The sequence below is a fragment of the Actibacterium lipolyticum genome (assembly GCF_900184935.1).
GTDB lineage: Bacteria > Pseudomonadota > Alphaproteobacteria > Rhodobacterales > Rhodobacteraceae > Actibacterium_A > Actibacterium_A lipolyticum.
This window is the reverse complement of record NZ_FXYE01000002.1, coordinates 729,753-784,934: the sequence shown is the minus strand read 5'-3', so window position 1 is coordinate 784,934 and position 55,182 is coordinate 729,753. Positions and strand designations below refer to the sequence as shown.

General features: G+C 59.3%; 55 protein-coding genes (2 of these 55 running past the window's edge). 28 read left to right on the top strand and 27 right to left on the bottom strand.

Features of this window, described 5'->3' with window-relative positions; translation table 11 throughout:
• Together mobA and COL8621_RS12520 are read right to left on the bottom strand one after the other, a co-directional pair.
• On the bottom strand, window positions 1-134 hold the 5' portion of the coding sequence (gene mobA, locus COL8621_RS12525; RefSeq protein WP_093967680.1) for a molybdenum cofactor guanylyltransferase MobA. It extends 475 nt beyond the left edge of the window; the window shows 134 of its 609 coding nt (coding positions 1-134); its start codon is at window positions 132-134; its stop codon lies off the left edge, out of view.
• Window positions 131-1,000, bottom strand: a complete 870-nt coding sequence (locus COL8621_RS12520; RefSeq protein WP_093968562.1) for a formate dehydrogenase accessory sulfurtransferase FdhD — start codon at window positions 998-1,000, stop codon at window positions 131-133. Before COL8621_RS12520 ends, mobA begins: the two co-directional genes overlap by 4 nt.
• Window positions 1,001-1,114: 114 nt before the next feature.
• Here COL8621_RS12520 and COL8621_RS12515 point away from each other — a divergent pair, with 114 nt between their 5' ends.
• From COL8621_RS12515 to COL8621_RS12500, 4 genes are all read left to right on the top strand, one after another.
• The gene (locus tag COL8621_RS12515) at window positions 1,115-1,624 is read left to right on the top strand and encodes a DUF2478 domain-containing protein (protein ID WP_176438493.1); all 510 of its coding nucleotides are present in this window, start codon (window positions 1,115-1,117) and stop codon (window positions 1,622-1,624) included.
• A 130-nt stretch (window positions 1,625-1,754) separates the two neighbouring features.
• Complete coding sequence (locus COL8621_RS12510) at window positions 1,755-2,459, top strand: ABC transporter permease (protein ID WP_093968561.1); 705 nt, start codon at window positions 1,755-1,757, stop codon at window positions 2,457-2,459.
• A complete protein-coding gene (locus tag COL8621_RS12505; protein ID WP_093967678.1) occupies window positions 2,453-3,169 on the top strand; it encodes an ATP-binding cassette domain-containing protein in 717 nt (238 codons plus the stop codon). Before COL8621_RS12510 ends, COL8621_RS12505 begins: the two co-directional genes overlap by 7 nt.
• Window positions 3,166-3,969: an ABC transporter substrate-binding protein gene (locus COL8621_RS12500; protein ID WP_093967677.1), complete on the top strand. Its 804-nt coding sequence runs from the start codon at window positions 3,166-3,168 to the stop codon at window positions 3,967-3,969. The genes COL8621_RS12505 and COL8621_RS12500 overlap by 4 nt, the downstream gene beginning before the upstream one ends.
• A gap of 4 nt (window positions 3,970-3,973) precedes the next feature.
• Here the strand turns inward: COL8621_RS12500 and COL8621_RS12495 are convergent, their stop codons facing one another.
• The 4 genes from COL8621_RS12495 to COL8621_RS12480 are packed head-to-tail and all read right to left on the bottom strand — an operon-like array spanning window position 3,974 to window position 6,434.
• Entirely contained in the window at window positions 3,974-4,450 is a 477-nt protein-coding gene (locus COL8621_RS12495; RefSeq protein ID WP_093967676.1) for a DUF6505 family protein, read from the bottom strand.
• A 3-nt stretch (window positions 4,451-4,453) separates the two neighbouring features.
• Complete coding sequence (locus COL8621_RS12490) at window positions 4,454-5,173, bottom strand: biotin/lipoate--protein ligase family protein (protein ID WP_093967675.1); 720 nt, start codon at window positions 5,171-5,173, stop codon at window positions 4,454-4,456.
• Window positions 5,170-6,234 (bottom strand): Mrp/NBP35 family ATP-binding protein, encoded by a 1,065-nt coding sequence (locus COL8621_RS12485; RefSeq protein ID WP_093967674.1) that lies wholly within the window; start codon window positions 6,232-6,234, stop codon window positions 5,170-5,172. Before COL8621_RS12485 ends, COL8621_RS12490 begins: the two co-directional genes overlap by 4 nt.
• Complete coding sequence (locus tag COL8621_RS12480; protein WP_093967673.1) at window positions 6,231-6,434, bottom strand: DUF6494 family protein; 204 nt, start codon at window positions 6,432-6,434, stop codon at window positions 6,231-6,233. The genes COL8621_RS12485 and COL8621_RS12480 overlap by 4 nt, the downstream gene beginning before the upstream one ends.
• An 80-nt stretch (window positions 6,435-6,514) precedes the next feature.
• On the opposite strand from COL8621_RS12480, the gene COL8621_RS12475 reads away from it, so the two are divergent.
• Window positions 6,515-7,252 (top strand): hypothetical protein, encoded by a 738-nt coding sequence (locus COL8621_RS12475; protein ID WP_235823859.1) that lies wholly within the window; start codon window positions 6,515-6,517, stop codon window positions 7,250-7,252.
• Here the strand turns inward: COL8621_RS12475 and COL8621_RS12470 are convergent.
• The gene (locus COL8621_RS12470; protein WP_093967671.1) at window positions 7,246-9,201 is read right to left on the bottom strand and encodes a 4Fe-4S binding protein; all 1,956 of its coding nucleotides are present in this window, start codon (window positions 9,199-9,201) and stop codon (window positions 7,246-7,248) included. The two genes, COL8621_RS12475 and COL8621_RS12470, sit on opposite strands and share 7 nt — an antisense overlap.
• A gap of 354 nt (window positions 9,202-9,555) precedes the next feature.
• On the opposite strand from COL8621_RS12470, the gene COL8621_RS12465 reads away from it, so the two are divergent.
• The 11 genes from COL8621_RS12465 to COL8621_RS12420 all read left to right on the top strand — a co-directional run bounded on the left by COL8621_RS12465 (window position 9,556) and on the right by COL8621_RS12420 (window position 21,043).
• Window positions 9,556-10,122: a DUF3305 domain-containing protein gene (locus tag COL8621_RS12465; protein ID WP_235823856.1), complete on the top strand. Its 567-nt coding sequence runs from the start codon at window positions 9,556-9,558 to the stop codon at window positions 10,120-10,122.
• Entirely contained in the window at window positions 10,119-10,742 is a 624-nt protein-coding gene (locus COL8621_RS12460) for a DUF3306 domain-containing protein (protein WP_093967670.1), read from the top strand. Before COL8621_RS12465 ends, COL8621_RS12460 begins: the two co-directional genes overlap by 4 nt.
• The gene (locus COL8621_RS12455) at window positions 10,739-11,350 is read left to right on the top strand and encodes a TorD/DmsD family molecular chaperone (protein ID WP_093967669.1); all 612 of its coding nucleotides are present in this window, start codon (window positions 10,739-10,741) and stop codon (window positions 11,348-11,350) included. The genes COL8621_RS12460 and COL8621_RS12455 overlap by 4 nt, the downstream gene beginning before the upstream one ends.
• Before the next feature lie 54 nt (window positions 11,351-11,404).
• Window positions 11,405-11,602 carry a twin-arginine translocation signal domain-containing protein gene (locus COL8621_RS12450; RefSeq protein ID WP_093967668.1) on the top strand — a complete coding sequence of 66 codons (198 nt, stop codon included), beginning with the start codon at window positions 11,405-11,407 and terminating at the stop codon, window positions 11,600-11,602.
• A 104-nt stretch (window positions 11,603-11,706) separates the two neighbouring features.
• Complete coding sequence (locus COL8621_RS12445; RefSeq protein WP_093967667.1) at window positions 11,707-14,709, top strand: formate dehydrogenase subunit alpha; 3,003 nt, start codon at window positions 11,707-11,709, stop codon at window positions 14,707-14,709.
• Between the two features lie 13 nt (window positions 14,710-14,722).
• A complete protein-coding gene (gene fdh3B, locus COL8621_RS12440; RefSeq protein ID WP_093967666.1) occupies window positions 14,723-15,319 on the top strand; it encodes a formate dehydrogenase FDH3 subunit beta in 597 nt (198 codons plus the stop codon).
• A gap of 95 nt (window positions 15,320-15,414) precedes the next feature.
• Complete coding sequence (locus COL8621_RS12435; RefSeq protein WP_093967665.1) at window positions 15,415-16,626, top strand: formate dehydrogenase subunit gamma; 1,212 nt, start codon at window positions 15,415-15,417, stop codon at window positions 16,624-16,626.
• Window positions 16,627-16,684: 58 nt separating this feature from the next.
• Window positions 16,685-16,810, top strand: a complete 126-nt coding sequence (locus COL8621_RS19390; protein ID WP_268875516.1) for a hypothetical protein — start codon at window positions 16,685-16,687, stop codon at window positions 16,808-16,810.
• A gap of 21 nt (window positions 16,811-16,831) precedes the next feature.
• The gene (locus COL8621_RS12430) at window positions 16,832-18,214 is read left to right on the top strand and encodes a sigma-54-dependent transcriptional regulator (RefSeq protein ID WP_093967664.1); all 1,383 of its coding nucleotides are present in this window, start codon (window positions 16,832-16,834) and stop codon (window positions 18,212-18,214) included.
• On the top strand, window positions 18,207-20,222 hold the full coding sequence (locus COL8621_RS12425; protein ID WP_207652088.1) for a sensor histidine kinase: 2,016 nt from the start codon (window positions 18,207-18,209) through the stop codon (window positions 20,220-20,222). Before COL8621_RS12430 ends, COL8621_RS12425 begins: the two co-directional genes overlap by 8 nt.
• A gap of 56 nt (window positions 20,223-20,278) precedes the next feature.
• Window positions 20,279-21,043 carry an SDR family NAD(P)-dependent oxidoreductase gene (locus tag COL8621_RS12420; protein ID WP_093967662.1) on the top strand — a complete coding sequence of 255 codons (765 nt, stop codon included), beginning with the start codon at window positions 20,279-20,281 and terminating at the stop codon, window positions 21,041-21,043.
• A gap of 15 nt (window positions 21,044-21,058) precedes the next feature.
• On the opposite strand, the gene COL8621_RS12415 is transcribed toward COL8621_RS12420, so the two are convergent.
• On the bottom strand, window positions 21,059-22,081 hold the full coding sequence (locus tag COL8621_RS12415) for an NADP-dependent oxidoreductase (protein ID WP_093967661.1): 1,023 nt from the start codon (window positions 22,079-22,081) through the stop codon (window positions 21,059-21,061).
• A 120-nt stretch (window positions 22,082-22,201) separates the two neighbouring features.
• Between COL8621_RS12415 and COL8621_RS12410 the strand changes: the two genes are divergently transcribed.
• Complete coding sequence (locus COL8621_RS12410; RefSeq protein WP_093967660.1) at window positions 22,202-23,833, top strand: long-chain-fatty-acid--CoA ligase; 1,632 nt, start codon at window positions 22,202-22,204, stop codon at window positions 23,831-23,833.
• 61 nt (window positions 23,834-23,894) lie between these two features.
• Here the strand turns inward: COL8621_RS12410 and COL8621_RS12405 are convergent, their stop codons facing one another.
• From COL8621_RS12405 to COL8621_RS12385, 5 genes are read right to left on the bottom strand one after another with little or no spacing between them, the layout of a single operon-like run.
• Window positions 23,895-24,599 (bottom strand): ABC transporter ATP-binding protein, encoded by a 705-nt coding sequence (locus tag COL8621_RS12405; RefSeq protein WP_235823855.1) that lies wholly within the window; start codon window positions 24,597-24,599, stop codon window positions 23,895-23,897.
• Entirely contained in the window at window positions 24,599-25,363 is a 765-nt protein-coding gene (locus tag COL8621_RS12400) for an ABC transporter ATP-binding protein (protein WP_093967659.1), read from the bottom strand. Before COL8621_RS12400 ends, COL8621_RS12405 begins: the two co-directional genes overlap by 1 nt.
• Window positions 25,360-26,631 (bottom strand): branched-chain amino acid ABC transporter permease, encoded by a 1,272-nt coding sequence (locus COL8621_RS12395; RefSeq protein ID WP_093967658.1) that lies wholly within the window; start codon window positions 26,629-26,631, stop codon window positions 25,360-25,362. The genes COL8621_RS12400 and COL8621_RS12395 overlap by 4 nt, the downstream gene beginning before the upstream one ends.
• Complete coding sequence (locus COL8621_RS12390) at window positions 26,628-27,560, bottom strand: branched-chain amino acid ABC transporter permease (RefSeq protein ID WP_093967657.1); 933 nt, start codon at window positions 27,558-27,560, stop codon at window positions 26,628-26,630. Before COL8621_RS12390 ends, COL8621_RS12395 begins: the two co-directional genes overlap by 4 nt.
• Window positions 27,561-27,618: 58 nt before the next feature.
• Complete coding sequence (locus COL8621_RS12385) at window positions 27,619-28,848, bottom strand: branched-chain amino acid ABC transporter substrate-binding protein (protein ID WP_093967656.1); 1,230 nt, start codon at window positions 28,846-28,848, stop codon at window positions 27,619-27,621.
• 230 nt (window positions 28,849-29,078) lie between these two features.
• Between COL8621_RS12385 and COL8621_RS12380 the strand changes: the two genes are divergently transcribed.
• The 7 genes from COL8621_RS12380 (at window position 29,079) to COL8621_RS12350 (ending at window position 35,037) form a co-directional block, all read left to right on the top strand.
• Complete coding sequence (locus tag COL8621_RS12380; RefSeq protein ID WP_093967655.1) at window positions 29,079-29,549, top strand: MaoC family dehydratase; 471 nt, start codon at window positions 29,079-29,081, stop codon at window positions 29,547-29,549.
• 31 nt (window positions 29,550-29,580) lie between these two features.
• On the top strand, window positions 29,581-30,783 hold the full coding sequence (locus tag COL8621_RS12375) for an acetyl-CoA C-acyltransferase (RefSeq protein ID WP_093967654.1): 1,203 nt from the start codon (window positions 29,581-29,583) through the stop codon (window positions 30,781-30,783).
• 26 nt (window positions 30,784-30,809) lie between these two features.
• Window positions 30,810-32,045 carry an acyl-CoA dehydrogenase family protein gene (locus COL8621_RS12370; RefSeq protein ID WP_093967653.1) on the top strand — a complete coding sequence of 412 codons (1,236 nt, stop codon included), beginning with the start codon at window positions 30,810-30,812 and terminating at the stop codon, window positions 32,043-32,045.
• A 3-nt stretch (window positions 32,046-32,048) separates the two neighbouring features.
• Window positions 32,049-32,711, top strand: coding sequence for a histidine phosphatase family protein (locus tag COL8621_RS12365; protein WP_093967652.1), 663 nt, complete (start codon window positions 32,049-32,051; stop codon window positions 32,709-32,711).
• A 12-nt stretch (window positions 32,712-32,723) separates the two neighbouring features.
• Complete coding sequence (locus tag COL8621_RS12360) at window positions 32,724-33,755, top strand: phosphotransferase family protein (protein WP_093968558.1); 1,032 nt, start codon at window positions 32,724-32,726, stop codon at window positions 33,753-33,755.
• 65 nt (window positions 33,756-33,820) lie between these two features.
• A complete protein-coding gene (locus COL8621_RS12355) occupies window positions 33,821-34,636 on the top strand; it encodes an IclR family transcriptional regulator (protein WP_306345724.1) in 816 nt (271 codons plus the stop codon).
• Complete coding sequence (locus COL8621_RS12350; protein ID WP_093967651.1) at window positions 34,633-35,037, top strand: PaaI family thioesterase; 405 nt, start codon at window positions 34,633-34,635, stop codon at window positions 35,035-35,037. Before COL8621_RS12355 ends, COL8621_RS12350 begins: the two co-directional genes overlap by 4 nt.
• A gap of 82 nt (window positions 35,038-35,119) precedes the next feature.
• On the opposite strand, the gene COL8621_RS12345 is transcribed toward COL8621_RS12350, so the two are convergent.
• The 4 genes from COL8621_RS12345 to COL8621_RS12330 all read right to left on the bottom strand — a co-directional run bounded on the left by COL8621_RS12345 (window position 35,120) and on the right by COL8621_RS12330 (window position 40,845).
• Window positions 35,120-36,304 (bottom strand): leucine-rich repeat domain-containing protein, encoded by a 1,185-nt coding sequence (locus COL8621_RS12345; protein WP_093967650.1) that lies wholly within the window; start codon window positions 36,302-36,304, stop codon window positions 35,120-35,122.
• A 196-nt stretch (window positions 36,305-36,500) separates the two neighbouring features.
• Entirely contained in the window at window positions 36,501-37,559 is a 1,059-nt protein-coding gene (locus tag COL8621_RS12340) for an acyl-CoA dehydrogenase family protein (RefSeq protein ID WP_093967649.1), read from the bottom strand.
• Entirely contained in the window at window positions 37,560-38,747 is a 1,188-nt protein-coding gene (locus COL8621_RS12335) for an acyl-CoA dehydrogenase family protein (protein WP_093967648.1), read from the bottom strand.
• 1 nt (window position 38,748) lies between these two features.
• On the bottom strand, window positions 38,749-40,845 hold the full coding sequence (locus tag COL8621_RS12330; RefSeq protein ID WP_093967647.1) for a 3-hydroxyacyl-CoA dehydrogenase NAD-binding domain-containing protein: 2,097 nt from the start codon (window positions 40,843-40,845) through the stop codon (window positions 38,749-38,751).
• 400 nt (window positions 40,846-41,245) lie between these two features.
• Between COL8621_RS12330 and COL8621_RS12325 the strand changes: the two genes are divergently transcribed.
• Window positions 41,246-42,001: an SDR family NAD(P)-dependent oxidoreductase gene (locus COL8621_RS12325; protein ID WP_093968556.1), complete on the top strand. Its 756-nt coding sequence runs from the start codon at window positions 41,246-41,248 to the stop codon at window positions 41,999-42,001.
• On the opposite strand, the gene COL8621_RS12320 is transcribed toward COL8621_RS12325, so the two are convergent.
• From COL8621_RS12320 to COL8621_RS12310, 3 genes are read right to left on the bottom strand one after another with little or no spacing between them, the layout of a single operon-like run.
• Window positions 41,998-43,077, bottom strand: a complete 1,080-nt coding sequence (locus tag COL8621_RS12320) for a DUF1513 domain-containing protein (protein WP_093967646.1) — start codon at window positions 43,075-43,077, stop codon at window positions 41,998-42,000. The genes COL8621_RS12325 and COL8621_RS12320 overlap by 4 nt on opposite strands.
• The gene (locus COL8621_RS12315) at window positions 43,078-44,094 is read right to left on the bottom strand and encodes an imelysin family protein (RefSeq protein WP_093967645.1); all 1,017 of its coding nucleotides are present in this window, start codon (window positions 44,092-44,094) and stop codon (window positions 43,078-43,080) included.
• Complete coding sequence (locus tag COL8621_RS12310; RefSeq protein WP_207652092.1) at window positions 44,094-45,569, bottom strand: di-heme oxidoreductase family protein; 1,476 nt, start codon at window positions 45,567-45,569, stop codon at window positions 44,094-44,096. Before COL8621_RS12310 ends, COL8621_RS12315 begins: the two co-directional genes overlap by 1 nt.
• A 134-nt stretch (window positions 45,570-45,703) precedes the next feature.
• Here COL8621_RS12310 and COL8621_RS12305 point away from each other — a divergent pair, with 134 nt between their 5' ends.
• Window positions 45,704-46,135 carry a hypothetical protein gene (locus tag COL8621_RS12305; protein WP_093967643.1) on the top strand — a complete coding sequence of 144 codons (432 nt, stop codon included), beginning with the start codon at window positions 45,704-45,706 and terminating at the stop codon, window positions 46,133-46,135.
• Between the two features lie 124 nt (window positions 46,136-46,259).
• Window positions 46,260-46,730, top strand: a complete 471-nt coding sequence (locus COL8621_RS12300) for a Dps family protein (RefSeq protein ID WP_093967642.1) — start codon at window positions 46,260-46,262, stop codon at window positions 46,728-46,730.
• On the opposite strand, the gene COL8621_RS12295 is transcribed toward COL8621_RS12300, so the two are convergent.
• The 6 genes from COL8621_RS12295 to COL8621_RS12275 form a co-directional block, all read right to left on the bottom strand.
• Window positions 46,731-46,973 carry a DUF1289 domain-containing protein gene (locus COL8621_RS12295; protein ID WP_093967641.1) on the bottom strand — a complete coding sequence of 81 codons (243 nt, stop codon included), beginning with the start codon at window positions 46,971-46,973 and terminating at the stop codon, window positions 46,731-46,733.
• 69 nt (window positions 46,974-47,042) lie between these two features.
• Window positions 47,043-48,305: an imelysin family protein gene (locus COL8621_RS12290; RefSeq protein ID WP_093967640.1), complete on the bottom strand. Its 1,263-nt coding sequence runs from the start codon at window positions 48,303-48,305 to the stop codon at window positions 47,043-47,045.
• 15 nt (window positions 48,306-48,320) lie between these two features.
• Entirely contained in the window at window positions 48,321-48,800 is a 480-nt protein-coding gene (locus COL8621_RS12285) for a hypothetical protein (RefSeq protein ID WP_093967639.1), read from the bottom strand.
• Complete coding sequence (gene hemP / locus COL8621_RS12280; RefSeq protein ID WP_235823924.1) at window positions 48,797-48,952, bottom strand: hemin uptake protein HemP; 156 nt, start codon at window positions 48,950-48,952, stop codon at window positions 48,797-48,799. The genes COL8621_RS12285 and hemP overlap by 4 nt, the downstream gene beginning before the upstream one ends.
• A gap of 8 nt (window positions 48,953-48,960) precedes the next feature.
• Window positions 48,961-49,128 carry a hypothetical protein gene (locus tag COL8621_RS19175; protein ID WP_176438492.1) on the bottom strand — a complete coding sequence of 56 codons (168 nt, stop codon included), beginning with the start codon at window positions 49,126-49,128 and terminating at the stop codon, window positions 48,961-48,963.
• A gap of 159 nt (window positions 49,129-49,287) precedes the next feature.
• Window positions 49,288-51,882: a cation-translocating P-type ATPase gene (locus COL8621_RS12275; protein WP_093967637.1), complete on the bottom strand. Its 2,595-nt coding sequence runs from the start codon at window positions 51,880-51,882 to the stop codon at window positions 49,288-49,290.
• 149 nt (window positions 51,883-52,031) lie between these two features.
• On the opposite strand from COL8621_RS12275, the gene ppsA reads away from it, so the two are divergent.
• Window positions 52,032-54,407, top strand: coding sequence for a phosphoenolpyruvate synthase (gene ppsA, locus COL8621_RS12270; RefSeq protein WP_093967636.1), 2,376 nt, complete (start codon window positions 52,032-52,034; stop codon window positions 54,405-54,407).
• Between the two features lie 42 nt (window positions 54,408-54,449).
• Here ppsA and COL8621_RS12265 read toward each other — a convergent pair whose 3' ends face one another.
• Window positions 54,450-55,182: the 3' portion of an SDR family oxidoreductase gene (locus COL8621_RS12265; protein ID WP_093967635.1), read on the bottom strand. Its footprint extends 8 nt past the window's final position; only the last 733 of its 741 coding nucleotides appear in the window; its start codon lies off the right edge, out of view — the gene reads right to left on this strand; it ends in the stop codon at window positions 54,450-54,452.

Genomic DNA, 55,182 nt, shown 5'->3' with positions numbered 1-55,182 from the left:
GGCGCGCATTGGGGTGACAGCCGTTCAATCACGTGATCCAGCAACCGTTTGCCACCCACGACCTTCAGCCCCTTGTCGCCACCGCCCATCCGGGTTGCCTTGCCCCCAGCAAGGATAACGCCCGCAACCTTCATGCTTCGGCCCCTTTGCGGCGATGCTTGCGCCCTTCGTCGGTGACTGAGGCAGGGTCAGCATCGCGGATCAGCCGTTCCTCGCCCGACAGGCAGACAAACCGTTGCCCGCGCAAGCGCCCGATCAGGGTCAGGCCGACCTGCTGCGCGATTTCGACACCCCAAGCCGTGAAGCCAGAGCGTGACGCCAGAACCGGGATTCCCATAAGCGCCGTCTTGATCACCATTTCCGAGGTCAGCCGCCCAGTGGTGTAAAGGATCTTATCCGCCGCCGGGGCGTTGTGCATGAACATCCAGCCCGCGATTTTATCGACGGCGTTGTGGCGGCCCACGTCCTCCATATAAACCAGCGGCTGGTCTTGCTGGCACAGAACCGTGCCGTGGATCGCGCCCGCCTCTAGGTACAAGGACGGGGTCGTGTTGATCTCTTTCGCGAGGGAATAGAGCCAACTGGTGCGCAGTTCGGCGGGGGGCAGGGTCAGCCCCTCTAGCCCTTCCATCATGTCACCGAAAACGGTGCCAACGGCGCAACCCGATGTGCGGGTCTTTTTCTTGACCTTCTCTTCGTACGAGGTTTCGCGTTCCGTGCGCACAACGATGGTTTCAAGCTCTTCATCGAAATCCACGCCAGTGACAGTATCGTCGGCGCGCAGCATTCCCTGATTGCGCAGAAACCCAAGGGCCAGATAGTCGGGGTAATCGCCAATTGTCATCGCGGTAACGATTTCCTGACTGTTCAGGAAGATGGTCAGCGGGCGTTCCTCAACCACCGAAATCTCGGTCTGTGCGCCGGTATGGTCGGTGCCCGTCACCCGGCGCGTAAGGCGCGGATCGTTGGGGCGCGGCGTGATGCGGCTGTGATCTGTCATCTGGCGGTCTTCCTCTTCCCGCCGCATATTGGGGGCAAGCAGGGGGGTGCGCAAGGGGCGGGCCTTGCAGTTCGTGCGCCGCGCTGAAACACTGCACCGGGGGAGGATCACATCATGCTAGGCTATGTGACAACGCAAGGGCGGGGTGCGTCGGACAGGTTGCTGTTTGATGCGGCGGTCGCGCTACGCGCCGAAGGGTTGCGCGTGGCCGGCGCGGTTCAGGAAAACGTGGAACGTGACCCGACGCGAAGCTGCGACATGGACCTGCATGTTCTGACCAACGATAGCGTCGTGCGGATCAGTCAAAACCTTGGCCGTGGGTCGCGCGGTTGCCGGCTTGACCCCGAAGGGCTGGAACAGGCCGTTGGCCTTGTCGGCGCGGCATTGGACGGGCCGATTGATCTGTTGATCATCAACAAATTCGGCAAGCAGGAGCTAGAGGGCCGTGGTTTCCGCCCCTTGATCGGTCAGGCGCTGGCGCAGGGCGTTCCGGTGCTGACATCCGTGGGCGAAGGCAAACGTGACGGGTTCGCCGCATACGCCGATGGCATGGCCGAACAGATTGAGGCCGATCTGCCTGCAGTTCTGGCATGGTGTCGTCAAGCGGCGGCGGCCACGGCGTGAATGGGCTGCGGACAAATTGTCCGGCACGGGTTTTACCCAAGGCTAAATTGACCGTTGGGTGCCCGTTTTTGGGGTGCTATGGATTCGTGATGAAGCAAGAAAAGTCGCCCATTTTGCAAAGCTTAGCGCCATGAATGATATCCTTCTGGGTCTTGCCGAGGCTGCGCGGCTGATTGTGAGCTTTGATCCGGAACTTATTGAAATAACGCTGCGATCTTTGCAGGTCAGCGTTGGCGCGATGGTCATCGCATCGGCGATTGGCCTGCCGTTCGGCGCGTGGCTGGCGATCAATCGTTTTCGAATGCGTCGTGTTGTTATCGCGCTGTTGAATGCGTTGATGGGATTGCCGCCAGTCGTGGTGGGGTTGATCGTTTACATCCTTTTATCCCGGTCTGGCCCGTTCGGCGTTTTGGGGTTGCTGTTTACCCCAACAGCGATGGTCATCGCGCAGGTGATTATCATCACGCCGCTGATCGCCTCCATCGCGCATCAGGCAATTCGTGAACTTTGGGCCGACTATCACGACCTGCTGATTTCGCTGAACACGACCAAATCCCAACGCATCCGCGCGCTGTTGTGGGATGGTCGGCGGGCGCTACTTACGGCCTCTCTCGCTGGGTTTGGCCGCGCGATTGGCGAGGTTGGGGCGATCATGATCGTGGGCGGTAACATCGACCATGCGACCCGCGTCCTGACCACGGCAATCGCGCTGGAAACCGGCAAGGGTGAATTCGCGCTGGCCCTGGCGCTGGGCTTCGTTCTGATCGCGCTGGCGATCGCGGTGAACTTTGCGATGCACGCTTTGTCCCGCACGGAAAGGAGCGGCCGATGGTAGCCTCAATCCTACCGCTGCACCTGACGGGGCTAGAGGTTCACCGGCGTGGTAAGCGCTTGCTTGGGCCGGTTTCCATGACACTGAAGGGGGATGGGACCACCGTGATAATCGGCCCCAACGGATCGGGCAAAACCACGTTCTTGCGGGCGTTGCACGGGTTGGAACGCTGCACCCATGATGCCGCGAAATGGCAGGCGGATGAAGAGACCGTTCGCGCCCGTCAGGCGTTTGTTTTCCAGTCGCCAATCATGATGCGCCGATCAGTGCAGGATTGTATTGCCTATCCTCTTATTTTGGCAGGGCAGGGAAAAACGAACGCCCGCGCGGCGGCGGCTGAGTGGGCCGAACGCGTTGGCCTGTCCGCCGCGCTGACCCGTCCGGCGCATGTTCTTTCGGGCGGTGAAAAGCAAAAGCTGGCCCTGGCCCGTGCCCTTATCCGCCAGCCCGAGCTGCTGTTTCTGGACGAACCCTGCGCCAACCTTGACGGTCGTTCAACCCGCGAGATTGAGGTGATTTTGGCCGACGCCCGCCAATCCGGCACACGTGTCGTGATGTCCACCCATGACATGGGGCAGGCCCGGCGGTTGGCTGACGATGTGATCTTTCTTTACGGCGGCCTGATTCACGAGGCAGGCCCGAAGGACGCGTTTTTCAGCGCGCCCAAGACCCCAGAGACTCGTGCATTTCTGAACGGAGATTTATTGCCATGAAACGAAGTGTGATCCTTGGTGCTGTGGTGTCTGTGTTTGTTGCCGGTGTTGCTGCGGCTGAAGAAATGAAAATGGCGGTTACGACTTCCTTTGCGAATTCTGGTTTGGCGGATGTGCTGCTGCCCCAGATTCAGGCGGATACCGGGTTAGAGGTGCAGCTGCTGATCGTCGGAACCGGCCAAGCCCTGCGCCTTGGCGCGGCTGGCGATGTCGATGCGGTTCTGGTTCACGCCCGCGCGGCCGAGGATAAATTCATCGCCGAAGGCAACGCCACCCACCGGCGAGAGATCATGTACAATGATTTCGTCATTATCGGCCCGGCGGGCGATCCGGCGGGTGCGGGCAAGGCGACCTCGGCAGATGAGGCGTTGGTTGCCATTGCTGACGCAAAGGCCCCGTTTGTCAGCCGGGGCGATGACAGCGGTACGCATAAGAAAGAGCTTTCGCTGTGGGCCTCTGCCGGGGTGGAGCCGACGGGGGATTGGTACCGCGCGGTTGGTGCAGGTATGGGGGCGGCCTTGAATACCGCGTCGGGGATGAATGGCTATATCATGTCTGACAGGGCAAGCTGGTTGAAATTCGGCAACAAGGGCGACTTGGCGCTGCTGTTCGCGGGCGATCCGGTGTTGTTCAACCAATACGCCTATATGCCGGTGAACCCGGCCAAGCACGCCCACGTAAACAACGATGCGGCGATGGCTTTGGAAGGATGGCTGGTCAGCGACACGGCGAAGGCCCTGATCGATGGCTACACCATCGCGGGGGAAAAGCTGTTCACCTTCAACGCCACAGCGAACTAGGCGCTTAGTCCAGTTCGCCGTGAATGGCGAACTGGTCTAAACCAGCTTCGTTCCCTTCGATGAAGCGGTACTGTTCGCGCACGCCTGCGTCGGTCAATTCGCGCATGACCGTCAGCACCGTGTTGGGCGCGTGATCTTCGCACAGCTCTGCCATGTGGTTTAGTTCGTCCAGTGCGGTGGGGCGGGCGACGTCCAGCGACGGGGCGCCATAAACATCGACGAAATGCTGGGCAAGCCGATCGGCCAGCGCCTCCATCTCGGACGGTTCAATCTGGGTGACGGCCACAAAGGTGACGCGCCCGAAGGTTTCCACGCCAAGCCAGCCATTTGCAAAGGCTTGGCGCGCTTTGCCGACCAGATCACCGTCTGACCAATTCGAAAACTCGAACCCGCCGCTGATCGCCCATTCACCGGTGCGGGCGGGGCTGAAAAACACGTTCTGATCGCTTTCGTCAAAGTGGATCGCACGGGCCAGTTTCATAGGTCAGTTCCTTTTCAGGCGTTCAGACAGGGGGATAAGCTGGGTCTGCCCATCCGCACCGCGCAGAAGCATACCGAAGTTTTCGTCGACACCCAGAAAGGTGCCGGTTTCCCCAGTCTTTAGGGTGACATCTTCGCCCATGTTCCAGGCCAAACCACGCCATTCCCGGTGCAGGGTTTCGCGCCCCTTTTCATCGTCTAGCTGGGTCAGCCAAACCAATGTGTGGCGCGACCATGCCTCTAGCAGGGCGACGGGGTCAACATCGGCGCAGCCTTCCAGAAACAGGGCGGTTTGATCGGGCGTGTCACCGGGCGCATCTTCAGACGGAGGGATCAGAGGCAGGGTCAGGCCAACCACCAACCAATCGGGCGCTTCGCCCGGCTCGCTTGTGCTGGCCGCAACGCTAAGCTGCCCGCAGGCCGCGCCGTTCACCAAGATGGTGCCGGACCAGTCCAGATGCACGGCGACCTCGGGCGGGGCAAGCGCGCCAAGGGCGTTTTGCAAACCAACACCAACGGCACAGAAGGCGGCCATCGCCTGTTCCAGCGGCGTTTCCGGGGCCAGAACAATGGCCGTTTCCAGCCGGTCTGGGTGCAGGTTGTACAAGACCAACCCGGCGTCACAGCCCAACGTCGCCTCTGTGCAGGCTTTGACGAACGGGTCGGAGGTGCCGGTTAATTCCTCGCCGGTCAAAAGAGGGGGGAAGTTCGGCCCTTCGCTCATGCTTGGCCCGCATCGATCAGGTGGCGGGCAAGGGCGCGGAACGCCTGTGCTTGCGGCGAGGCGCTTTGCGATACCACGATCGGTGCGCCCCCATCGGCGGCTGTACGAATGCTTAGATCCAGCGGGATTTCTGCCAAAAGAGGAACGCCCAGCTTTTCAGCCTCGGCCCGGACACCGCCGTGGCCGAATGTGTGTTCCACGTGCCCGCAGTTCGTGCAGACATGCATCGACATGTTTTCGATCATCCCAAGGATCGGCGTTTCCAACTTGTTGAACATATCGATGCCCTTTCGGGCGTCCAAAAGCGCGATGTCCTGCGGGGTGGACACGATGATCGCCCCATCCACGTGGGATTTCTGGGCCAAGGTCATCTGCACGTCGCCGGTGCCCGGGGGCAGGTCCACCAACAGCACATCCAACGCGCCCCACTGCACCTGAAACAGCATCTGTTGAAGCGCGCCCATCAGCATCGGGCCGCGCCAAACCACGGCCTCGTCTTCCTGCGTCATCAGACCAAGCGACATCATCGTGACGCCATGGTTGCGCATCGGCAAAATCGTCTTGCCATCGGGCGAGGCTGGGCGGCCAGACACCCCCAACATCCGCGGCTGCGACGGGCCGTAAACATCGGCATCCAGTAGGCCAACGCGCCGCCCTTCGGCAGCCAGCGCCGTGGCAAGGTTGGCCGAAACGGTGGATTTCCCCACACCGCCCTTGCCCGAGGCGATGGCGATAATCCGGTCAACGCCGGGCACCTTTTCGGGGCCCTTGGGTGCGGCTGACTTCATCTTCAGGTCAGGCGGCGCGGCGGGGGCGCTGTGCGCGGTCATGACCACGGAAACGGACGAAACGCCGGGCAATGCCTTAATCGCGGCCTCGGCCTGTTGGCGGGCCGGGTCCATACGTTGGGCATGGGCCGGGTCAATTTCCAAGACAAAACGGACGGCGCCGTCTTCGACATTCAGGGCACGCACCATTCCGGCGGCCACAACATCCTGCCCGCTGATCGGGTTGTTCACACCGCGCAGGGCGGCCAATACGTCGTCGCGGGTCACGCTCATTCAGCTGGTCCTGTGATCTGGCCTTCGACGATATGTTCCATGTCCAGCCCATCGACCGTCAACACAACTTTTGCGGCGAAGGTTTTACCGGCGGTGGCATCTTGGCCGGCGTTGCGCATTGCCTCTTCTATGGCTTGCTGCGACGTGACGCCGACCTGTTTCAGGAATTTCCGCATCGACATGTTGAAATCGTCGCTCATCCACTTGCTCCTTGATTTTGGCTTCGGGATTGACCGGCTTGCGGGGCCGCGCCTACGCTGAGCGAAGGGAGGCGGTCACCGTGCCGAGTATTTTTAGATATCTGATCATCGCCATGCTGATGCTCAGCCAACCGGCCGTCGCGCAAGAGCGAGAGTTCGGGTTGATGGCGGATGATACGCTGAAAGCATCTGGGCTGATGCAATATATTTTGCCCCGCTTCGCGCTGAAAACGGGGCGGCGCGCGGCGCTGGTCGATACCGACGGCGACGCCCAGTTGGGGGCAGAAGGGCGCCCGGTTCTGGCGCGCGGCGATCAGGTGTACGGCCTGACCTTGTTGAGCGAAAACCCCGCCGCTGCCTCCTTTGCTGATTGGCTGTTGTCTGACATCGGACAGCGGACCGTTGCGGCGTTCACCCCTGAAACCGGTGCGCCGTTTACCGGTGCTGCCGGGCAGGCGGGCGTTGAGCAGGCGGTTGTGTTTGATGGCGACGCTGCGCGCGGTGCCACCTTGGCCGGGCAACACTGCGGGCGTTGCCATGTCGTCAGTGATGCGACGCGGATGACCAGCATCGGGTCCACCCCATCGTTCCACGCCCTGCGGACCCTGCCGAATTGGGAGGAACGTTTCATGGCCTTCTTCGCCCTGAACCCGCACCCCGCGTTCATGCGCGTGGAAGAGGTCAGCCCTGAATTCGACCCACAGCGCCCACCGCCCATCGTGCCTGTGCTGCTGACACTGGACGAGGTTGAGGCGATACAAGCCTATGCCGCTTCTTTGCAGCCCGCAGATCTGGGCGCGCCCGTTATTCATCAGTGATCCCGGCGCTTGCTCAGGTAATCGTCGGTGGTGCGCACGCGCGGGCGTTCGGCCCCGGCAAAGGGGTTGTTAGAACTGTGATATTGCGCCGTGACGCGGCAATCGTCGCACATCTGAATAAGTCGGCCCGCCGCCGTGGTTTCAAACATCGAATGTTTGCCGGCCAACTTTTCAGTGATCCGTTCAATCGTTGATTTCACCCCAAACAGCTTGCCGCATTCGATGCAGGCAAAGGGTTCCTCTTCGTGCAGAACGCGCTGCGTGAAGGCTGCGTCGGTCGGATCCATCTGGGGCTGAAGGGTGATTGCATCTTCGGGGCAGACATTGGCGCATAGACCGCATTGCAGGCAGGCGTCTTCCTGAAAACGCAGCTGTGGTTTGTCGGGGTTGTCGATCAACGCACCCGGCGGGCAAAGCGATGCACAGGCAAGGCAAAGCGTGCAGGCATCAGTATCCACCAGCACCGCGCCATAGGGCGCCCCTTCGGGAAGGGGGATCGGTTGGTCGGCGTCTGGTTGCAACGCTTTTACCGCCGTGCGGGTAACTTGGCGGCGACCGTCCAGCGGCAAGATCGGCGTGATCTGCATCGGGATGGTTTCAGTCGCGTAAAGCGTTTCGCTAAGCGTGTCCGGATCCGCGATATCCAACAATTGCAGGCGCGGCGCGTCGGCCATTGCTGCGGCTAGGGCCAGTTCGCGTTCCAACACCTCGCGTTCGGTTTTAGGGGAAAGCAGGATGCTGACCCGCTCAAACCCCACGGCCAGCGCGGCCAGCATTTCGGCGTGACCGACACCGGCCAAAGCCTCAACCGCCATGGGGATGACATTCGAGGGCAAGCCGGTGCTGAAGCGCGCGGCAAGGGCGATCATCTCGTCCCCATGATCGGCGTCGTGGACCAAAAGGTGCCCACCGCTGCCACCGGCGGCGGCGTATGTTTCGGCCAAGGTGCGAATGCGTTGAAAGACGAACGAAACCGGCGGCGCGTCATAGCTGATCGCGCCAGAAGGGCACAGCGCCGAACAAGCGCCGCACCCGGCGCAGACCATTGGGTCAATCGCCACATGTTCCCCATCAGGGCTGATCGCGCCGGTTGGACAAACATCAAGGCACCGCGTGCAGGCGGTCTTTTCGGCGCGTGAGTGGGCGCAAAGATGCGGGGTCAGCGCGATATGCAGCGGCTTTTCGAAAACGCCGACACATTGCGCGGCATCGAAAACGGCTTGGGCCACCCCATCGATGCTGCCGGGATCGGCACGCAGGTAACCATCGCGTTTTTCGGGCGCGGGAAACAACGGGGTCTGGCCGCTTAGATCAAGGATAATATCACATTCGGTCTGCGCCCCGTCGCGCGGATCAGTCAGGGTGAAACCAGCACGTCCGCCCGGTTGAACCTGTTGCAGCGCATCAATGCGCACCTTGAAATTGCCCAACGTGCCATGTGCGCCGCGCAGACGGCCACGCACGATTTCGTAGCTGCGTGTCGGCGGCAGATCGTCGTCACCCAGCAACAGAACCGTGACGGAAAGAGCCTCTGACAGGCGTTCGGCAGCGGGAAGCGCAACCTCTGATGCGCCGATGATAAGGCACAGCCCTTCGGAAACCACGTCGCGCGTTTTGGAGGCGGGTACGGCCAGTTGGGCTTCGGCGATCAGCGCCGCCATTTTGGGGGTCGCATCGGTGCCATCCCCCCAACCGGCACGATCGCGGATATCGACGCATATTGGCGCAGGGTGGCCCATTTCGGCGGCCAATTCTTCGAACCGTTCCTGTTCTTGGGCGCAGGCGATAACAGCGTCGCCCGTGGCAATTGCCTGCGCGGCCTGTTCGACCTGATGGGTGCATAGCCCGGAATGGACGCGGGAACACGTCACCCCAGTTGCGTTGGACAGCGCGTCGGCGTCAATTGTCTGACTTCCAAGACAATCACATAAAATCAATTGCTTAGGCATATTCCTCCCTTGCTCCGCTGACTTGGCTTTTGTCGCTATTGGCAGCGGGCAGGGAAAGCTACGCATGAAAACGGGCCATCCGTAAAGCCGATTTAGGCCCGACTTGGGGGTGATTCGTCATTTTTCACGCCTTCAAATTCTCGACAGAAATAGGTGGTTTTCGCGAAGCTGGACAATTCGTCCCAACTTGGGGGTGTGACCATTTTTCTGGTGGACAATTTGTCCGTGAAACCCGCCGCGCGCCTTCAATTCCAGCGATTCGCCAAAATTGTGTTGGCCGAACCCTTTGAATGTGCCCAAATTTCGATGGGAACAGTACGCAGTCGTACACCGAAGGGGAGGGAACGGGCACTCATGGCGCTAAGTCACGCACTGATGCCGCTTGGGATTGTCATCCGGCGCAGGCCGGGTGTGACCCGTTGGGCGGCGTGGTCGTGGCAGGCTGTTGCGGTGCTTCCCGGTGCTGGACCTGCCGATTGGAAAGAGCTGCGCCGCGAGGGCGATACTGTCGAATTCCACGCTGCGACCTTGCCACTGGAACTGTGGTCTTCTGACACCGAAGCATACCTTGCAGGTTTGGCCGCGCGGGTGCCAAGTATCGCGGTTATTATGCGCCCGGCGGAAGCTGCCGAAAGCGAACAGCCCTTGGTGCCGGTGCTTGTCACCGCGTCCCCTTATGAGGCGCAGGATTATCAGGACAGCGGCGAAGAGCTGGTGGAACTGGTTCCCATGCCCGAAGGGCTGATCGCATGGGTCAAGGAATTCGCCGAAACGCACCACGTCCACGAAGAATTCATCAAGCGTAAGCGCAACAAGCACCGCGTTGATATGGTCGAGGATGGCAAGGGTGACCCGCGCATTCAGCAGATTTCGGATGTGTACAGCGTGCCCCGCCGCGCCGGACGGGGGAGGGCGCAATGACCCAACGCCCAGAAGGTTCCGATTTCTGGTCGCGCCGCCGTGCCGGTGTGCGCGCTGAGGCTGAGCAAGAGGAATTGGTCCGCGCCGAGGCTGAGGCCGCAGAGCTGGAAGCGCAGGCAGAAGAAAAGTCAGATGCTGAACTGTTGGAAGAGCTGGACCTGCCAGACCCCGACACGCTGACCGCGGGCGACGATTTTTCGGCCTTTATGAAAGAGGCTGTGCCGCAACGCCTTCGCACCCGTGCGTTGCGCCAGTTGTGGCGGACGAACCCTGTGTTGGCGAACCTCGATCAGCTTGTGGATTACGGCGAAGACTTTACCGACTCTGCCTTGGTGGTTGAGAACCTTCAGACGGCCTATCAGGTTGGCAAAGGGATGATGAAACACGTCATCGCGATGGCCGAACAAGCGGCCGAAGCGGACGCGCCTGAAGCGCCCCAAGAAGAATTAGCGCTGGTCGAGGAGGAAGAACACCTGCCCGACGACACCCCCGAGGAAGCCGATCAAACACCCGAAACCGCAGAGCCCGAGGGCCAGCGTTTCGATGAAGAAACCGCCCCACAACCCCGCCGCCGCATGCGTTTCGAATTCGCATCCGCACCGGAACAGGAGCTGAGATGACACAAATGCCCGCGACCGACCAAAACATCCCCGAAGAGGATCAGCTGCGCGCCGATCTTTACGGGTTCTTGTCGGCGCTGCTTGCCTCGCCGCCGGATCGCGCTTTGCTGGGCCGCACGGTGAAACTGGCGGGGGACGATTCCGATATGGGGCGCGCGATTACTGCGCTGTCTCGTGTGGCGACGGCCAGCACGGCAGGATCAGTGGAAAAGGAATTCAACGCGCTGTTCATCGGCTTGGGCCGGGGCGAGGTGTTGCCCTATGCCAGCTATTACTTGACCGGTTTCCTGAACGAAAAGCCGCTGGCGGTGCTTCGTCAGGAAATGCAGGCCCTGCAAATCACCCGCGCCCCGAACGTGTTCGAACCCGAAGACAACATCGCCAGCTTGATGGAGATGATGGCCGGGATGATCACAGGCCGCTTTGGCGACCCCGCCCCGGTGGAGCGGCAGAAAGAGTTTTTCAATCGGCATATCGGCCCATGGGCCGGCCATTTCTTTACCGATCTGGAGGGGGCCAAGAATTCGCTTTTCTATGCCCCGGTCGGTGCGATTGGCCGCATCTTCATGGAGATTGAAAAAGAAGCGTTTCGAATTGGCGGGGAGTGATCCGCGCCGAAGACCGGCGGGCCCGCCCGCCACCACATCAGAGGAGGACAGCCCATGGGCAAAAAATCCGAAGACACCAAGGCAAGCCGCCGCGACTTTCTAAAGCTCGCTTCGGTTTCGGCGCCCGCTGCTGCGGTTGCCGTGGCGATGACCGGGGAAACGGCCGAAGCCGCAAGCACCGACAGCGCTGGCAACAGCACGATGCAAGATACCGCGCACACGCGCGCATATTTCGAAACCGCCCGTTTCTGACGGACGATTTCACCAAATGGCCACCGGTTGCGTGACGCCCACCGGCCATCATTAGAAACGACCCAGCACAGCGGCCCTGCGCCGTATCAGCAAGGGAGGGAAAAATGCTTAGGAAGAAAACCAACGGGGTTGCGCGACGCCCCCAACGGACATCTCTTCTATCTACGATTTCCGAAACATCGGTGGACCGGCGCGGTTTTCTGCGCGGCTCGGGCCTTGCCATTGGCGGGCTTGCGGCGATTGGTGCCACCGGCGGCACGGTTACCCGTGCCGAGGCGCAAACTGCCGTCAATAACGCGGTTCAGACGGTCAAATCCGTTTGCACCCATTGTTCGGTCGGCTGCACCGTCATTGCCGAAGTGAAAAGCGGCGTTTGGGTCGGGCAAGAACCCGGCTGGGACAGCCCATTCAACCTTGGTGCCCACTGCGCCAAAGGCGCATCGGTCCGCGAACACGCCCATGGCGAACGCCGCCTGAAATACCCGATGAAAAAAGAGGGTGGAGAGTGGAAGCGCATCAGCTGGGAACAGGCGATCGACGAGATCGGCGACGGCATGATGAAGATGCGCGAAGAAAGCGGCCCTGACAGCGTTTATTGGCTGGGCTCTGCCAAGCACAACAACGAACAGGCCTATCTGTTCCGCAAGTTCGCCGCCTATTGGGGCACGAACAACGTGGACCATCAGGCGCGTATCTGCCACTCGACCACGGTTGCGGGTGTTGCGAACACATGGGGCTACGGCGCCATGACCAACAGCTACAACGATATCCACAAAAGCCGCGCGATCTTTATCATCGGCGGCAACCCAGCCGAGGCGCACCCGGTATCGCTGCTGCACGTTCTGAAGGCGAAAGAGCAGAACAACGCTCCGCTGATCGTGTGCGACCCGCGCTTTACCCGTACGGCGGCCCATGCGGACGAATATGTTCGGTTCCGTCCTGGGACTGACGTGGCGCTGGTTTGGGGTATTCTGTGGCACATCTTCGAAAACGGTTGGGAGGATAAAGAATTCATCCGCACCCGCGTTTGGGGGATGGATCAGATCCGCGAAGAAGTGGCCAAGTGGAACCCCGAAGAAGTTGAGCGCGTCACCGGCACCCCCGGTAGCCAGCTTGAGCGTGTGGCCCGCACCATGGCCAATAACCGCCCCGGCACCGTGATCTGGTGCATGGGTGGCACGCAGCACACCAACGGCAACAACAACACGCGCGCGTACTGTGTGCTTCAGCTTGCGCTGGGCAACATGGGCACCGAAGGCGGCGGCACCAACATCTTCCGCGGCCACGACAACGTGCAGGGCGCAACCGACCTTGGCGTTCTTTCGCATACGCTTCCGGGCTATTACGGTCTGTCGGCAGGTGCGTGGGGCCATTGGGGCCGTGTCTGGGGCGAGGATATGGATTGGCTGAAGGGCCAGTTTGAAACCGTTACCGCCGCAGATGGCAAAGAAAAGAACCTGATGAACCTGACCGGCATTCCTGTGTCGCGCTGGATCGATGGTGTTCTGGAAGACCCTGAAAATATGGACCAGCCGAACAACGTTCGCGCCATGGTTCTGTGGGGTCACGCGCCGAATTCGCAAACGCGGATGAAGGAAATGAAAACGGCGATGGAAAAGCTGGACATGCTGGTCGTGGTTGACCCGTATCCCACCGTTTCCGCCGTGCTTCATGACCGGACCGATGGCGTTTACCTTCTGCCGGCCTGTACGCAGTTCGAAACGCGCGGCTCTGTCACGGCGTCGAACCGTTCGCTTCAGTGGCGCGACAAGGTCGTCGATCCGCTGTTCGAAAGCCTGCCTGACCATGTCATCATGGCCAAGTTTGCGAACAAGTTCGGCTGGGCCGATCGTTTCTTCCGCAACATCGAAATGGAAGACGACGAAACGCCGAACATCGAAAGCGTAACGGAAGAGTTCAACCGCGGCATGTGGACGGTCGGTTATACCGGTCAATCGCCAGATCGCATCAAAAAGCACATGGCGAACCAGCACACGTTTGACAAAACGACGCTGCAAGCCATCGGTGGCCCGGCCGACGGGGATTATTACGGGATGCCTTGGCCTTGTTGGGGCACGCCTGAAATGAACCACCCCGGTACGCCGAACCTTTACGATATGTCCAAGGCGGTTTCCAAAGGTGGCCTGACCTTCCGCGCCCGTTTCGGGGTGGAACGTGACGGCGACAACCTGTTGGCCGAAGGGGTCTATTCGCAAGGGTCGGACATTCAGGATGGTTATCCTGAATTCACCATGGCGATGCTGCGCGATCTTGGTTGGGAAAAAGACCTTACCAAGGCCGAGTGGGCCATCATCCAGGCCGTTGCCGATGGCAGCTTTACCGACGTTGATAGCCTGAATTTGGCGGATGCTGATTTCGAAGACGGTGAAACGCCGGACGCGATCGAGGCGATCTATTCCACCTCGGGCGAGGCTATTGGCAAGGTGAACTGGAAAACCGACCTTTCTGGCGGGATTCAGCGGGTTGCCATCGCGCATGAATGTGCGCCGTTCGGTAACGCGAAAGCCCGGGCTGTGGTCTGGACCTTCCCGGATCCGGTGCCGGTTCACCGCGAACCGCTTTACACCAACCGCCGCGATCTTGTGGCCGACTATCCGACCTATGAAGATAGGAAGTTCTATCGTCTTCCCACGATGTACGCATCGATCCAGAAGAACGATTTTTCCAAGGACTATCCCATCATCCTAACGTCGGGCCGACTGGTCGAATACGAGGGGGGCGGGGATGAAACCCGGTCCAACCCGTGGCTGGCCGAACTTCAGCAGGACATGTTTGTCGAAATTAACCCGCGCGATGCCAACAACCTTGGTGTGCGGGACGGCAAGCAGGTCTGGGTCGAAGGGCCCGAAGGCGGCAAGGTCAAGGTGATGGCAATGGTGACCGAACGGGTCGGCGAAGGCGTTGCCTTCATGCCGTTCCACTTTGGCGGCCACTTCGAAGGGCAGGACCTGCGGGACAAATACCCCGACGGCGCTGACCCGATCGTTCTGGGTGAATCCACCAACACCGCCCAGACCTATGGCTATGACTCTGTCACCCAGATGCAAGAGACGAAGGCGACTCTCTGCAAAATCTCGGCAGCATAAGGAGTAACAAAGAATGGCTAGAGCTAAATTTCTCTGCGACGCCGAACGCTGCATCGAATGCAACGCCTGCGTCACCGCCTGTAAGAACGAACATGAAGTGCCGTGGGGCATCAACCGCCGCCGTGTCGTGACCATCGAAGATGGCAAGCCCGGCGAACGGTCGATCTCTGTCGCATGTATGCATTGTTCGGATGCGCCGTGTATGGCCGTGTGCCCAGTGGATTGCTTTTACCAAACCGACGACGGTGTGGTGCTGCACTCCAAGGACCTGTGCATCGGTTGCGGCTATTGCTTCTATGCGTGCCCGTTCGGCGCGCCGCAGTATCCGCAGGCGGGCAACTTTGGTTCGCGCGGCAAGATGGACAAATGCACCTTCTGCGCCGGTGGCCCCGAAGAGGATAATTCGACAACCGAATTCTCCAAATACGGGCGTAACCGGATTGCCGAGGGCAAGCTGCCCATCTGCGCCGAAATGTGTTCGACCAAGGCGCTTCTGGCGGGCGACGGTGACGTGGTTTCCAGCATCTACCGTGAACGCGTCGTTGCACGCGGCTTCGGTTCGGGTGCGTGGGGCTGGGGCACCGCGTACGAAGCCAAGGCCAACAACTAATTGGCTAATTTCCGGGGCTGCCGCAACGCGGCCCCGGACCTTTTTGGGGAAAGTCCGCGCCTGTGCGCGGCAAGATATAGTTTCAGGATAATCCAATGACCCTGCACCGATTGCTTGTTGTTGTGCTTTCATTGACCGTGCTTTTCGCGCCCGCGTCTTGGGCCGAAGATGTGGCCACGGGCGTCGAAGACCCACGCGCCGCCACTGGCGGTGCTCAGACGTTGGAGGACATCCTTGCCCGTCAGCGCGGCGAAGCGATTGATGACACGTTCCGCAGCGAAAAGATCGGCGATCCAGATCACGCGGCGCGAATGACCGATCAGCTTGGCACGCTGGGGGGCGCATCCGATGCCGATATGTACCGAAGCCTTCGTTATGGTTCGGCTGAGGTTAAGGTCTCTTCCCGCTCGCCTGCGGCCGGGGTGCTTATTCAAGACGGCGGCATGGCGTGGCTGAAGTTCCGTCAGGGGCCGCTGCTGACCTATGGCGGCTATTTGTTGCTGGGCATGTTGGTCGTGCTTTTGCTGTTCTACCTTCTGCGCGGCAAAATCCGCATTGATGGAGAGCGTACCGGCGTCAAGATCATGCGCTTCAATTCGATGGAGCGATTTGCCCATTGGTTGTTGGCCGGGTCATTCATCATACTGGGCATCACGGGCCTGATTTCGCTGTTCGGGCGGGTCGCGCTTATTCCGTTGTTCGGCAAAGAAGTGTTTTCCCCCATCGCGATTGCCGCGAAGTGGGCGCATAACAACATCGCATGGGCCTTTATGGTTGGTCTTGTCTTGGTCTTCGTCTTCTGGGTGATCGAAAACATTCCAAACCGAACCGACCTTCGGTGGTTGGCCAAGGGGGGCGGGCTGTTTTCCAAAGGGGTTCACCCGCCTGCGAAAAAGTTCAACGCCGGGCAAAAGATCATCTTCTGGTCCGTGATCGTTCTTGGCGTTTCAATTTCGGTTTCCGGGTTGTCGTTGCTGTTCCCATTCCAGCTGCCGATGTTTGCCGCGACGTTCGAAAAGATGAACGCGCTGGGCTTGCCTCAGCTTGTCGGGATGGCACCACTGCCCACCGACCTTGCCCCGCATCAGGAAATGCAGCTTTCGCAAAGTTGGCACGCGATCATCGCCTTTGTCTTCATGGCGATCATCATCGCGCATATCTATCTTGGCTCTGTCGGGATGGAAGGTGCGTTTGATGCCATGGGCACCGGCGAGGTAGAGGTGCAGTGGGCGAAAGAGCATCACAGCCTGTGGTACGAAGAGGTCACCGGCGAGGCCGATGATCACGCCACCTCACCAGCTGAATAGAGTGGCGGCTTGTTCCATCGCCGCCACGGGCGCATACTACTGTTGATAGGAGAGTTTGATGAAAAGCATGATCATTGCTTTTGTCGCCATTGCGGTTCTGGCCGTCGCCGCAGACGTGGTATTGGATAACATGGGCTTTTCGACACGCGAACAAACAAGCGGGCCATCAACGCGCAACGGTTGAGCGAAAGGGCATCAGAGCACTATGAACAACCGAGAAATACCCGGCCCGGATGCCGCTGCTGTTGCTGCGGATAACGGGTTCGGAACCGGGCTTCGAAATGCTTCGATCCTTGTGGTCGATGACGAACCCGGAATGCGCAATTTCCTGGTCAAAACCCTATCGCCCCGCTGTAAGCGGATCGAACAGGCCGGCAGCGCCGAAGAGGCCTCGCGCCAGCTTGACCAGCATCATTTCGACATTGTCATTCTGGACAACGTGATGCCCGGTCAGTCGGGGCTTGATTGGCTGTCAGACCAGCGCCGCGTCGGGTTCTTCGCCGAAGCGATCTTGATGACGGCCTATGCCGATCTGGAAACCGCGATTCAGGCGTTGCGCGTTGGTGCGGCGGATTTTGTGTTAAAACCGTTTCGGTCCAACCAAATTCTGAACGCGGTGGCGCGGTGCATGGATCAGCGCCACCTGCGGCGCGAAAACTTCCTTTTGAAATACGAACTTCTGTCCGAAGACATCTCGGGCAGGGGGCGTTTGCTTGGAAGTTCTCCTAAGATCGAAGAAATTCGGCGCACGCTGGAAAAGGTCGCCCCGCTGCCAACGCCGGTGCTGTTCACGGGGGAAAGCGGCACGGGCAAGGAAATCGCGGCGCGCACGCTGCATGCCATGTCTGACCGCGCGGAAAAGCCATTCGTGCCGGTGAATTGCGCGGCTATTTCGCCCGATCAGGTCGCGAACGAATTGTTCGGCAATGTGGCCAACGCGGATGGGCGCAAAGAGGGGCTGTTCCTGCACGCCAGCGGCGGCACGCTGTTCCTTGATGAGATCGCTGAATTGCCGCTGCCGGTTCAGGCCACACTTCTGCGCGTGATCGAAGAAAACCGCATCCGCCCCGGTGGGGCCGAACGCGAGGTGCCGTTGAACCTGCGGTTTGTATTCGCCACCAATGCGGATCTTGAACAGGCGGTTGCGGAAAAACGTTTCCGCATTGATCTGTTTCACCGGATCAACGTGATGAACCTGCATATGCCGCCGCTGCGCCAGCGGGTTGGTGACATTGGCGAACTTGCGCAGATGTTCATGCAGAAACTCTCGCGTCAGTTGGGTGTGCCTGCGATGTCCTTGGCCGAAGAGGTGATCGTGAACTTTTCGCGCTATGACTGGCCCGGAAATGTCCGCGAACTGCGCAACCTTATCGAACGTTCGCTAATTTTGGGGGAGTTCCCTTCGGAATTCGCGGGGGCGGGCGATGTTCCTGACGCCGAAGAACATGTAGAGGCGCTTCATCTGGTTGAACGGCGCCACATACTTTCGGTGCTGGAAGCCTGCGATGGCAACCGCGCCGAAGCAGCCCGCCGGTTGGGCGTGTCGCGCAAAACCATCGACCGCAAATGTGCCATGTGGAATGCCTAAGCACCGGCGCTCCAACGACCGGGCGCTTGGCTTTCCCCGCACGGTTCGCTTTCGCCTGCTGCTGATTGCGCTGTTGCCAATGCTGGTTGTTCTGCCGTTGCTGTTGGGCACCACGGTCGCCAACTGGGTGCGCCGCTTTGATGAGCTTTCAATCGCGAAGGTGAACAGCGAACTTACGATCGCACATCAGCATCTTGCCGGTATCTTGGAAACCCGCGGGGCCGGAATTGTTGCGCTTGGCCAGTCCGGGGCGTTTGAACGGCGCATCGCGGCACAAGACAACGCGGCTGTCGCTGTTTTTCTGGATCAGAAGCGGGCCGAACTTGGGCTCGATTTTCTCTATTTTATGGAGCGCGGGGGGCGAGTGACATCGTCGCCGCATGTGGGCAATCCGGCAGGTCTTGAAAAATGGCCTGTGGTGCAAGCCGCGCTTTCCGGTTCGCATAGGGCAGAGATTGATATCTTCGAAGCCAGCGATCTGGCGCAATTCAGCCCGGCCTTGGCCGAAAGGGCCAGCTTTGCGTTGGTGCCGACCGAAGCCGCTGTGCCGACCGAACGCAGCGAAGAAACTCGTGGCATGATCGTGCACGCCGCCGCCCCGGCCGCTGGGGGCGCGTTGGTTGGCGGGTTGTTGTTGAACCGCAACCTTGGCTTCATCGACACAATCAACGATCTGGTCTATCCGGCGGCCAGCCTGACCGAAGGCAGCCAAGGCACCGCGACCCTTTTTCTAGAGGATGTGCGGATCAGCACGAACGTGCGCCTGTTCGAAGATGTCCGCGCCTTGGGCACGCGGGTATCTGCAGTGGTGCGCGCGGCGGTCTTGGACGAAGGGCGCGTCTGGCTGGATCGCGCCTTTGTGGTGAACGACTGGTATGTTTCGGCCTATGAACCCATCGTCGATAGTTATGGCAAACGCGTGGGGATGCTCTATGTCGGGTTCCTTGATACCCCCTTTTTCGAGGCTAAGCGGCAAACCGTTCTGACCATTGCGATCGCGTTTTTCCTTATCGTTCTTGCCTCTGTCCCGATCTTTTTGCGGTGGGCCCGCGCCATTTTCAGCCCGCTAGAGCGGATGACAGCAACCATCGCCCGGGTCGAAGCGGGCGACTTGGGCGCACGCAGTGGCGTGGACAGCAGCGATGATGAAATCGGTCGCGTCGCCGCGCATCTGGACACGCTGTTGGACCAGCTTCAGGAACGCGATCGCCGTCTGCGTGACTGGGCCGAAGCGTTGGAAAGCCGTGTGGCCGAACGCACGCATGATCTGCAAGAAGCTAACAAAGAGTTGGAGGTCACAACCCGGCAGCTGATCGTTTCCGAAAAGCTGGCCGCGATTGGCGAAATCACCGCCGGTGTTGCGCATGAAATCAATAACCCCGTTGCCGTGATTCAAGGAAACCTAGAGGTGATCCGCGATGAGCTTGGCGAAGGCGCAAAACCGTGGAAAACCGAATTCACGCTGATCCAAGAGCAGATCCAGAACGTGAATATTCTGGTCAGCAAGCTTTTGGAATTCGCCCGCCCGGAGGAATACGCGGGCACTGTCGAAGGTTATAACCCTGATGATGCGGTGCGCGATAGCGTGCCGTTGGTGCATCATCTGTTGACCAAGGGCGACATCGAAATCGTGTTGAACCTGTCGTCCCAACAGACGGTTTCGATGAACCGGACAGAGCTTCAGCAGGTACTGGTCAACCTATTCGTAAATGCCATTCAGGCGATGGAGGATGGTGGGGTGTTGACCGTCGCAAGTCGCGATATGCCGCGCGGGGAAGCGCCGGGTGTGCTGATCGAAGTGACGGACACAGGGGTGGGCATGCAAGACACGGTTCTGAAACGCGTGTTTGATCCGTTCTACACCACCAAGCGCAGCGAAGGGACGGGGCTGGGCCTATCGATCAGCCGCAAACTGATCGCGCGTGTCGGCGGCGACATTACTGCGGAAAGTACGCCGGGCAAGGGCACGACATTCTTGATTTGGCTTCCGGCCCAAGGGCGGCCTTAGGTTTGCTTTTGACCGACCGCTGAAAATGGCTAGTGTGGCGATATCAAGCGGGGGAAATGAAATTGGATTTCGCAAATAAGGTTGCAGTGGTCACTGGCGGTGCGGGCGGTATCGGGCACGCGATGGCGCGACGCTTTGCCGATGCGGGGGCCAAGGTGGTGCTTGCGGATTTAACCGACGATACGCCAGCGATGCGCGAAAATCCGTTCTCAGCCCGGTTTTTGCGGGCCGACATTTCGACCGAGGCCGGCGTCTTGGCGATGTTACGGGATGTCGAGGCGCATGAGGGCGCGGTTGATATCTTCGCCTCGAACGCGGGTATCGCGCAGCGGATGGATATCACCGCATCCGAGGATGACTGGCAGCGCATGATGAACATCAATTTGATGAGCCACGTCTGGGCCGCGCGCCATCTTGTGCCGCAGATGGCCGAACGGGGCGGGCAGTTTATCGTCACAGCCTCTGCCGCCGGTCTGCTGAACGAGGTGAACAGCATCGGCTATGGCGTAACGAAACACGGCGCGGTGGGTTTTGCGGAATGGCTGGCCTTTCACTATGCCGATACGCCCTTGCAGGTGTTTTGCCTGTGCCCTGAAGGCGTGCAAACCCCATTAATCGAAGAGGCCGATTACTTAAAGCCGCGCGCCGTGACGCCCGCACTTGTGGCCGACAAGGTCATCGCCGCGATGAAGGAACAGCAGTTCATGATCACCACGCATGACAGCACCCTTAAAGGGTTGGCCGTGAAGGCCAGCGATTATGACAAATTCATCGGGTACATGGCCAAGGTTTCGGCCGACGAAAAGGCGCGAGGCGGTTAGCCCCGCGCCGATCCCTTAGCTGATTTTGACGATCTGTTTGCCCTTGTTGCCGCCCTTGAGCATCCGAAGGAAGGTTTCCGGCGCGTTTTCAAGGCCTTCGGCGACATCTTCCAGATAGGTGATGCTGCCGTCAGCCACATGCGGCGCGACCTCTTTCAGGAAGTCAGGGAAGCGGTCAAAGTGATCTGAGATGATGAAGCCGTTGATGCAAAGACGGTTCACCAGCACATTGCGCCAGACACGCGGCAATTGATCCGTCGCAGAGGTTTCGGCCCCTTCATACCACGCGATCATGCCGCAAAGGGGAATGCGCCCGAACGTGTTCATCAGGGGCAGGGTGGCCTCTAACACTTTGCCGCCGACGTTTTCGAAATAGATGTCCACCCCGTCCGGGGCTTCGGCGGCAATGGCCTTGCGCAGATCGCGGGCGGTGTCATAGGCGCGGTGATCAACACAGGCGTCAAAGCCGAAGGTTTCGACCGCCTGTTTGCATTTGTCAGCACCGCCCGCGATGCCCACGACACGCAGCCCACGCAACTTCGCCAGCTGCCCGACCATCGACCCAACAGGGCCAGTGGCCGCCGCAACGACAAGCGTTTCACCCGCTTTGGGTTTGCCGATTTCGGTCAGCCCGTACCATCCAGTAAAGCCCGGCATCCCCATCACACCAAGCGCGGTGGTTGCGGGGATGGAGGGGTCAAGCTTGCGCAGGTGGGTCGCCGGAAGGCAGCCATGAGTGGCCCAGCCGAGCATCCCGAACGCGGTGTCCCCGGGTGCAAATCCCGGCGCGTTTGAGGCAATGACCTCTCCTACGGCGCCAGCCTCCATCGTGGCGCCAACAGCAACCGGGGTGGCGTATGATTTCGCGTCGTCCATCCGCCCGCGCATGTAGGGGTCAAGCGACATGTGGGTGATACGAACCAGCACCTCGCCGTCGGCTGGGGTGGGGATCGCGACCTCTTCTAGTCGGAAGTGTTCCAATCCGGCGGCACCGGCTGGCCGGCTGGCTAGAACCACCTGTTTCATCATGTCTGCCATGGGTGAATGTCCCTATTTCAAGAATCTTGTTTCATCGACGTATCATCTTTGCGATGCTGCAAAAACAGAATTACATTTCGCAGTGTAAAACGCACGTTGCCAAGGCTAGGGAGGAAGCTGATGCAGGGAATGATGATGAACCGACCGTTGTCGATCATCGACATCTTAAGATACGCGTCTGAAACACATCCACGGGGGGAGATCGTTTCAGTACGCACCGAAGGGGATGTTCACCGCACCAACTATCGTGAAACCATGGGCCGCGTCGGGCAGCTTGCACATGCGCTAAAGGCGATGGGGATAGAGAAGGGGGACCGGGTCGCGACGTTGGCGTGGAACGGGTATCGGCACTTTGAGCTTTACTATGCGATTTCGGGTATCGGGGCTGTGTGCCACACGATCAACCCGCGCCTGTCGGCTGAGCAGCTGATCTATATCACGCATCACGCCGAAGACCGGGTGCTGTTTGTTGATACAACCTTTGTGCCGCTGATCGAAGCGCTGGCTGACAAGTTGCCGCCAAATATGCGCTATGTGTTGATGACCGATCGCGAGCATATGCCCGACAGCAAAGTGTTTTTCCATTGCTACGAGGAGTTGTTGGAAGGGTGCCCCGCGGAATATGACTGGCCCACCGTGCCCGAAGATTCCGCCGCAGGTCTTTGTTATACGTCCGGGACGACGGGCCATCCAAAAGGGGTGCTGTATTCGCAGCGTTCCACTGTGCTGCATGCGTTCACGATTGCGGTGACGCAGGACGGAAGCCTGAAAGAAGCGTCGCGCCTGTTGCCCGTGGTTCCGTTGTTCCACGTTAACGCCTGGGGCTTGCCCTATGCGGCACCGTTGACGGGGGCGTGTCTGATTTTCCCCGGCCCGGCGATGGACGGCAAATCGCTTTATGATCTGATGGAGCGTGAAAAGGTGTTTTCCGCGTGGGGCGTGCCGACGATTTGGTTGGGCCTTCTGGGCGAAATCAAAGAACGTGGCCGTAACCCCGAAGGTTTCGGAGAGGTGATCATCGGCGGCTCTGCTGCGCCACGCTCTATGATCGAAGCGTTCGAAAAATCGGGTGTCACGGTTTGCCACGCATGGGGCATGACCGAAATGAGCCCCGTGGGCACCGACGGCGGGCTATCAAGCGACATGAAAGCATTGCCGTTTGACGACCAAATCAAGCTGAAGATGACACAGGGCCGCCGGGTGTTCGGTGTGGACCTGAAAATCGTCGACGATGCGGGCAACCGCCTGCCGCATGATGGCGTCGCCGTGGGAGAGTTGTTCGTGCGCGGTAATGCCATCGCAAGCGGCTATTTCAACAACGAAGAGGCCAGCAAGGCCGCCGTTGACCCAGAGGGGTGGTTCGGCACCGGTGACATCGCGTCGATCGATGCGGACGGGTTCCTGCGTCTGCAAGACCGGGCGAAAGATCTGATTAAGTCCGGGGGGGAATGGATCAGCTCCATTGATCTGGAAAACATCGTGATGGCGCATCCGGATGTGGCAAGCTGCGCGGTTATCGCGGTGCCTCATCCGAAATGGGATGAACGCCCGCTTCTTTGTGTCGTTCCCGCCGGTGAGCGAAAGCCGCCGAAAGAAGAGATGGACAAGATGCTGTTGGAACATGTCGCCAAATGGCAGCTGCCTGATGATGTGGTGTATCTGGACGCCTTGCCCTTGACCGCCACGGGTAAGGTTTCAAAGCTGACACTGCGGCAACAGTTCGCGGATTATAAGCTTCCCGACGCTGTTTGACCCCTGAACGAAAGACGCCCCCAGTCGAAGGATAGGGGGCGTCATAGGGCGAAGCGGGGTGTTAAACCTCCAACCACTCGCGCCTGACATCTTCGCGTTCGCGAAATTCGTCGGGCGTGCCTGACCAGACCATTTCCCCATGCCCCATCACGTAAACGCGCGCGGCAATGCGCAGGGCGATGGAAAGCTTTTGTTCCACCAACAAAATCGCAACACCGGCCTTGGCGATTTCGGCAATGGTATCGCCAACCTGATGAACGATCTTGGGGGCCAGCCCTTCGGTGGGTTCGTCGATGATGATGAGGTCAGGATCACCCATTAGCGTGCGGCACATGGTTAGCATCTGCTTTTCCCCACCCGACAGAACGCCCGCCGGATTGTCGGCGCGGGCTTTGAGGTTGGGGAACATTTCCAGCATCTGCTCAATCGACCAGCGGCCGGGCGTTTTCATGTCTTTGATGCCCAGCACAAGGTTTTGGCGCACGGTCATCGTGGGAAAGATGTCGCGGTTTTCCGGCACATAGCCAAGGCCAAGATGCGCGATGCGATAGCTTTCCAGCCCTGCAATTTCCTGCCCCTTGAACTTGATCGAACCGCGCGGGGCGACTTCGCCCATGATCGCCTTGGCGGTGGTTGATCGGCCAACGCCATTGCGGCCCAGAAGGGCGATAACTTCGCCCGGCATGATTTCCATGTTCACGCCGCGCAGGACGTGGCTTTTGCCGTAAAACGCGTTCAGGTCGCGGACTTCAAGCATCGGTTCCATCAGGCCACCCCTTCCAGATTTTCATCGCCCAGATAAGCCTCGCGCACACGGGGATCGCCGCGAATTTCTTCGGGGCGCCCCGTCGCAATAATCTCGCCGTAGACCAGAACCGAAATGCGGTCGGCCAAGCCGAACACCACGCCCATGTCGTGTTCCACGATGATCAGAGTTTTGCCTTCTGTCGCCTTTTCGATCAGCGCGACAGCGCGGTCGGTTTCCGAATGGCTCATCCCGGCGGTGGGTTCATCCAGCAAGATCACACCGGCCCCGCCCGCGATGGTGATCGCGATTTCCAGGGTGCGTTGATCGGCATACGGCAGCAGGGCAGCGGGAAGGTTGGCTTTGTCGATCAGGCCGACATGTTCCAAGATCGCGCTGGTCTTTTCCTGCACTTCGCGCAGGTTCCCGACGTTGCGCCAAAAGCTGTATCCATGGCCCATCGAATACAGCACACCGCAGCGCACGTTTTCGCGCACTGTCATGTTGGTGAACACGTTCGACACCTGAAAACTGCGCGAAAGGCCGCGGCGGTTAACCTCGTGCGGTTTCATGCGCGAGATGTCTTGCCCGTTCAGTTCCACGCTGCCGCTGGTCGGCCAGAACTGGCCCGAGATCAGGTTGAACAGCGTGGATTTGCCCGCGCCGTTCGGCCCAATGATCGCGTGGCGTTCGCCCTTTTCAATCTCTAGGTTCACGCCTTGGATGATCTTCGCGGGGCCAAAGCTTTTGTGCAGGTCGGTAAGTTTCAGTGCGGGTGCGGTCATGCGCCTGCCTCCTGTTCGTCACGCGCCAGATGGCGCAGCAGGCCCAGCCCCACGATCAGCGGAACGATCACCAAGGCCCATGTCAGCGGGCTTCCGGGTGTCAGGTGAAGGCCGAAAGGTTCAAACACTTCGCCATAGCCGTTGGATTTGCGCACGGCGACTTCGACCAAGACGATTACGCCGACCATTGCGATCGCAATGGCAACAACGCGCGCCGCCCATGTTTTCAGATAGGCCATTCCGGTTGCGCGCGTTCCGTTCCAAAGCCCGGCCACGATTCCGGCAAGGCCGTTGGGTGCGTACATCACGATGGTGATGAACAGCAGGCCCAGATACAGCAGCCATGCTTCGGTAAAGTCCGACAGGTTTGATTGCATATAGGTCAGCACAATCGCGCCAAGTACCGGCCCCGCGAAATACCGCGCGCCGCCCACATAGGTCATGATCAGCACAAAGCCGGATGGCAGTAGCGACAGCGCCTCGGGCGTGAAAATTTCATAGTTCACGGCCGACATGCCGCCAGCCAGTCCGGCGAAGCCGCCCGCGGCGATGAACACAAGATACCGCACGCGGGTTGGGTCATAGCCCACGAATTCCACCCGCTGCGGATTATCGCGCGTCGCTTCGGACATGCGGCCCAGCGGGGTGCGGGTGAAGGCAAAGATCAGCAGCGCGGCCAGCACCGTCCAGAAGGCGATGAACCAGTACACCTCGCCGATGGGGCCAAGGGACAGGCCAAACACCTCGGGCCCGTTCATGCGGTCGCCTGAAATGCCTTCCTCGCCCCCGAAGATAGAGCCGAACATGAACCCCATCGCGGCGATCAATTCGGCCACCCCAAGGGAAATCATGGCAAAGGCCGTGCCTGCGCGGCGGCAAGACGGCCAGCCAATTACGGCCCCCGCCAGCGCCCCGCCTGCAAAGCCGACCAGCGGCATGGCGAAGACAGGGACGCTTCCCCAAAACCCGCCATCGGCGTTTTCGATCATGCCCATCGCGTGCAGCGCGGCGTATCCGCCAAGGCCAAAGTAAACCGCATGCCCGAACGACAGCAGCCCGGCCCGGCCCAGCAGCATGTTATAGCTAAGCGCAAAGACGATGTTGATGCCAATCGCGTTCAGCAGGGAATAGGCCGACCGTGATGGGCCAAACAGCGGGATAAGCACCGCAACGGCCGCGAACAGCACGAAGGGCAGCACGCGCATGCGGAACTTTTGCGCGTTCGATGGCGCAAGGTTGGCGAAGTTTTCAGTTGCCATATCGCTCATATGTCACGGTCCCCCATCAGGCCGCGTGGGCGGACCATTAGAATGAGGACAAGCATCAGGAACGGCAGCATCGGCGCGAGGGATGCGATGGTGATGCGCCCGACCTCGGTTGTTTCGCCAAGGCCCAGCCAGCCAAAGATGTCGGCAAAGGACGCGTCAATCGAAACGGCAAAGGTTTGCAGCAGACCAAGCAGCAGAGAGGCGATAAACGCCCCCTCTAGGCTGCCAAGTCCGCCAACGACGACCACAACAAACACGATTGGCCCAATGGAAATGGCCATCGCTGGGTCGGTCACCAGATAGTTGCCGCCAATAACGCCCGCCAATCCGGCCAGCGCACAGCCAACCCCGAACACGGTCATAAAGATGCGGGGCACGTTATGGCCAAGGTGGCCAACCATTTCAGGATGTGTCAGTGCGGCCTGAATGATCAGCCCCGCGCGGGTGCGTTTCAACAGAAGCCAAAGCGCGACAAGCATCGCCACGGCGACGAACAGAATGAAAATGCGATAGGCCGGGTATTGCGTGCCATATAGGGTGAACAGAGGAAAATCGAGAAGCTCTGGCACCCGATAATCGACAGAGTTGCGCCCCCAGATGATTTTGACGACCTCGTCGATCAGATAGGCAAGCCCGAAGGTGAACAGCAACTCGGCGACATGCCCGTTGGCGTGTACCTTGCGCAGGCCCCATCGTTCGGTTGCCGCCCCGACAAGCCCCACCAGAATGGGGGCAAATATCAGCGCCAGCCAAAAGCCACTGACCGAACTGATCGTGTAAGCGAAATACGCGCCCAGCATGTAAAAGCTGGCATGTGCGAAGTTCAGAACGCCCATCATTGAAAAGATAAGCGTCAGGCCGCTGGACAGCATGAACAGCAACAGGCCGTAAATCACACCGTTCAAAAGCGAAAAGACAACGGTTTCCATCTGTCCCCCTATGGAAAAGGGCGCCGCCCCAGCGACGCCCAGTGGTAGCGGCCAGTTGTTACGGGCGCTCCATCTTGCAGGTGGTTTCGGTTTTGGTGTCTTCGGCTTCGATGCGATCTGCATCGGTTGATGCCCAACCCAGTGACGTGTTTTCCACGTCGCGCTGCACATTGTCGCTGAATACGGACACGAACAACGGTTGCAGGATTTGGTGGTTGTCTGCCCGCATCGTTACAGTGCCGTATGGCCCATCAACTACCATACCCTCCAACGCCATCGCGATGTCCTTGGGATCGGTAGAGCCCGATTTTTCGGCCGCCATGTCCATCATGTCCATCAGCATGTGAATGCGGTGGAAGTAATAGTTGTTGTTGGGGTACTTCGCCTCATAAGCGTCGATAAGTGCGTTCTGTGCGTCGGTGGTTGGCAGGTTCGTGTTGACCTCGCTAACCTGATAGACAGATCCGACAGCCTGTTCGCCCATCGCAACAGCGGCACCAAGTGATCCGCCATAATAGGTCAGGTAAGGCACGTCGCTGCCCGAACTGATGGCCGCCTTGATCAGCAGAACCATATCCTGGCCCCAGTTGCCGGTAATCACGGCATCCGCGTCAGAGCTGATGATTTTTTGGATGTAAGGTGTGAAATCCTTCACCTTGCCCAGCGGGTGCAGTTCGTTGCCCACAATTTCGACATCAGGGGCCTTTTCGGCCAGCATACGTTCAGCCGCAGCGGCGACCGCTTTGCCGAAGGAATAGTCCTGCCCAATCAGATAGACCTTCTTGATGTCTTCGTTTTTGGTCACCCAATCTGTCAGCGCCTCCATTTTCATGTCGGCATCGGAATCGAAACGGAAGTGCCAGAAAGAGCAGCGGTCATTTGTGAATGCGGGATCAACGGCGGCGTAGTTCAGGAACAAGACCTCATCGCCGGGGTTGCGTGTGTTGTGCTTGTTAACAGCATCGATGATCGCCGAAGCCACAGACGACCCGTTCCCCTGAACGATAAAGCGCGCGCCTTGGTCAATGGCTTTTTGCAACTGAACAAGCGACTCCTTTGGGTTCACCTTGTTGTCGAACGGCAGAATTTCGACGGTGTTGCCCGCCATGCCGCCGTTTTCGTTAATTTGATCGGCGGCAAAATTGAACTGCTTTAGTCCCGCATCACCTGTTGGGCCAAATGGGCCGGACAGTGGGTCAATGAAGCCAATCTTGACGGTGTCTGAGAACGCCATGCCCGCACAAAGGCTAATGGCCGCAGCAAGGGCCGCGGATTTAGTGAAATTCATTTTTTCCTCCCATAGCAGGTGCTGCTTTTGCAGCTGTCCTGCACTGAGTGAGCCGTATTGAAAGGCGACTTGTCAAGCATTTCGCGAAACTCTATTCTGCAATGCAGAACATCGGGGCGGGGTTGAGGGAATCTTTTGGCTGATTTTTGCGACAAACTGGAATATCGACGTTATTTTGCGAAATTGCCCGATGATGCGGCCGGAATTGCTGCACCTGCGGGGCGACGTTGATGCCGAAAACCGCCGACATCGCAGAGCTGTCGCGCCTGATTGGGCAAGAGATTGGCGTTTCAGACTGGATTACCGTCGATCAAGCGCGCATCGATTCTTTTGCCCACGCCACCGATGATCATCAGTTCATTCACGTTGATCCCGAAGCCGCCGCGCCGTCCCCCTTCGGTGGCACGATCGCGCATGGGTTTCTGACGCTCTCTCTTTTGTCGGCGATGTCCTATCAGGTGATGCCAGAGGTGCGGGGCGCCGCGATGGGGGTGAACTATGGGCTGAACCGGGTTCGGTTCATCAGCCCGGTGAAATCGGGGGCGCGGATACGCGGGCGGTTTGTCTTGGTCGATGTAAGTGAAACCAAGCCGGGCGAGATCACCTTCAAATTAAACGTCACGGTCGAGATTGAGGGGCAGGAAAAGCCAGCCCTCGTCGCCGAATGGATAAATCGCAGATATTTAGACGGGGCCTCCTGACGGCCCCGCGTTTTTATAAGGGAGGGAAAGCATGCGCGACGCAGTAATCGTTTCAACCGCACGCACGCCAATTGGCAAAGCCTATCGTGGGGCGTTCAACGATACACAGGCGCAGGCCCTTGGCGGGCACGCCATTGCCAACGCGGTGAAACGTGCCGGTCTTGATGGCGGCGAGGTTGAAGATTGCGTCTTTGGTGCGGCCCTTCAGCAGGGGGCGACGGGTGGGAATTTCGCACGCCAAGCCGCGATGCGCGCGGGCCTGCCGACCAGCGTGGCGGGGATGTCGTTGGATCGGCAATGTGCCAGCGGAATGATGGCCATCGCAACAGCCGCCAAACAGGTGATCTGCGACGGAATGGACATTGTGGTTGGGGGTGGCGGGGAAAGCATCTCGTTGGTTCAAAACGACAAGATGAACAGGTTCCGCGCAGTCGATCCGTGGATCAAGTCCAAGATGCCAGAGCTTTACATGAGCATGCTGGAAACCGCTGAAACGGTGGCTGAACGTTATGGCATAAGCCGTGATGTTCAGGACGAATATGCGCTGCAATCCCAGCAACGCACCGCTGCCGCCCAAGCTGCGGGAAAGTTCGACGACGAGATCGTGCCAATGTCCACCGTTATGAAGGTCATGGATAGGGAAACGAAGGAAGTTTCGGACGTTGAAGTGACCCTTGAAAAAGACGAAGGCAACCGCCCTTCGACCACGTTGGAAGGGCTGCAAAGCCTGCAACCTGTGCACAAGGACGGGCTGCATATCGCCCAAGGCAAATTCATCACTGCGGGCAATGCCTCGCAACTGTCTGATGGCGCGTCGGCCAGTGTCGTGATGGAAGCGAAAGAGGCTGAACGCCGCGGCCTTTCGCCCCTTGGCCGTTACGTTGGCATGGCTGTTGCGGGCTGTGACCCAGATGAGATGGGCATTGGCCCTGTGTTCGCGGTGCCAAAGTTGCTGGAAAAGAATGGGCTAACGATGGATGACATCGACCTGTGGGAGCTGAACGAGGCATTCGCCGTTCAGGTTCTATACTGCCGCGATAAGCTGGGCATTCCGGGCGAGTTGTTGAACGTCAACGGTGGGGCGATTTCCGTCGGGCATCCGTATGGCATGTCTGGTGCGCGGATGGTCGGCCATGCTTTGATCGAAGGAAAGCGGCGCGGCGCAAAATACGTGGTTTGCACCATGTGCGTCGGCGGCGGCATGGGGGCAGCAGGCCTTTTCGAAGTTCTATAAGCCGTAAGGCACAAGGGAGAGTGAATATGGATCTTGGCGTTACTGACAAAGTCAGGCCTCTGATCGAACAGGTGCGCAATATGGTCGAGCAGGAGATTGCCCCGCTGGACAAGGAATTCCACGAAGAGATCGGCAAGCACCCGTCGGGCGACCGGTTCAAGCACACCGATCGCCAGCTGGAAATTCTGGATGGGCTAAAGGCGATGGCCAAGTCGCGCGGACTGTGGAATTTTTGGCTGACGGGCAGCGATAAGGGCTATGGGCTTAGCACGGTCGAATACGCCTATCTGGCCGAAGAGATGGGCAAAGTCGGCATCGCGGCAGAGGTGTTCAACTGCGCCGCCCCCGACACCGGCAACATGGAGGTGCTAGAGCGGTACGGCACCCAAGCCCACAAAGACCGCTGGCTTAAACCGCTGCTCGATGGGGATATCCGGTCCGCCTATGTGATGACCGAACCCAATGTCGCGTCGTCCGACGCCGCGCAACTGGCGTTTGAGGCGAAGAAAGACGGCGACCATTACGTGCTGAATGGCGAAAAATGGTGGGCCTCGGGCGCGGGTGATCCGCGTTGTAAGCTGTTCATCGTTATGGTGTGCACTGATCCTGATGCGGCCAAACACGGGCGTCATTCGATGTTCCTGATGCCCTCTGATCTTGAAGGCATCGAAGTGCTGCGCCCGATGCATGTGTTCAACACCGATGACGCGCCGCACGGCCATATGCATATCCGGTTCACCAACGTGCGCGTGCCAGCCGAAGACCTTGTTCTTGGCGAAGGGCGCGGGTTCGAAGTGGCGCAGGGGCGGCTTGGGCCAGGGCGCATTCACCACTGTATGCGTGCCATTGGCCAGGCCGAAAAGGCGCTGGAAATGATGTGCCGCCGCGGCCTTCAGCGCGAAGCGTTCGGTAAAAAGCTGGCCGATCTGGGGGCGAACTATGACATTATCGCCAACGCTCGGATGGAAATCGAAATGGCCCGCCTGTTGTGCCTAAAGGCGGCCTATATGATGGACACCGTTGGCGTGCGCGAGGCGCAGCCGTGGATTTCCAAGATCAAGGTTGTGGCCCCCTTGATGGCTGGCAAGGTGATTGACGACGCGATGCAATTGCATGGTGCTGCCGGGATCAGCCAAGATTTCGATCTTGCCGACATGTACACCAAGGTCCGCACGTTGCGCTTTGCCGATGGCCCTGACGCAGTTCATCGCCGTCAGGTCGCCCGCGCCGAGCTGCGCAAATACACCAACGCGAAGACCTGATTGATGGGGGTTCTTTACGTTATCCGCCATGCGCAAGCCTCGTTCGGGGCGGCGGATTATGATGTTCTGTCCGATCTGGGGCACCGCCAGTCCCGCGCGTTGGGGCAGGCGCTGGCGGTGCAGGGGGTAATGCCCGACGCGGTGTTCATCGGCGCGCAGCGCCGCCACCGCGAAACGCTGGCAGGCATCGCCGATGGCCTTGGCGCACCCGTTCAGCCGCAGGTTCACGCCGGGCTGAACGAGTTCGACTTTAAGGGCCTGCTGGATGCGCGTTTCCGCGATGCGCCCGCACCTGATGGGATGCATTCCGACAGGCGGTCCCATTTTCGCACGCTGCGCGATACCGTCCTGATGTGGCAACGCGACGAGGTGCCGGACCCGCCTGAAACCTGGGCGGCCTTCAGCGACCGCGTTGCCGATGCCAAGGCGGTGATGCAAGGGGCCGGGGAAACGGTGCTTGCCGTCAGTTCAGGCGGGGCAATTTCGCAGATGATCGCCTCGGTCCTGCAAACACCGGCGGATCAGCAGATCGCGCTGCAACTGCAGATGAAGAACTGTGCCGTGAACCGATTTATCAGCACGTCCAACGCAATGTACCTGCACGGTTTCAATGAAACGCCACACATCACCGCCGAAACGGCCGAAGAGTTGCTGACCTACAGCTAAGGGAGGATGCAGATGTCTAACGATGTGGAACAACTGGATCTAAAGGCCGCCTCGCGCTGGATGTCAGAGAACGTGGAGGGGTTCGAAGGGCCGGTAACGGCTGAAAAGTTCGCGGTGGGGCAATCTAACCCGACCTTCCGACTGACCGGGCCGCGCCAATCTTATGTGTTGCGTCGCAAGCCGCCGGGGATTTTGCTGAAATCTGCTCATGCGGTGGAACGCGAATATCGCGTGCAGAAGGCACTGGCGGGCAGCGGGGTGCCCGTGCCGAAGATGTATGCGCTGTGCGAAGATGACAGCGTGATCGGCTCTGCCTTTTATGTGATGGAGGATGTGAAGGGGCGCAATATCAACGACCCCTCCATGCCCGACCTTGCCAAGGATCAGCGCGGCGCAATCATTGATGAAATGGGCCGGGTTCTGGCGGCGATCCATGATGTGGATATCGAGGCGGTGGGCCTGTCCGACTATGGTCCGACTGGGAACTATTATCGCCGTCAAATAGACCGTTGGTCCAAGCAATACCGCGCCTCGGAAACCGAAACGATAACCGCCATGGAAGAGCTGATGTCGTGGCTGGATGCGAACATTCCGCCTGATGACGGCCAGCGGCGGCTGGTTCACGGTGATTACCGCATCGACAACATGCTGTTCGCGACAGATGGCCCGTCGTGCAAAGCGGTGCTGGACTGGGAGCTATCGACCATCGGCCACCCTTATGCCGATCTGGCTGGGGTGATCATGCAATGGCAAATGCCGGTGGGGGCCGACGGGCGCGGGCTTGCCGGGATTGATCGAAATGCACAGGGGCTTCCCAGTGATGATGACTTTGTTGCAACATATTGCGCCCGCCGTGGCCTTGATGGCATCGAAGGTTTTGGCTTTTACGTCGCCTTCTGCTTCTTCCGCATGGCCGCGATTTTGCAGGGCGTGAAGAAGCGCGCGCTGGATGGCAACGCGTCAAACCCAGAGCGCGCACTGAAAGTGGGGGCTTATGTGCCTAGTTTTGCAAAGGGCGGCCTGAAATCCGCCCATAAGACCTGAGTATCACGACGGCCAGCCATGCCTTTGTGTTGCAACACGGCTGCATTGTGTAGAGGAAGAGCCACATGATGGATGAAGAGAACCTATTGGGGGATAGCGGCGTCAGTGGCGACCGCAAGTTCGTAAGTGCGCTGGCGCGTGGGCTGGATGTTCTGCGCTGTTTTCGGCCCTTTGAAACCACCCTGACCAATCAGGAAATTTCGGCGCGCACCGGGCTGCCAAAGCCAACGGTATCGCGGCTGGCCCATACGTTGTGCAAGCTTGACTATCTGGTCTACTCCGAACGCACGGGGACATACCGCCTTGGTTCTGGCGTGTTGGCGCTGGGCTATGGCGTGCTGGCCGGTATGGAAATCGCCGACCGCGCGCATGCTGAAATGAAACGGCTGTGCGAAAGCGGGTCGAACATTCACGTCACGGCTGCTTTGGGCGAACGTCACCGGATGGGGGTGATCTACACCGCAGTGCACCGCGCGCAGGCTGCTGTTTCCTTGACGGTCAATGTGGGGCTGCGTCTGCCTTTGTTCCGTTCTGCGGTCGGGCGGGCGATCCTTGTGTCGATGTCCGAACAAGAACGGGAGCACCTGCTGTATCAAACCGCCCAAGACCGCCCCGCCGAAGCGGGCGCCTCGCGTGCCAGCGTTGAGAAGGCGTTGGAAGAATACGACCGCCTTGGTTATTGCACCGCGTTCGGCGATTGGATGCCCGAGGTGAACGGGATCGCCGTGCCCGTCGTTTCGCTGAACGGCGACCGCGTTTACGGGATGAACATCGGCGGCCCGTCGTTTCTGGTCTCGCCCGAGGTGCTTCAGGGCGAATTCGCCGAGCGCCTGAAAGAGGCTGCTCGGGCGCTTAGCCGTTCAACCGGGGCCGAAAAATGACAGACACCGCGGCCCCGTTGCTGGAAGAGCCCAACCCCTTTATGCGCCACGTCGGGGCCGAGATGGTGGATTGGGGCCCGGATTTCGTACGCTTCGAACTGCCGCTGGCACCGTTCTTGATGAACCGATACGAAATCCCGCACGGCGGTGTTTACGCGTCCCTTCTGGATACGGCGATGGGGTATTCAGGGTGTTACACGGGTGATGCTGATAACAAAAAGCTGGGCATGACCCTGTCAATGAACGTGCAGTTCCTGTCGCAACCCAAGGGCACGAAGCTGATCGCCGAGGGGCGCCGCACCGGCGGCGGCAAACGTACCTTTTTCAGCGAGGCTACAATCACCGACGAAACCGGCGAGATAATCGCGACGGGGACAGGCGTGTTTCGGTATCGGGGCTAGTCCGCTTTGCGGGACGAAGCCGACTTTCGCTTAGGACTGCCAAATGGCTGCTTTTGGAGTGCGGTATAGAATTGCTACCCGCTCAGTCTCTGGCAATAACAAACGCACGAATATCATCCTGCCCTATGATGATTTCACGTCCATCTCCTGGCAGGAGCTGGAGAAGGCTTCTCATGTTGAGCAGAGGCGACAAGTCGACTTCGGGCAGGTCAGGCGCACGCAAAATCCGGACCTCATTGAACCGAGGCAAAATCGATAAGTCCAGTGGCTGCTGGGGCAGCGAAAGGCCCCGTAAGTTCACTAGGTCTGAGAGCGGCGAGATATCCGTGACCGCTGTGTCCTTAAAACGAAGCTCCCTCAGATTTACGAGGCCTGAAAGTGCGGAGACATCAGTGATCTGAGTTTCGTTTATGGTAAGTTGGCGCAGCCCTGTCGCGCCCGAAAACGCCGATATGTCTTGGACATCTGTATTCTGTAGTTCGACCTCAACCAGCGCAGGCTTTTCTGAAAGTGCTGATATGTCAGTGATAGGGTTGTCCGCGGCAAAGAGATTTTCCAATGCATTCGCACCTTCGAGCCCGTTCAAAGACCTGACCTGAGCCCCCTTCATGTAGAGGGTATGCAGGTTGGTCATACTCTGCAGGCCATCGAGGCCGGAAACAGCTGTGAAAGAGATGTCGAGGAACTCAATTTTATCCAATCCCCTTAGCGGAGTGAGATCAGTTAACGGAGTGTAAAAGAGCTGCAGATTTCGAAGCTCGCGCAGGTTTTGCAAGGTATGGATATCTTCCACACCGGTATTTGCTAGAACCAATGCTTCAAGATTGACCAGCCGCGCGACAGGTGCGTCTTGAAGCCAGTCATTGCCCCGCAAATTAAGCACCCTTAGAGCCGTTAGGTCCGCGACTGGATCAAGCGAAGTTTCTTCAATGCCCCAAAGTGTCAGTCTGTCAAGGTTCTGCAATTCAAGAAGAGGCGTCAGATCCGGAACGTGTAGATCATTAAGGCTGAGCCGTTCCAGGGCAGAAAGGGTCGCCAAGGGCGCAATGCTCACGGGTTCATTGAACTGAAGGTCCGCCGAGATTACAAGAGAGGTCAGCGCAGATAATCCACTCACCTGAGTAAGGTCTGTGATTTCATCACCCAGCGAAACTCGTAGTTCTGTTGTATTGCGGCTGACGCACTCGCTCCCGATCTGGATGCAATCCTGCGCAAATGCCGATTCAGCGAGTAACAAAGACGAAAGAACAATAGCAAACTTAAACATAGAAAACTCCTGGATCCATGCAGCTTGGAGTCGAGTTATCGTCGCCAAAGCGTGCTCGCAAGCTGGAAACTAATCCGCTTCATTTCGCACCTCAAGAACAGCGGGCCTATCCCAGAGCAGACCTTCGAACAGCTTGCAGCATTGCTCAACAAGGGCTCGAAGCGGACCAACAAACTCGGCCCGCTTCCTTTTCCCCTTAGGCCGCCCCCAGACGCATCACCCGTTCCAGATGGAAATCGGTGTCACCCAGTTGATGGTCCAGCATGACCAGCCGTTTGGTGTAGTGTGATCCAGGGTATTCCCATGTCATGCCGATGCCGCCGTGCATTTGGGTGCTTTCCTCGGCCACCAGTTTCGCGGCGCGACCGATCAGGTTTTTGGCCATGGACACCGCGCGGGCGCGGTCGGGTTGTTCCAGACGGCTGGCCGCGAAGATGGTGATGGATCGGGCCTGTTCAATCTCGATCGCCAGATCGGCGCAGCGGTGTTGCAGCGCCTGAAACGAGCCGATGTTGCGCCCGAACTGTTTTCGCTGGCGCAGATAGTCCAGCAGCATGGCGTTGGTCACGTCCATCAGGCCCACAGCCTCGGCACAGAGGGCAAGCGCGCCGGCGTCCAGCGCATCCTCCAGTGCCGCCTTGGCGTCTTGCAGGATCAGGCGGGCAGGGGTGGCATCCAGCATCACCTCGGCCGCGCCGCCGCCGTCGATCAGGCCATAGCCGGTGATCTGGGCATCAGCGGCCTGAACCGCGTATAGCGACAGGTCATCGCCATTGCGCGCGGCGACCAGCAGCACATCGGCCACGTTGCCGCCGTAGACACAGCTTTTACGCCCGCTTAGCGTTTCGCCGGTTGCGGTGGTGGCGATATGGTCCAGCTCATACGGGGCTTCGATTTCACCAATCGCCACGGCATAGCGGGCAGAGCCGTCAAGCAGGGCCTCTTGATCCTCGCCCGCGGCGGCCAGTAGGCGGCTGGCCATCAGGGTGCCCAGCATCGGTTCGGGGCACATGGCACGGCCCAAGGCTTCGAACACTACGGTGATGTCGAAACCCGCGCCGCCAAAGCCGCCCACGTTTTCAGGGGCCAGCGCGCCCAGCACGCCAAGTTCGGCCAGTTCCGCCCATTTCGTGGCATCGTGGAACGGCGCGTCATAGGCGACCTTGATGCGATGCTCTGCCGGGTATTGCTCTGCCAGATAGCGGTTCAGGGTATCGGACAGCATTTGCCGGTCTTCGGTCAGGGAAAAATCCATTTACAGCTCCAGCACCGCTTTGGTCATGATGTTCCGCTGAATCTCGTTCGAGCCACCGAAGATGGAGAGTTTGCGGTTGTTGAAATAGCTTGCCGCCTCGTTCGCGTGATTGGCGGGGGCAAGGGCCATATTCCCTTCCAGCATTTCGCTGGGGAAGGGCGCGGCAGCGGGGCCAAGCGCGCGGCGCGCCAGATCGTTCAGCGCCTGCCGGATCACCGTGCCCTTGATTTTCAGCATCGAGGTTTCTGGCCCCGGCGCACCCTGTTTTTGCGCCTGATACAGCATCCGAAGGTTGGTGATTTTCATCGCTTCCAGATCAACCTCTACCTCGGCGATGCGGGCGGCGAAGTGGGGGTTTTCGATCAGCGGCCTGCCGTTGCGGATCACCTTTCGGGCCAGCGCCTTTACCTCCTCCAGGGCCTGCATCGAAAAGCCGACATTGGCGATGTTGGTGCGTTCGTGGGTCAGCAGGTATTTGGCGATGGTCCAGCCTTGGTTTTCTTCACCCACCAGGTTTTCGGCAGGGACGCGCACGTCGGTAAAGAACACCTCGTTCACCTCATGCCCGCCTTCGATCAGCTTGATCGGGCGCATTTCGATGCCGGGTGTTTCCAGATCCACAAGGATAAAGCTGATGCCTTCTTGCGGTTTGCCGTCGGCCTTGGTGCGGACAAGGCAGAAAATCTTGTTGGCGTGCTGGCCAAGGGTCGTCCAAGTCTTTTGGCCGTTGATGATGTAATCATCGCCATCCCGCACCGCGCGGGTTTTCAGGCTGGCAAGGTCAGACCCGGCACCGGGTTCGGAATATCCCTGACACCACCAATCTTCGCCCGACAGGATGCGCGGCAGAACCTCTGCCTTTTGCTGGTCGTTGCCGAATGCCTGAATGACGGGGCCAAGCATATTCACGCCAAAGGGCACGATGCGCGGGGCATAGGCGCGGCAGCATTCCTCTTCGAAAATGTGGCGCTGTACCGGGGTCCAGCCGGGCCCGCCGAATTCCTTGGGCCATGTGGTCGCAAGCCAGCCTTTTTTGGACAGAATGGCGTGCCATTCCTCGATCAATTCTTTAGAGGACTCGCCGCCCTTGCGCACCGCGTCTGAAATGTGAGCGGGAAGTTCGGTTTGAAGGAACGCGCGCACTTCGTCACGAAAGGCGATTTCCTTATCGGAAAAGCTTAGGTCCATGTTATTTCCCTTCGTTCAGCTGGGCAAAGGTGCTGCCATCGGCGGCCATGCGGCGCAGAAGGTCGGGCACCTGCCAGTAATGGCTGTCTTCCTTGGCATAGGCTTCGATGCGCTTGATCAGCTCTGCCGCGCCGATTGTGTCGGCATAGGCAAGCGGGCCACCGCGAAAACGGGGGAAGCCATAGCCAAACAGGAAGACAGCATCCACATCCACGGGGCGCAGCGCGATGCCGTCATCGACGACGCGCGCGGCTTCGGAAATCATCGCGGTCATGTAACGGTCCACGATTTCCTGATCGGTGAAATCGCGCGGGGTGACGCCCGCCTTGGCGCGTTCCGAGGCGATGATATTCGCGACCTCGGGGTTTGGGTGTGCATCGCCTTCGTCATAGACGTAATAACCGCGCCCGGTCTTGCGCCCGAACCAGCCGTTTTCGCAAATGCGGTCGCCAATTTCGATCACCCGTTCAGCGGCGGGGCGCAGGGGGGCAAGCCGTTTACGTTCGGCCCAGCCAATGTCCAACCCGGCAAGGTCACTGACGCGGAACGGGCCCATGGCAAATCCGAACCCTTCCAGCGCATCGTCGATCTGTTCCGGCGTCGCGCCGTCCATCACCATATAGTTCGTCACACGCAGGTAATGGGACAGGATGCGGTTGCCGATGAACCCATCGCAAACACCCGCCCGCACACCGACCTTTTTCATGCGTTTGGCAAGGGCAAAGCCGGTTGCCACAACTTCGGGCGCGGTTTTGTCGGCGACAACGATTTCCAACAGACGCATCACATGCGCGGGCGAAAAGAAGTGCAGCCCCAGCACATCTTGCGGGCGCTTGGTGCAGGCCGCGATTTCGTTGATGTTCAGGTAAGAGGTGTTGGAGGCGAGGATCGTCCCATCCTTCACGATACCATCCAGCTTGGTGAAGATTTCTTTCTTCACCTCCATGTTTTCAAACACGGCTTCGATCACCAGATCGGCATCGGCCAAATCCGTCATATCCGTAGAGGCGCCGAGGCGCGCAACGGTTTCCGCATGTTTCGCTTCGGCAAGCTTGCCGCGCTTTACCGCGCCTTCTAGGTTCTTGCGAACAGTGCCGGTGCCGCGTTCAAGCGCCTCTGCCGCGACCTCAATCATCGTAACGTCGAACCCGGCCAGCAGGGCAGAGGTCGTGATGCCCGACCCCATCGTGCCGCCGCCGATCACGCCGATCTTTTGCACGGGGCGCGGGGTGGCCTTGGCTTCGGGCACTTTGGCGACCGCGCGTTCGGCGAAGAACGCATGGATCAGCCCGGCGCGTTGGGGGCTGTCGTGGCATTGGATGTAAAGGTGACGTTCTGTCGCCAAGCCTTCGTCGATGGGGGTGACGCTGGCGGCGACGGCCTCCACACATTTCACCGGGGAAAAGAGGTGCGGGGTTTTCTTGGCGATCTTGGCCTTCGCGGCCTCAAGCGCGGCGTCGTTGGGTTCAACGGCAATCTCATCCGTCCGGCGGGTTTTCAGATTACCTGCAACCACGGCCTTCGCAGACGCCAGCGCAACATCACGCGGGTCACCGTCTTTCAACTGGTCAATCAGGCCGTGTTCAAGCGCCTCGGCGGCGGGTAGGTGACGGCCGGTGGTGATCATATCCAACGCGAACGGTATACCGACCAGACGTGGCGCGCGCTGCGTGCCGCCCGCGCCGGGAAGGATGCCCAACAGAACCTCGGGCAGGCCGACGCGCAACCCGGTTAGCCCGATCCGCGCATGGCTGGCCATTGCCAGTTCCAACCCGCCGCCCAATGCGGTGCCATGCAGAACCGCAACAACGGGTTTCCCGCAGCGTTCAATCGTGTTGCACACATCCGGAAGCGAGGGCGCCAACGGAGGTTTGCCGAATTCGCGAATATCCGCGCCCGCAACAAAGGTGCGGCCTGCGCCATAAAGCCCGATGGCCTTGATGCTGTCGTCCCCGGCCAGCGCGTTGATGGCATCCTCTATCCCTTGGCGCACATCACGCCCGGCGGCGTTCACGGGCGGGTTGTCGATGCGAATAAGGGCTACATCGCCCGCGCGCTCAATTTCGATGACGCTGTTTACGCGGGTGGTGCTTGGCATTGTCGTCTCTCCCTCGGGTTCTTGCGCGGAACCTTTCGTCCCCCTGTTTCGCGGCGACGGTAGCTAACAGGAAAGTGGCGGTCAACATGTGAAACGTAATTCTGCATTGTGAAACCTGACGGGGTGTTTCGCCACCCATATGTCACGAGCCGCAGCGCTTTTCGGCCTGTAACTGGGAAGAATTGGCGACACGAGGCAAACAGCAGTTGCCTGTTAAGGTCTAGAAAGCGAATGCCGTTGGTCGTGTTTCGCGTTCGGCCAAGCTTTGCAATCTTGGAAGTTGCGCTTTGCTGGTCATTCGGTTTTGCTGTGCGAAATATCATTTTACAATATTGACAGGTTGCGAATGCCATTGCAGACCCGTGTGGCGGATAATCATCGGGCCGGAGGAGGCGCCTTCATGTTCAATCTGAAAGACAAAGTGGCCATCGTCACGGGGTCCAGCCGCGGCATTGGTCGCGCGATCGCCGAAGACTTTGCCGCCGCTGGCGCGAAGGTCGTGGTCAGCAGCCGAACCGAGGAAGCCTGCGCGCCGGTTGTCGATACCATCGCCAAATCTGGCGGGACGGCGATTAACGTCCCCTGCCATATCGGCAAGAAAGAGCAGCTTCAGGCGTTGGTGGATGAAACGCTAAAGGTGTTCGGGCGCATCGATATTCTGATCTGCAACGCGGCGATTAATCCGACCTATGGCCCGATGTCCGATCTGACGGACGAGGCATTTGACAAGATCATGGGGACGAACGTGCGTTCCACCTTCAACCTGTGCAATCTGGTGCTGCCGGGGATGGCCGAAAATGGTGGTGGCACGGTGGTTATCTTGTCATCCATCGCTGGGCTGCGCGGCAATGCGGTGATCGGCGCTTATGGCATGTCAAAGGCCGCCGAGGCCGCACTAGCACGCAATCTGGCGGTGGAGTGGGGGCCGAAAAACATTCGCGTCAACGCGCTGGCACCGGGGCTTGTGAAAACCGATTTTGCGCGTGCCCTGTGGGAAGACCCCGTGCGGTTGGAACGCGCTGAAAACGCAACGCCCCTGCGCCGCATAGGAGAGCCGCGCGATATTGCCGGCGTGGCGATGTTCCTTGCCTCGGACGCGGCGGCGTATGTGACAGGGCAGACCATCGTGGCCGATGGCGGTGAAACGATCTGTTAGCCTGTGATCCGCACAAGGTGATTGTCCCACTGCGCGTCATGGCGCGTGGTGGCTGTGGGCGATACGCCCGACAGGTGGCTAATGGTGCCGTTCCCCGCTGTGGTGGTGAACCCGGTCGGCCCCGCGCTGACACCGCAGACGTCCTCTTCGGCAATTGTGGCCACATGGGTGTTCGTGGCGCAGTCGAACACCTGTATCAGCCCACCACGGGGCGAGGTGATGGCGACGCGGTCCGCCTCTGACGAAAAGGCTACGCTTCCGGCATAGCCCTGCATCCGCTGGTGCGAGCCCTTGTCAGCTTGCAGCAATACAGGCGCTTGGCTCATGCGGTGCAAGCCAAGCAGCGGTGGGTCGCCTGCGCCGCCTTGCCACTGCATCGCAAACGCCGTCAGCCCATCGTCGCGCACGGCAAGATGGCGGATGGAATTCTTGTGCAGGTTTTCGGGCAGTTCCAGTTGGTCCAGCACATGGCCGTTTAGGTCAGTATAGGTCAGGTTGGGGCGCATGGTTGGAATGTTCAGCTTTGCCCGCCCGGCATCGGGGTGGGTTTCAATGCCGCCATTGGCGATGACCAATGTGTCAGTCCCCGGAAGGCGCGTGATTTCATGCGGACCAACCCCGCCCGAGGCGAATTCGCCCACGCGGGTGTACCCGGCGGTCCGATCCCAAACGCCAATCCGCCCTTCGCCCGCGTCAAAGTCGTTTTCTGTGGTGAACAGCAGCCGACCGTCGGCTGAAAACGCTCCATGGCCATAAAAGTGGCGGCCCTGCGGCGTGCTAAGCGTGGCGATTTCGGTGCCAGAGCGGCAGTCAATCACGATGGCGAACGTACCGGGGCGGCGGGCAAAGGCTACGGCTTCGGGGCGGTGGGGATGTGCGGCGGCGGCATGCCCACGATCCGGCAGCGGAAGGGAAAATACCGCCGCCCCCGTCTGCGAAAGGCCGAAAAGGCGGTAGTCACCCGATGGCATTTTGGCAGCGGCCAAGTGCATCGGGCTGCCCGCATCGGCCCAGCTGGGCGCGGGCGCAAGGCCGGTGGCAAGCATACCGGCAAGGAAATGGCGCCGCGTGGTCATTCAATCACCGTCCAATGCGTTGAACCCTTCGCCAACGCCCAGCAGCGGACTAAGCTGCGCGGCGACTGCGTTTGTGATTTGGTGGATGGATTGTTGCAACGCTTCGATCTGGAAACGCTGCATGGGGTCAGCGACCCCCGCGAAGGTGGGGTCGTCGATCGTTTCTAGCTGATCAAAGGCGCGGTCAAACGCTGCGGTCAGTTCGGTGGTTGCGGTTTCATCGCCGCTGGCCAAACGCAAGGCCAAGTCGCGCAGGGTGACAAGCGATACCTCTACATGCCGCTTAGACCGGGCAGATCGGCGGGCCTCGGCCCGTTTAGGGCGGGGGCGATCGAAAGTGCCAAGGGGCATGCCAAGGCGTGTGTCTGCGGTCACCTGCAAGCCGGTGTTCAGCGCCTTGTACAGTTCTTGCAACGCTTCACTTTCACTGCGGTAGGTATCGTTCCCGTCAACGCCAGGCTGGAGGAGTAGGGCGGCATACCCGCCGTGCCAGTCCGCCTGAATTGCCGCAGAGGTGTCGGCGATGTCGCGCGTCAACGCCGTGATCAACTTGCACAGGTATACGGGGTCGGCGGCTGAGATCGCCGGGTCATACAGCGCGAATTCCAACGCGTAAAACCCGCGCCCCGCGATAGAGACTTCGGCGAATTCGGCAGGGTCATCCACGGCGGCGTCTTCGCTGGCGATCAACCCGGCCAGCGTTTTGGGCGTCGCGCTGCGGGTGTCGGGCCAAAACGACAGCGCGTAGGCGCGGTTTTCCGCTTCAGAAGGGCCAAAGCGCAGGTGGCTGGCAGCGATCCAAGCGTCAAACGCGGTGCCATAAGCCGCACGCAACGGGGCAGAGGTGGGCGCGCAATCCTGCTGGGCGGTCGATGCAAGCGTGGCTGTGGTTTCGGCCAGTGCATCGATGCGCGTCAGCACATGCTCGTTAACCGCATCGGTGATTGTTGCGCGAAAGTCGGCGGCCAGTGTCGCGGTCGGAAGCAGGGCAATGACTGCGGGGAATAGGAAACGCATCACAGGCTCTCCAGAAATTTGATAAGGGCGGCGCGATCATCTTTGGGCATTTGGGTAACCGTGTCACGCGCGGGTTGCGCTTCGCCACCGTGCCACAGGATTGCCTCCAGCAAGGAACGCGCGCGGCCATCATGCAGGAATTGCGTGTGTCCGCTGACGGTTTCGGTCATCCCGATCCCCCAAAGCGGCGGGGTGCGCCATTCTTGCCCGGTGGCGCGATGTTCCGGGCGGTTGTCGGCCAGCCCTTCACCCATGTCATGCAGCAGCAGGTCGGAATAGGGCCAGATCAGCTGAAAGCTTTGTTCGGGTCTGTCGGTCAGCCGGTGGGTCACGAATTTGGGGGTGTGGCAGGCGGTGCAACCTGTTTCGTAAAACACCTGTTTGCCGCGTAAGACCTGCGCATCGTCAATCGCTCGGCGTTCGGGGACGGCCAAGTTGCGGCTGTAAAAGGTCACAAGGTCTAGGCCGGTGTCCTCAATCTCTAACCCATCGGGTGCCTCGCCGTGGGGGGCGTTTTGACATGCATCTTGGGCGTCCGTGCATTCACCCCACCCAGCAGGATAAAGCGAGGATGAAATGCCGATGTCGCCCGCGAAGGCCTGCGCCGATTGATCGCGGATCGTCGCGGCACCCGCCTTTAGGCCGAAACGGCCCAGCATTGGTTGGCCGAACTCTTTGGACATGGCGATGTTGGGGCGGCCCGAAATGCCGTCACCGTTGGCATCATCCGGGTCAGCGCTGGCCAAAATGTCAGCCGCGGGGATCGCCTCGATCAGGCCCAGCCCAATCATTTGCGGTGCGATCCGTGGGCTAAGCATGGCGTCAGGGTGCATTGGGCCATAACCCAGATCGGCCGCGCGATAGGTCGGGCGGCGCAAGGTTGCGGTTTCGCCCTCGGAAAGGGGAACGGTGACCGTTTCATATGTCACATCCAGCCGGTATTCGGCGGCGTGCCCGGCGATGCTGAAATCCTGAAGCTGTTGGCCATAGGTCGGTTCGGGCAGCGTGGCGATATAGCCGTCAATCTCGGCGATGGCATCATCAGGGGTGCCGGGGATCGACACGCGCAAGAACAGCGATGTCGCGCCATCTTCGGTGCCTTCGGGCGTGTGGCCGCGGCCGTCCTTGATGTGGCAGCGCTGGCAAGACCGCGCGTTGAACAGCGGGCCAAGCCCATCAGACGCCAGCGTGGAAGAGGGCGACGACACCCAAAGTTTTTTGAACAACCCGTTGCCGACTTTAAAGTCCAGCTCTTTTTCAAAGCTGATGTTGGCCGAAGGTTGAGAGAACGCATTAGCGTTCTTTCGGGCGCGGACGGTGGCTGCCCCTGCTTGCATGGCCTCAAACTTTTCGGGCGACGAGAAATCCGACGTCGGCGTCGTAACCATCGAAATTCGGGATTGTTCCTGAGCGGTCCTTGGCACCACCGAAAGATGAATGTCCGTCAGGTCATTGGCGCGCAGGACCTGTGGCATGATGACCAAAAGGCCAACGGCTAAGGGGCGGATTCGCATAAGGGTCTTCCAATTTTCGATATTCCTTATAAATATACTCAGGAAAGTACGAGCGCGAGTCTGAATTCGCGATTCTATAGAAAAGGTCCTGCGTCATGGCGCCACTGCTTGAACTGCAAACACCTCTGGTTGAAACGCCCCGCGCGCCGGTGCCGTTCGACGATGAGATGCTTCAGCGGTTGAACAAGCTTCGGCTGTTGGCGATGCGGTGCCGGGCTGCTGCGCATCTGGATATGTTCACGGCTTGCGCGTTGCTCAGCCAGAACAAAGACGAAGCCGCCAGCGCCTTTGCCGAGGCGATGCTGCGCACACTTCAGCAGGGCCTTGGCCGCCCAGCTGTGTTCTATGCCCCCGGAACTAAAGAGGTTTCTTTCGATGAGGCATGGCTTTTGCGCATGATGAGCTGCGTGCGCGATGGCGACCAGGCATCGTTTACTTTCCTGATCAGCAGCGTCCTTGATCAATCTATGCGGCGGTCTGTTGCGTTCTTGGTCCGTGGCTTGGCCGAACGGCTGACACAACTCTGAGTAAAATTCTCAAGTTTAGAATTATTCTAAACTACTTGGCAGCGCAGCTTTTCTGGTTATATTGACCAGCGAAACAGCCAGCCGACGCCAGCCATTTCGCCGTGTAGATGATCGGAGTGATTTCATGAGCCAGACAGCAGCAGACCTTAGCCCAACCGCGCAATCCGAGATTTCCGGCGCGCTTAATCAATGTGTTGCGGAAACCGTTGTAACAACGATGCTTGCGCAAAACTTTCATTGGAACGTGACCGGCATGGCGTTCGGCCCGCTGCACACAATGTTCCAGCAGATTTACGAAGATCACTTCGTTGCGCAAGATGATCTGGCAGAACGTGTAAAAGCCATCGGCGGTCATGCCGAAGGCAAACTTTCCGGAATGATCGAACGTTCAAAAGTGGTTGAGCATGACGGCCACGCCAAGGCGGAAGAAATGGTTCGCCTGTTGGTCGAAGCGCAGCGTCAGGTTGCCGCGACATTGGCCGGCGCCGCAGCGATTGCAGAAAGCCATGGCGACTTGCTGACACAGGATCTGTGTATTGCACGTGGCCAAGTTCATGAAAAATTCGCTTGGCTGCTTGAGTCTCACATCAAGTAATCACGTGACGGGCGGCTTCACGCCTTTCTTGGAGCACTTCCGCGCATAGGCGGGGGCCCAAGCGGTGAATTTGCCCATATTTTCTTGTTGATGCACCAGCATGTCCACAAAGGCTTGCTGGTGTTTCTCTTTCTTCAGGCGTTTGAAGATGGATTTTTGGTCCTTGGTCATCGAACAGGCGATGCAATGGCCGGCGCGTTTGTATTTGCAGACGCTGATGCAGGGGCTGGGAAGTTTGGTCATCGTGTGGTGGTCCTGACTGAAAACGGCGGCGCATCATCGCGCCGCCGTTTCTGGCTGAGGTATGAGGTGTTACTGGAAAACCGCCGTTGGGTTGTCCAAGCTGTCAGAGCCTTCGAACTCAATCTGGTCAAGGCCAAGCACCGCAACCGCGCGTTCGATAGATCGTGTCTGGTCGATCAAACCATTCACGCCGCCCATGACAAGCGCCTCACCGGCTTCGTTGCCGCGCTCTAGCATCTGGTCGTAGGAAAAGCCTGCTTCAGCAGCGGACTTGATTTTGCCAAGGGCAATCACGGTCGTGTCCAGCTTGCCCTTCAGTTCCGCGTCCAGTGCGCCGTCTGCGGCGGCAACCAGATCAGAAACCGACGGGCCGGAAACGACAGTGCCGTCAACGCGGGTGTATTCGCCCAGATAAACGTTGCGCACGCCCAGGCCGTCGTAAAAGTGGCTGTTGTGCGTGTTGTCAGAGAAGCAGTCATGCTCTTCTTCCGGGTCGTTCAGCATCAGGCCAAGGCGCATACGTTCACCCGCTTGTTCGCCGTAAGAAAGGCTGCCCATGCCGGTCAGGATCGCAACGATGCCCGCGCTTTCGTCGGCCAGCAGTTCGGTGCGTGCTGCGCCACCTTCGGCCCACTGAGCGGTGATCCATTCCAGATCAGAAACCAAAAGGTCGCTAGCCGCCTGAAGGTACGCGCCGCGACGGTCACAGTTGCCACCGGTGCACGCTTCGCCTTGGGCATAGTCTGTCCACGAACGGTTGCCTGCGCCGTTGTTGTGGCCGTTCAGATCTTGGCCCCACAGCAGGAATTCAATCGCGTGGTAACCGGTTGCAACGTTGGATTCCACACCGTCAGCTTCGTGCAGGGTTTCTGCCAGCAGGGCGGGGGTGATGGCGGATGCGTCAACTTCGTTCCCGGAAAGGGTGAAAGTTGGGTTCGCAACGACGTTCAGCACCGCAAATTCGTTTTCGTCCGTCGCACCACCGTAAGAGGCGTCAACGTAATCGATCAGACCTTCGTCCAGCGGCCATGCGTTAACTTTGCCTTCCCAGTCGTCAACGATCGCATTGCCAAAACGGAACACTTCGGTCTGCTGGTAAGGAACGCGCGCGGCAAGCCAAGCGGATTTAGCGGCTTGCAGGGCTTCGGCGGAAGGCGCGGATACCAGCGTATCAACGGCTGCCTTCAGGCGCTGCGCGGTTACAAGGCTGTCAGCATAACCTGCTTGGGCGATGTTCGCGTATGTCGCTAGGACGTCGCTCTTTTCTTCGGCTGCGGCCGCCGTTGCCATGACAAGCGTCACGGCGGTCGTTGCTAAGTAGATCGGTTTCATTAAGGGAAGTCCTTTTCAGTGCAGTAATGTCGGTCTTTGTTCGTAAGCCGGTTGAGGCGCCCCAGGCCGGTGCACCATCCGTTTCAGGGCGATCCCGACATCTTCGGCGAGCGCTGTAAGGCTGGGGGCGACATCGGCGCGCACCAATAGTGTGGCGATCAGCATCGCATCCTCGCGCTGGCCATCGGCCGCTGCGGAAATGAAATTGGCAAAGCAGCTTTCATCGGCGCCAAGGCATTTGCAGGTCACCTGATGGCGCACCAGCGGGCGGCGACCGTGACGAACACAAAGATCGCAAAGCTGTTCAAATGCCGCCAAGGCGCGGCGGCCGTGGTCCATGCCCAAGGCAAGCGCAAAATCATCGCTTACCTGCGCCTGTGATACGGCTCCTTCGCACCACAGCCGCAGGTAAAGCACTGCGCCAGCCTCAACGTCTGGCAGCTCGGTCAGCAGGCCAACAGGCGCGCCGCCGCGTTTTGCGTTCGGATGGGTCATTTCGTCAAAATCAGCTTTCCCTGCCGCGTGATGCGAAGGGTGTAGACTTGTTCGCCAAGGACGATCTGTGCTTGGCCGCCACCTTTGGTCAGGGCCTCTGCGTCATACGTTGGATGTGTGGGAACTGTGTTCTGACGGGTTTCTTGTGCCATTGCGTACATCATTGTTCGACCCTTCCGCGCATATCGAAGTGGTTCATGAACCACTCAAAATCAAAACCGTGGCCAAGGCCGGCTTCGGACAGCATTGCTGCCAGTTCAACAGTGTCCGGGCGGTGTTGCGTCCGTTCATTTCGGCGTTCATTTCCAATGTCTTGAGCACGCACCATGGCGGAAGTCCTTTCATCTGGAGATTCGGGCTTCCCCCTCAGTTTCGAGCGGGTGGCTAGAAGTTGGCCTAAACCTGAGTGAAATACTTAGGTTTGTCAATCCGACTTTTTTAATCGGGTATATTTTCTGGGATGAAACGCCTTAGAAAGCCAATGAAATCAGGCCTGAAAGCGGGTGCGTACCATCTTGAAAAGCTCGGGCACAACAATCAGCGGGATCAGAAGAATGAGGATCATTTGCCAATGGGCCCAGCTAAGCGGCCCGGTGTGAAGGACCAGTTGCAGGGGCGCCCAATACACCGCAGCGACATGCGCCCCGACAGATGCAGCCAGCGCAAGGTGAAGCATCGGATTGGAAAACCACCCAATGCGCGTGCAGGGCTGCGTAAGCGAGCGAAAGGCAAATACGCTGGCTTTTTCAGATAGCAGCATGGTGGTGAAGGCGGCAGTTCGCGCGGTGACTTCGCCCTGTGGCAGCACGGTGTAAAACACCCAAAGGCTGGCCAAACCCGTATAGATGCCAAAGCCAACAATGGTGGCCAGCCCCATCCGCCCCAAAATGGGTTCGGATTTGGCGCGGGGTGGGCGTTTGATCTGGTCTGGGGTGGCCTTTTCCAGCCCAAGTGCAACGGCTGTCACGCCGTCGGTCACAAGGTTGATCCACAGGATTTGCGTTGCCAAAAAGATCAGCGGCCCCCCGATCAAAAGATTCGCCGTGATCGCCAGCACCTCGCCCGAGTTCGACGATAGCAAGTAGCGCACGAATTTCTTGATGTTGTCGTACTGGCGACGCCCTTCGCGGATCGCGTTGAAGATGGTGGTGAAGTTGTCATCCAACAGCACCAGATCGGATGCATCGCGGGCAACATCAGTTCCGCGAATGCCCATGGCGACGCCAATGTCGGCTTGTTTCAGGGCGGGCGCGTCGTTCACGCCGTCACCTGTCATCACCACGATGTCCTGTCGGCTTTGCAATGCTTGGACGATGCGCATTTTGTGGGCGGGTTTGGTGCGGGCGAACAGCACATCTTCGGCTAAGGCGCTGGTCAGCTGCTCGTCGCTGAAATCTTCGATGTCGTGGCCGGTAAGGACGCGGCTCACGGGCAAATCCAACTGCTCGGCCACGGCGCGGGCGGTGACGGGGCTGTCGCCAGTGATCATGATGATCCGAATCCCGGCAGAGCGGCAGGCAGCAATCGCCCCCTTCACCTCAACGCGCGGCGGATCAATCAGGCCGACAAAGCCCAGAAATTCCATGTCACCCTCTGACGCGGGCAGGGTGGCATCGGTTTGGGTGTGGCGTGCCATGGCGATCACACGAAGCCCGCGCTTTGCCATCGCCTCGTATGCGTTCAGGATCTCGGCGCTTTGGGTTTCGTCAAGCGAGGTCAGAACACCATTGCGACGAATCCAGTTGGAACATTCCAATATCTGCTCGGGGGCGCCTTTGCTGTGCAGTACAAATTCTGACCCGGATTGGGCCAAAACGCTCATCCGCTTGCGTTCACTGCTAAAGGGTAGTTCGGCAATGGCGCTGTTGGGGGCGGGCAGTGGGGCCCAGCCTTTATAGCCAAGCGTGACAAGCGCGCCCTCTGTCGGTTCCCCGATCATTTCCCACTGGTCGCCTTCGCGGTGCAGGCGGGCGTGGTTACAGATCAACGCCGTTTCCAGAAGGGCACCAAGGGCCGGGTCGTCACCGGCGCGCACGCGCGCCTGACTGTTAGAGATGTGCCCGGTCGGGTCATAGCCGGCACCGGTGGCGGTAAAGCTTCCGTCTGGGGTCCAAATTTCGGCGGCTGTCATTTCATCTTGGGTCAGCGTGCCGGTTTTGTCGGTGCAGATGACCGTGGCCGCGCCCAGTGTTTCAACCGCTTGCAGGCGGCGGGCCAAGGCATGCTGGCGCACCATTGCCGCCGCGCCCAAGGCAAGGGTAACCGTGACCACCGCCGGAAGCCCCTCTGGTACGATCGCCACGGCCAGCGACAGCGCGGTCATCAACATGGCAACGGGGGGCTGACCGGTCATCACGCCCACAAGGCCAACCAAAAGAGCAACCATAAGCGCGGCCATGCCAATCTGTTTTGCCAACAGACCAAGCTGACGCTGTAGGTTCGTTGTTTTGGTGCCGATGCCACCCGTCAGGTCGGCGATTTGCCCAAATTCGGTGGCTTGGCCGGTTGCCGTGACCACACCTTCGGCGCGGCCCGCAACGACCGACGTGCCCATATAGATGACGCTGTCGTCGATGGCCTCTTTATCCACGGGAAAGGATTCACCGGTCAGAACGCTTTCATCGACCTTCAGCTGCACGGCTTCGCTTAGTTTCAGGTCGGCTGGCACGCGGTCTCCGGCCTCTAACAAGACAACGTCGCCGGGGACGATTTCACGCGTATCTATCATCTGTTCGCGCCCATCGCGCAGCACCCGCGCTGCGGTGGACAGCATATTCTGCAACGCTGCCAACGCCGTTTCAGCGCGCCATTCCTGAACGAAACCAAGCACCCCGTTGATCAGGACGACAAGCATGATGCCGATGGCGTCTATGACCTCTCCCAAGGCCAATGCAACGCCGGCGGCACCGATCAGGATTAGGATCAGAAACCCCACGAACTGCCGCGCGAACACCTGCACCGGCGATGCATGACGTGTCTTTTGCAGCGCGTTGGGGCCAACGCGTTCAAGGGTCGTCTTGGCTTCGGCACTGGTTAGGCCTTGTGGCCGGGTCACGGTGAAAGGCGAGTGGTCCATTGGCATGGTGTCTGTCCTGCGCGCGCGTCGTTTCATCCGCAAAATGCGCCCCGCACAGGTTTGGAACCATGACACGGATCAAGGAACCGAAGTGTTGGATGATCTTTAAAAGGGACAAGCTTTTAAACATGCACACACCCAAAGGAACCAAGAACATGAGCCAGAACGTTATTTGGTTTGAAAAACTCGCGCGGGGCGACGTGCCGCAAGTTGGCGGCAAGAACGCATCGCTGGGCGAAATGGTCAGCGTGCTGGATGGCAAGGGCATCGCAGTTCCCGCCGGGTTCGCGACCAGCGCGGATGCGTTCCGCGACTTTATCGAATTTAACGCGCTGTATGATCGGATGGGGGATGTGCTGGCCCAGTTGGCTGACGGGCGGATTTCGCTTCAGGAAGCGGGCAAAACCATCCGCGCGATGATCGTTGCCGGAAACTGGCCCGAGGCGCTGTTGGCCGATATCCGCGCGGCCTATGTTGAACTAAGCGCACGCGCGGGAACGACTGATGCCTCTGTGGCTGTGCGGTCCTCTGCCACGGCTGAGGATTTGCCGGATGCTAGTTTCGCCGGGCAACAGGAAACTTTTCTGAACGTCTGTGGTGAAAAGGCGCTGCTGGACGCGTGCAAGCGTTGCTATGCGTCGCTGTTTACGGATCGCGCGATTACCTATCGCACGCTGAAAGGGTTTGATCATCAAAAGGTCGCGCTGTCGGTTGGGGTGCAACAAATGGTGCGCTCTGACATTGGCGGTTCGGGGGTTATGTTCTCCATCGACACAGAGTCCGGCTTTGACAAAGTTGTGCTGATCAACGCCGCGTGGGGTTTGGGTGAAAACGTGGTGCAGGGCGCCGTGAACCCGGACGAGTATGAGGTGTACAAGCCCTTCCTTAGCGACACGACCCTTGTGCCGATCATCGAAAAGACCTTGGGCGCGAAAGAGCAAAAGATGATCTATGCCGGGGCCGACGGTGGGCAAACGAAGAACGTGCCAACCTCTAGGGCGGAACGCGGTGCCTTCGTTCTGGACAATGCCGAGATTGTGGAACTGGCCAAACAGGCCGCGATCATCGAACAGCATTATGGACAGCCCATGGATATGGAATGGGCCAAGGATGGGATCAACGGCAAGCTGTATATCGTTCAGGCCCGCCCCGAAACGGTTCAGTCCCGCGCGGAAACCGGCGCGATGAAAGCCTATACCATCCACGAAAAGGGCGACCTGCTGCTAACAGGGCTAAGTGTTGGCGGGGCGGTGGCCACGGGCACGGTTTGCCTGATCGAAAGCGCGGCAGACATTGACCGCTTCGTTGATGGCTCGATCCTTGTAACATCAACAACTGACCCTGACTGGGTGCCAATCATGAAGCGCGCGGCGGCCATTATCACCGATCACGGGGGGCGCACGTCGCACGCCGCCATCGTTAGCCGCGAATTGGGCCTTCCCGCCATCGTCGGCACCGGCAACGCGACCCATCATTTGCACGACCAGCAGGATGTCACCGTTTCCTGCGCCGAAGGCGAAGAGGGATACGTTTATTCCGGCATCGCCAAGTTTGATGTCGAAGAGATTGAATTGGGCGAGGTTCCCGAAACCCGCACCAACATCATGCTGAACATGGCCAACCCGTCCGCCGCCGCGCGGTGGTGGCGTTTGCCGGCGGATGGCGTTGGGCTGGCGCGGATGGAATTTGTTGTCAGCAATGCCATCAAGGTTCACCCGCTGGCCCTGACGCGGTTCCACCTGCTGAACGATGACACAGCCAGGGCAGAGATTGAGGAGCTGACCAAAGGCTATGACAACAAGCCCGACTATTTCGTCGATAAGCTGGCCATGGGCCTGTCACGCATCGCAGCGGTGCAATTTCCCAAGCCGATGATCGTTCGGATGAGCGATTTTAAGACCAACGAATACGCCGACCTTTTGGGCGGGCGTCAGTTTGAACCGGACGAGGAAAACCCGATGATCGGGTTCCGCGGTGCCTCGCGTTATTACTCTGACGCTTATCGCGATGGGTTCGCGTTGGAATGCCGGGCGATCAAGAAGCTGCGCGAAGAGATGGGGTTCACCAACACCATCGTCATGATCCCTTTCTGCCGCTCGCCAGAAGAGGCCGACAAGGTGCTAGAGGTGATGGCCGACAACGGCTTGGTGCGCGGCGAAAACGGGCTGCAGGTCTATGTCATGTGCGAAATCCCATCCAACGTGATTTTGGCCGAAGAATTCGCCAAACGGTTCGATGGTTTCTCTATCGGGTCGAACGACCTGACGCAGCTGACGCTGGGCGTTGATCGGGACTCAGAACTGTTGACCCACCTGTTCCGTGAACGTGACCCAGCGGTGCAATGGATGATCGAAACAGTCATCGAACGGGCGCACAAAGCGGGTGCCAAGGTGGGGCTTTGCGGTCAGGCCCCCAGTAACGACCCTGAATTCGCGCGCCTGCTGGTGGAACGCGGGATCGATTCAATCTCTGTCACGCCGGACAGTTTCATGGCCGTAAAGGCGCATGTGGCGAAGGCGGAAAAAGGCTAATCGCAGCCTGTCGCCCGTTTGGTGCGGGCGACAGGCGATGCCTTAGATCGAGGTTTTCTTGAAAATCATCTCGGGGATATTGCGGATGATCATCATCACAATCGCCCAGATTGGTTTCACATAGATCACGTTCTTGCCGCGCGTTACGGCGGCTTCGATCTTTTCGCCCAATTCTTTTGGGTCGGCCGTCAGCTTTTCGGGCAGGTCCAGCCCTTCGACCATCTTGGTCGCCACAAAGCCGGGTTTGACCGTCACGACATGCACGCCGCGTTTGGCCAGACGGTTACGCAGGCCCGACAAGAACGCGGTGAACCCAGCCTTGGCAGAGCCGTAGATGTAATTCGACGCACGCCCACGGTCCCCGGCGACGGAACTGATGCCGACCAACGCGCCGCTGCCACGCTCTTCGAACCGGTTCGCCAAAACGCCCATGATCGACGCGGGGCCTTCGTAATTGGCGCGCATCACCTCAATCGCGGTTTCGGTGTTTTGTTCGTTTTCGAACTGATCGCCCAGCACGCCAACCGCGCAGACGGCGATTTCGGGCAGATCGCCCAACCCATCAACGAACGCGCCGTGGCTTGCCGTATCAAGAGCGTCGAAGTCATGCAGCGAAACGTTTACGCCGTGGCGCAGTTCGATGTCTTTCTTCTCAGCCTCAAGGGACTGCGAATTGCGCGCGGCCAGCAGGATCGGGTGGCCCGATGCCGCAAATTGATGTGCGACCGCAAGGCCGATATCGGAACGTCCGCCAAGGATTAGGACAGAGCCTTTG

Bases quoted from the DNA above. Each gene is read 5' to 3' on its own strand.
- COL8621_RS12520 (WP_093968562.1), bottom strand. From the start codon at position 1,000: ATGACAGATCACAGCCGCATCACGCCGCGCCCCAACGATCCGCGCCTT.
- COL8621_RS12515 (WP_176438493.1), top strand. From the start codon at position 1,115: ATGCTAGGCTATGTGACAACGCAAGGGCGGGGTGCGTCGGACAGGTTG.
- COL8621_RS12510 (WP_093968561.1), top strand. From the start codon at position 1,755: ATGAATGATATCCTTCTGGGTCTTGCCGAGGCTGCGCGGCTGATTGTG.
- COL8621_RS12505 (WP_093967678.1), top strand. From the start codon at position 2,453: ATGGTAGCCTCAATCCTACCGCTGCACCTGACGGGGCTAGAGGTTCAC.
- COL8621_RS12500 (WP_093967677.1), top strand. From the start codon at position 3,166: ATGAAACGAAGTGTGATCCTTGGTGCTGTGGTGTCTGTGTTTGTTGCC.
- COL8621_RS12495 (WP_093967676.1), bottom strand. From the start codon at position 4,450: ATGAAACTGGCCCGTGCGATCCACTTTGACGAAAGCGATCAGAACGTG.
- COL8621_RS12490 (WP_093967675.1), bottom strand. From the start codon at position 5,173: ATGAGCGAAGGGCCGAACTTCCCCCCTCTTTTGACCGGCGAGGAATTA.
- COL8621_RS12485 (WP_093967674.1), bottom strand. From the start codon at position 6,234: ATGAGCGTGACCCGCGACGACGTATTGGCCGCCCTGCGCGGTGTGAAC.
- COL8621_RS12480 (WP_093967673.1), bottom strand. From the start codon at position 6,434: ATGAGCGACGATTTCAACATGTCGATGCGGAAATTCCTGAAACAGGTC.
- COL8621_RS12470 (WP_093967671.1), bottom strand. From the start codon at position 9,201: ATGCCTAAGCAATTGATTTTATGTGATTGTCTTGGAAGTCAGACAATT.
- COL8621_RS12465 (WP_235823856.1), top strand. From the start codon at position 9,556: ATGGCGCTAAGTCACGCACTGATGCCGCTTGGGATTGTCATCCGGCGC.
- COL8621_RS12460 (WP_093967670.1), top strand. From the start codon at position 10,119: ATGACCCAACGCCCAGAAGGTTCCGATTTCTGGTCGCGCCGCCGTGCC.
- COL8621_RS12455 (WP_093967669.1), top strand. From the start codon at position 10,739: ATGACACAAATGCCCGCGACCGACCAAAACATCCCCGAAGAGGATCAG.
- COL8621_RS12450 (WP_093967668.1), top strand. From the start codon at position 11,405: ATGGGCAAAAAATCCGAAGACACCAAGGCAAGCCGCCGCGACTTTCTA.
- COL8621_RS12445 (WP_093967667.1), top strand. From the start codon at position 11,707: ATGCTTAGGAAGAAAACCAACGGGGTTGCGCGACGCCCCCAACGGACA.
- fdh3B (WP_093967666.1), top strand. From the start codon at position 14,723: ATGGCTAGAGCTAAATTTCTCTGCGACGCCGAACGCTGCATCGAATGC.
- COL8621_RS12435 (WP_093967665.1), top strand. From the start codon at position 15,415: ATGACCCTGCACCGATTGCTTGTTGTTGTGCTTTCATTGACCGTGCTT.
- COL8621_RS19390 (WP_268875516.1), top strand. From the start codon at position 16,685: ATGAAAAGCATGATCATTGCTTTTGTCGCCATTGCGGTTCTGGCCGTC.
- COL8621_RS12430 (WP_093967664.1), top strand. From the start codon at position 16,832: ATGAACAACCGAGAAATACCCGGCCCGGATGCCGCTGCTGTTGCTGCG.
- COL8621_RS12425 (WP_207652088.1), top strand. From the start codon at position 18,207: ATGCCTAAGCACCGGCGCTCCAACGACCGGGCGCTTGGCTTTCCCCGC.
- COL8621_RS12420 (WP_093967662.1), top strand. From the start codon at position 20,279: ATGAAATTGGATTTCGCAAATAAGGTTGCAGTGGTCACTGGCGGTGCG.
- COL8621_RS12415 (WP_093967661.1), bottom strand. From the start codon at position 22,081: ATGGCAGACATGATGAAACAGGTGGTTCTAGCCAGCCGGCCAGCCGGT.
- COL8621_RS12410 (WP_093967660.1), top strand. From the start codon at position 22,202: ATGCAGGGAATGATGATGAACCGACCGTTGTCGATCATCGACATCTTA.
- COL8621_RS12405 (WP_235823855.1), bottom strand. From the start codon at position 24,599: ATGGAACCGATGCTTGAAGTCCGCGACCTGAACGCGTTTTACGGCAAA.
- COL8621_RS12400 (WP_093967659.1), bottom strand. From the start codon at position 25,363: ATGACCGCACCCGCACTGAAACTTACCGACCTGCACAAAAGCTTTGGC.
- COL8621_RS12395 (WP_093967658.1), bottom strand. From the start codon at position 26,631: ATGAGCGATATGGCAACTGAAAACTTCGCCAACCTTGCGCCATCGAAC.
- COL8621_RS12390 (WP_093967657.1), bottom strand. From the start codon at position 27,560: ATGGAAACCGTTGTCTTTTCGCTTTTGAACGGTGTGATTTACGGCCTG.
- COL8621_RS12385 (WP_093967656.1), bottom strand. From the start codon at position 28,848: ATGAATTTCACTAAATCCGCGGCCCTTGCTGCGGCCATTAGCCTTTGT.
- COL8621_RS12380 (WP_093967655.1), top strand. From the start codon at position 29,079: ATGCCGAAAACCGCCGACATCGCAGAGCTGTCGCGCCTGATTGGGCAA.
- COL8621_RS12375 (WP_093967654.1), top strand. From the start codon at position 29,581: ATGCGCGACGCAGTAATCGTTTCAACCGCACGCACGCCAATTGGCAAA.
- COL8621_RS12370 (WP_093967653.1), top strand. From the start codon at position 30,810: ATGGATCTTGGCGTTACTGACAAAGTCAGGCCTCTGATCGAACAGGTG.
- COL8621_RS12365 (WP_093967652.1), top strand. From the start codon at position 32,049: ATGGGGGTTCTTTACGTTATCCGCCATGCGCAAGCCTCGTTCGGGGCG.
- COL8621_RS12360 (WP_093968558.1), top strand. From the start codon at position 32,724: ATGTCTAACGATGTGGAACAACTGGATCTAAAGGCCGCCTCGCGCTGG.
- COL8621_RS12355 (WP_306345724.1), top strand. From the start codon at position 33,821: ATGATGGATGAAGAGAACCTATTGGGGGATAGCGGCGTCAGTGGCGAC.
- COL8621_RS12350 (WP_093967651.1), top strand. From the start codon at position 34,633: ATGACAGACACCGCGGCCCCGTTGCTGGAAGAGCCCAACCCCTTTATG.
- COL8621_RS12345 (WP_093967650.1), bottom strand. From the start codon at position 36,304: ATGTTTAAGTTTGCTATTGTTCTTTCGTCTTTGTTACTCGCTGAATCG.
- COL8621_RS12340 (WP_093967649.1), bottom strand. From the start codon at position 37,559: ATGGATTTTTCCCTGACCGAAGACCGGCAAATGCTGTCCGATACCCTG.
- COL8621_RS12335 (WP_093967648.1), bottom strand. From the start codon at position 38,747: ATGGACCTAAGCTTTTCCGATAAGGAAATCGCCTTTCGTGACGAAGTG.
- COL8621_RS12330 (WP_093967647.1), bottom strand. From the start codon at position 40,845: ATGCCAAGCACCACCCGCGTAAACAGCGTCATCGAAATTGAGCGCGCG.
- COL8621_RS12325 (WP_093968556.1), top strand. From the start codon at position 41,246: ATGTTCAATCTGAAAGACAAAGTGGCCATCGTCACGGGGTCCAGCCGC.
- COL8621_RS12320 (WP_093967646.1), bottom strand. From the start codon at position 43,077: ATGACCACGCGGCGCCATTTCCTTGCCGGTATGCTTGCCACCGGCCTT.
- COL8621_RS12315 (WP_093967645.1), bottom strand. From the start codon at position 44,094: ATGCGTTTCCTATTCCCCGCAGTCATTGCCCTGCTTCCGACCGCGACA.
- COL8621_RS12310 (WP_207652092.1), bottom strand. From the start codon at position 45,569: ATGCCACAGGTCCTGCGCGCCAATGACCTGACGGACATTCATCTTTCG.
- COL8621_RS12305 (WP_093967643.1), top strand. From the start codon at position 45,704: ATGGCGCCACTGCTTGAACTGCAAACACCTCTGGTTGAAACGCCCCGC.
- COL8621_RS12300 (WP_093967642.1), top strand. From the start codon at position 46,260: ATGAGCCAGACAGCAGCAGACCTTAGCCCAACCGCGCAATCCGAGATT.
- COL8621_RS12295 (WP_093967641.1), bottom strand. From the start codon at position 46,973: ATGACCAAACTTCCCAGCCCCTGCATCAGCGTCTGCAAATACAAACGC.
- COL8621_RS12290 (WP_093967640.1), bottom strand. From the start codon at position 48,305: ATGAAACCGATCTACTTAGCAACGACCGCCGTGACGCTTGTCATGGCA.
- COL8621_RS12285 (WP_093967639.1), bottom strand. From the start codon at position 48,800: ATGACCCATCCGAACGCAAAACGCGGCGGCGCGCCTGTTGGCCTGCTG.
- hemP (WP_235823924.1), bottom strand. From the start codon at position 48,952: ATGGCACAAGAAACCCGTCAGAACACAGTTCCCACACATCCAACGTAT.
- COL8621_RS19175 (WP_176438492.1), bottom strand. From the start codon at position 49,128: ATGGTGCGTGCTCAAGACATTGGAAATGAACGCCGAAATGAACGGACG.
- COL8621_RS12275 (WP_093967637.1), bottom strand. From the start codon at position 51,882: ATGCCAATGGACCACTCGCCTTTCACCGTGACCCGGCCACAAGGCCTA.
- ppsA (WP_093967636.1), top strand. From the start codon at position 52,032: ATGAGCCAGAACGTTATTTGGTTTGAAAAACTCGCGCGGGGCGACGTG.